This window comes from Aphanizomenon flos-aquae FACHB-1287 (assembly GCF_014698755.1).
In the GTDB taxonomy this organism is placed as follows: domain Bacteria; phylum Cyanobacteriota; class Cyanobacteriia; order Cyanobacteriales; family Nostocaceae; genus Dolichospermum; species Dolichospermum flosaquae.
The window spans coordinates 1-45,133 of sequence record NZ_JACJTO010000035.1; the positions used below are offsets into that span (position 1 = coordinate 1).

General features: G+C 37.0%; 32 protein-coding genes, 1 tRNA gene and 1 pseudogene. 24 read left to right on the plus strand and 10 right to left on the minus strand.

The annotated features are described in order from the left end of the window. Positions 1-146: 146 nt before the first annotated feature. From H6G44_RS15390 to H6G44_RS15420, 7 genes are all read left to right on the plus strand, one after another. Complete coding sequence (locus tag H6G44_RS15390; RefSeq protein WP_192116514.1) at positions 147-446, plus strand: GNAT family N-acetyltransferase; 300 nt, start codon at positions 147-149, stop codon at positions 444-446. Between the two features lie 37 nt (positions 447-483). Next, positions 484-1,674, plus strand: coding sequence for an NAD(P)/FAD-dependent oxidoreductase (locus tag H6G44_RS15395; protein WP_190388128.1), 1,191 nt, complete (start codon positions 484-486; stop codon positions 1,672-1,674). A gap of 104 nt (positions 1,675-1,778) precedes the next feature. Further along, positions 1,779-2,432 carry an HAD-IA family hydrolase gene (locus tag H6G44_RS15400; RefSeq protein WP_190388129.1) on the plus strand — a complete coding sequence of 218 codons (654 nt, stop codon included), beginning with the start codon at positions 1,779-1,781 and terminating at the stop codon, positions 2,430-2,432. 200 nt (positions 2,433-2,632) lie between these two features. After that, complete coding sequence (locus tag H6G44_RS15405; RefSeq protein ID WP_190388130.1) at positions 2,633-3,445, plus strand: carbon-nitrogen hydrolase family protein; 813 nt, start codon at positions 2,633-2,635, stop codon at positions 3,443-3,445. Between the two features lie 140 nt (positions 3,446-3,585). Beyond that, positions 3,586-3,657: transfer RNA gene (locus tag H6G44_RS15410), tRNA-Gln, on the plus strand. A gap of 359 nt (positions 3,658-4,016) precedes the next feature. Beyond that, on the plus strand, positions 4,017-6,224 hold the full coding sequence (locus H6G44_RS15415; protein ID WP_199291892.1) for a GumC family protein: 2,208 nt from the start codon (positions 4,017-4,019) through the stop codon (positions 6,222-6,224). Between the two features lie 123 nt (positions 6,225-6,347). Then, entirely contained in the window at positions 6,348-7,493 is a 1,146-nt protein-coding gene (locus tag H6G44_RS15420; protein WP_190388131.1) for a SpoIID/LytB domain-containing protein, read from the plus strand. A gap of 125 nt (positions 7,494-7,618) precedes the next feature. Here H6G44_RS15420 and H6G44_RS15425 read toward each other — a convergent pair whose 3' ends face one another. Further along, entirely contained in the window at positions 7,619-8,881 is a 1,263-nt protein-coding gene (locus H6G44_RS15425) for a hypothetical protein (protein ID WP_190388132.1), read from the minus strand. 188 nt (positions 8,882-9,069) lie between these two features. On the opposite strand from H6G44_RS15425, the gene H6G44_RS15430 reads away from it, so the two are divergent. Then, complete coding sequence (locus H6G44_RS15430) at positions 9,070-9,546, plus strand: hypothetical protein (protein ID WP_190388133.1); 477 nt, start codon at positions 9,070-9,072, stop codon at positions 9,544-9,546. A gap of 79 nt (positions 9,547-9,625) precedes the next feature. Here H6G44_RS15430 and H6G44_RS15435 read toward each other — a convergent pair whose 3' ends face one another. Next, positions 9,626-10,618 (minus strand): helix-turn-helix domain-containing protein, encoded by a 993-nt coding sequence (locus H6G44_RS15435; RefSeq protein ID WP_190388134.1) that lies wholly within the window; start codon positions 10,616-10,618, stop codon positions 9,626-9,628. Between the two features lie 155 nt (positions 10,619-10,773). Beyond that, complete coding sequence (locus H6G44_RS15440) at positions 10,774-11,754, minus strand: helix-turn-helix domain-containing protein (protein WP_190388135.1); 981 nt, start codon at positions 11,752-11,754, stop codon at positions 10,774-10,776. A 293-nt stretch (positions 11,755-12,047) separates the two neighbouring features. On the opposite strand from H6G44_RS15440, the gene H6G44_RS15445 reads away from it, so the two are divergent. The 3 genes from H6G44_RS15445 to H6G44_RS15455 all read left to right on the plus strand — a co-directional run bounded on the left by H6G44_RS15445 (position 12,048) and on the right by H6G44_RS15455 (position 16,870). Then, positions 12,048-12,509, plus strand: a complete 462-nt coding sequence (locus H6G44_RS15445) for a hypothetical protein (protein ID WP_190388136.1) — start codon at positions 12,048-12,050, stop codon at positions 12,507-12,509. Between the two features lie 630 nt (positions 12,510-13,139). Beyond that, positions 13,140-15,200 (plus strand): tetratricopeptide repeat protein, encoded by a 2,061-nt coding sequence (locus tag H6G44_RS15450; protein ID WP_242046779.1) that lies wholly within the window; start codon positions 13,140-13,142, stop codon positions 15,198-15,200. 278 nt (positions 15,201-15,478) lie between these two features. Continuing rightward, the gene (locus tag H6G44_RS15455) at positions 15,479-16,870 is read left to right on the plus strand and encodes an IctB family putative bicarbonate transporter (RefSeq protein WP_190484447.1); all 1,392 of its coding nucleotides are present in this window, start codon (positions 15,479-15,481) and stop codon (positions 16,868-16,870) included. Positions 16,871-17,066: 196 nt separating this feature from the next. Here the strand turns inward: H6G44_RS15455 and smpB are convergent, their stop codons facing one another. Continuing rightward, positions 17,067-17,537: an SsrA-binding protein SmpB gene (gene smpB / locus H6G44_RS15460; protein ID WP_190484443.1), complete on the minus strand. Its 471-nt coding sequence runs from the start codon at positions 17,535-17,537 to the stop codon at positions 17,067-17,069. 330 nt (positions 17,538-17,867) lie between these two features. Here smpB and H6G44_RS15465 point away from each other — a divergent pair, with 330 nt between their 5' ends. Then, the gene (locus tag H6G44_RS15465; RefSeq protein WP_190484441.1) at positions 17,868-18,551 is read left to right on the plus strand and encodes a response regulator transcription factor; all 684 of its coding nucleotides are present in this window, start codon (positions 17,868-17,870) and stop codon (positions 18,549-18,551) included. A gap of 102 nt (positions 18,552-18,653) precedes the next feature. Here the strand turns inward: H6G44_RS15465 and H6G44_RS15470 are convergent, their stop codons facing one another. The 5 genes from H6G44_RS15470 to H6G44_RS15490 all read right to left on the minus strand — a co-directional run bounded on the left by H6G44_RS15470 (position 18,654) and on the right by H6G44_RS15490 (position 25,404). Beyond that, on the minus strand, positions 18,654-19,742 hold the full coding sequence (locus tag H6G44_RS15470; protein WP_190595376.1) for a leucine-rich repeat domain-containing protein: 1,089 nt from the start codon (positions 19,740-19,742) through the stop codon (positions 18,654-18,656). A gap of 190 nt (positions 19,743-19,932) precedes the next feature. Beyond that, on the minus strand, positions 19,933-21,003 hold the full coding sequence (locus H6G44_RS15475) for a leucine-rich repeat domain-containing protein (RefSeq protein WP_199291873.1): 1,071 nt from the start codon (positions 21,001-21,003) through the stop codon (positions 19,933-19,935). 423 nt (positions 21,004-21,426) lie between these two features. Further along, complete coding sequence (locus H6G44_RS15480) at positions 21,427-22,185, minus strand: leucine-rich repeat domain-containing protein (RefSeq protein ID WP_190387924.1); 759 nt, start codon at positions 22,183-22,185, stop codon at positions 21,427-21,429. Positions 22,186-22,920: 735 nt separating this feature from the next. Then, positions 22,921-24,108 carry a leucine-rich repeat domain-containing protein gene (locus H6G44_RS15485; protein ID WP_190387925.1) on the minus strand — a complete coding sequence of 396 codons (1,188 nt, stop codon included), beginning with the start codon at positions 24,106-24,108 and terminating at the stop codon, positions 22,921-22,923. A gap of 231 nt (positions 24,109-24,339) precedes the next feature. Continuing rightward, a complete protein-coding gene (locus tag H6G44_RS15490) occupies positions 24,340-25,404 on the minus strand; it encodes a potassium channel family protein (protein WP_311138796.1) in 1,065 nt (354 codons plus the stop codon). A gap of 154 nt (positions 25,405-25,558) precedes the next feature. On the opposite strand from H6G44_RS15490, the gene H6G44_RS15495 reads away from it, so the two are divergent. Both H6G44_RS15495 and H6G44_RS15500 read left to right on the plus strand, forming a co-directional pair. After that, positions 25,559-26,842, plus strand: a complete 1,284-nt coding sequence (locus H6G44_RS15495; protein WP_190387926.1) for an aspartate aminotransferase family protein — start codon at positions 25,559-25,561, stop codon at positions 26,840-26,842. A 546-nt stretch (positions 26,843-27,388) separates the two neighbouring features. Then, positions 27,389-27,652: pseudogene (locus H6G44_RS15500) on the plus strand (transposase); the annotation flags it as partial. Positions 27,653-27,776: 124 nt separating this feature from the next. Here H6G44_RS15500 and H6G44_RS15505 read toward each other — a convergent pair. Further along, on the minus strand, positions 27,777-28,433 hold the full coding sequence (locus tag H6G44_RS15505; RefSeq protein WP_190387927.1) for a Uma2 family endonuclease: 657 nt from the start codon (positions 28,431-28,433) through the stop codon (positions 27,777-27,779). 172 nt (positions 28,434-28,605) lie between these two features. On the opposite strand from H6G44_RS15505, the gene H6G44_RS15510 reads away from it, so the two are divergent. From H6G44_RS15510 to H6G44_RS15555, 10 genes are all read left to right on the plus strand, one after another. Continuing rightward, a complete protein-coding gene (locus H6G44_RS15510; RefSeq protein WP_190387928.1) occupies positions 28,606-33,936 on the plus strand; it encodes a chemotaxis protein CheB in 5,331 nt (1,776 codons plus the stop codon). A 325-nt stretch (positions 33,937-34,261) separates the two neighbouring features. Next, positions 34,262-35,509, plus strand: a complete 1,248-nt coding sequence (locus tag H6G44_RS15515; protein WP_190387929.1) for a diguanylate cyclase — start codon at positions 34,262-34,264, stop codon at positions 35,507-35,509. A 140-nt stretch (positions 35,510-35,649) separates the two neighbouring features. Beyond that, entirely contained in the window at positions 35,650-36,939 is a 1,290-nt protein-coding gene (locus H6G44_RS15520) for a glucose-1-phosphate adenylyltransferase (protein ID WP_190387930.1), read from the plus strand. 99 nt (positions 36,940-37,038) lie between these two features. Further along, positions 37,039-37,548: an AAA family ATPase gene (locus tag H6G44_RS15525; protein WP_190387931.1), complete on the plus strand. Its 510-nt coding sequence runs from the start codon at positions 37,039-37,041 to the stop codon at positions 37,546-37,548. A gap of 133 nt (positions 37,549-37,681) precedes the next feature. Next, a complete protein-coding gene (locus H6G44_RS15530) occupies positions 37,682-38,650 on the plus strand; it encodes a DnaJ C-terminal domain-containing protein (protein WP_190387932.1) in 969 nt (322 codons plus the stop codon). A gap of 37 nt (positions 38,651-38,687) precedes the next feature. Next, positions 38,688-40,013: a dihydroorotase gene (locus tag H6G44_RS15535; protein WP_190387933.1), complete on the plus strand. Its 1,326-nt coding sequence runs from the start codon at positions 38,688-38,690 to the stop codon at positions 40,011-40,013. A 193-nt stretch (positions 40,014-40,206) separates the two neighbouring features. Further along, a complete protein-coding gene (locus H6G44_RS15540; protein WP_190387934.1) occupies positions 40,207-42,105 on the plus strand; it encodes a serine/threonine-protein kinase in 1,899 nt (632 codons plus the stop codon). A 56-nt stretch (positions 42,106-42,161) separates the two neighbouring features. Beyond that, positions 42,162-43,619 (plus strand): WG repeat-containing protein, encoded by a 1,458-nt coding sequence (locus H6G44_RS15545; protein ID WP_190387935.1) that lies wholly within the window; start codon positions 42,162-42,164, stop codon positions 43,617-43,619. A gap of 128 nt (positions 43,620-43,747) precedes the next feature. Then, positions 43,748-44,449 (plus strand): Uma2 family endonuclease, encoded by a 702-nt coding sequence (locus H6G44_RS15550; RefSeq protein WP_190595377.1) that lies wholly within the window; start codon positions 43,748-43,750, stop codon positions 44,447-44,449. Positions 44,450-44,714: 265 nt separating this feature from the next. Beyond that, on the plus strand, positions 44,715-45,133 hold a 419-nt coding region (locus H6G44_RS15555; protein ID WP_190595378.1), incomplete at its 3' end, for a Uma2 family endonuclease.

The window sequence follows — 45,133 nt, forward strand, 5'->3', positions numbered from 1 at the left end:
CTTGGGAAATGAGTTTATGATCATGGTTAATCAAAATATTTTAATCCTTCGCCCAAAATTTAACATATTTTTGGCTATTTTTATCAGGCTTTTCTTAACATTCAACACTTCTGGATTTAAATAAATTATCAGAAAATATTAAACAAATGTATTGTCTAGAAAACACTAATAATGTTTATAGTATTGACTTATTTATTGGTGAAACTCAATATTGGAATCAGGGAATTGGGACAAAAGTCCTTTTATCTACCATAAATTATCTTTTCAATCGCCTAAAAGCTGCTAGAATTGTTATCGATCCTAATGTGAAAAACTTCCGCGCTATTCGCTGTTATGAAAAATGCGGTTTTGTGAAGGTCAAGCTTTTATCAGGTCATGATTTCCATGAAGGTAAATATCAGGATTGTTGGTTAATGGCAATAAATCGTAATAAATCGTTAAACTAAAATAAATATCTGACGGAATTTAGTTGCTAAAAAAATTATGACTCAACCAACTACAAAAATTTGTATACTCGGTGGTGGCTTCGGTGGACTCTATACAGCCCTGCGTTTAAGCCAATTGCCCTGGGAATCTACACCAAAACCTGAGATTATTTTAGTAGATCAAAGCGATCGCTTTGTCTTTTCTCCCCTACTTTATGAACTCCTGACCAGAGAACTCCAAACCTGGGAAATAGCCCCACCTTACTCAGAATTACTCCAAGGAACAGGTATTCAATTTTACCAGTCTACTGTTTCCGCCATAGATATCAACAAACAAACAGTCCAATTAGCAGATAAATCAGAACTGAATTATGACCGTTTAGTATTAGCATTAGGTGGTGAAACACCCCTAGATTTAGTTCCAGGTGCTGCTAACCACGCATACCCATTCCGTACCATTACTGATGCCTACAAATTAGAAGAACGGCTGCGAATTTTAGAAGCAGCAAATCCAGAAAAAATTCGTATTGCCATAGTTGGCGCGGGTTATAGTGGGGTAGAATTAGCCTGTAAATTAGCAGATAGAATCGGACAAAGAGGACGTTTACGCCTTATTGAAATCAGCGACCAAATCCTGCGAACTTCCCCAGAATTTAACCGCGAAGCCGCTAAAAAAGCCTTAGATAGCAAAGGCGTATTTATTGACTTAGAAACCAAAGTGGCCGCCATTGAGGAAAATAGTATCTCTTTAGAGTATAAAAGTCAAGTGGATACCATTCCCGTAGATTTGGTAATTTGGACAGTGGGAACAAAGGTTTCTCCAGTTGTCACAGCTTTACCCCTCAAGCAAAACCAGCGGGGACAAATTACCACCACAGCCCAATTACAAGCTATAGAACATCCCGAAATCTTTGCATTAGGAGATTTAGCAGACTGTCTCGACGCAGAAGGAAAACAAGTTCCCGCAACCGCCCAAGTTGCTTTCCAACAAGCTGATTATACCGCTTGGAATATCTGGGCTACTATCACCAATCGTCCTTTACTTCCCTTCCGCTATCAACCATTAGGGGAAATGATGGCTTTAGGAATAGATAACGCCACCCTCACGGGTTTAGGTGTAAAATTAGATGGTTCTTTCGCCTACCTAGCCCGTCGTCTCGCTTATCTCTATCGTTTACCCACATTAAATCATCAGTTGAAAGTCGGTTTTAACTGGTTAGTTAGTCCTATAATACAAGCTCTTTCTTAATCAAGATCCCCGATTTCTGAGACAGGTCGGGGATGTAAACTACAAAAATTCAGATATCATTGCTATATATTTGCTGACTACTGAGGATTAAAGTATTAATTATTATGAAAAAACCTAAGGTGATTTTTGTAGATGCGGTGGGTACATTGTTTGGTGTTAAAAATAGTGTTGGGGAAATTTACCGACAAATCGCCCAGGATTTTGGTGTAGAAGTTTCCGCCCAAATTTTAGATCAAAACTTTATTAAAAGCTTTAAAGCAGCACCACCACCGATCTTTCTAGATGCAGATATTAAAGATATTCCCCAGCGTGAATATGATTGGTGGCGGATAATTGCTTTAAATACCTTTGAAGGTGCGGGGGTTCTTCCAGAATTTTCTGATTTTACCGCTTTTTTTACCGAACTTTATATCCATTTTGGCACTCCTGAACCTTGGTATGTTTACCCTGATGTTAAGTTAGCTTTGATGAACTGGCGACGTTTAGGAGTTGAATTAGGAGTATTATCTAACTTTGATTCCCGTTTGTATTTAGTATTGCAAGGTTTAGGACTGAAAGAATATTTTACTTCTGTCACCATTTCTACTCAAGTTCGTGCTGCTAAACCAGATCCAGAAATCTTTAAAATTGCCTTAAACAAACATAAATGTTCACCAGAAGAAGCATGGCACATTGGAGACAGTATAGAACACGACTATAAAGGAGCTAAAGCAGCAGGAATAAGAGGTATTTGGATTAACCGCAATATTAGTATTTAATACCATAATTATACTGTTGACATATATTTATAGTATAAAATTTATTTGCCAGAAATCTACATATAAGTATATTCATGAGTAATGACTATTAACCTAAAAATTAGATTTTTAGGCGTTGCTGATTTGAAGTTCAAAGGGAATGATATAAGGATATATTTAAATATCTATGTTGTTTTCATCTACCGTTTGTTCTTGAATCTATGAAGTCTTATTTAGCCGCCGCTATTCAAATGACCAGTGTGCCTGATTTACAAAAAAATTTAGCACAAGCAGAAGAATTAATTGACTTGGCCGTGCGTCAGGGTGCAGAATTGGTAGGTTTACCAGAAAATTTCTCCTTTATGGGGGAAGAAAAAGATAAACTAGCTCAAGGAAATGCGATCGCCCAAGTAACAGAAACATTCCTCCACACAATGGCACAACGCTTTCAAGTTACCATTCTCGGCGGCGGCTTCCCTATTCCTGTAGATAGTCACAGTAAAGTTTATAATACAGCATTGCTTATAGGCACTAACGGACAAGAACTAGCCCGTTATCAAAAAGTACATTTATTTGATGTCAATGTCCCTGATGGTAATACCTATCAAGAATCAAGTACCGTCATGGCTGGACAGGAATTACCTGCTGTTTATACTTCCCCCGAATTGGGGAAAATAGGCCTTTCTATTTGCTATGATGTCCGCTTTCCTGAACTTTACCGACACTTATCCAGCCAGGGCGCGGATGTCTTATTTATACCCGCTGCCTTTACCGCTTTTACTGGTAAAGACCATTGGCAAGTATTACTACAAGCGCGGGCGATCGAAAATACCTGTTATGTGATTGCTCCCGCCCAAACTGGTACTAATTATCACCGTCGCCAGACCCATGGCCACGCCATGATTATTGACCCTTGGGGTGTAATTTTAGCAGATGCTGGCGAAAAACCAGGGGTAGCGATCGCTGAAATCAAACCGACCAGACTAGAACAAGTGCGTCGACAAATGCCCTCCCTAAAGCATCGCGTATTTTAGTCCCTCAGATCCCCGACTTTTCCAGAAATTGGGGGTCTATGTTCTCAGTGTTTGGGTTATATTTGGTCAGAAAAAATATTTTTTCCAAAACCCTTGACATTATCCCCACAAAACTGCTATATTTTATATAGTGAATTCATTGGGGCGTAGCCAAGTGGTAAGGCAGTGGGTTTTGGTCCCGCCATCCCTAGGTTCGAATCCTAGCGCCCCAGTTATAGAGAAAGCAAGTCTTAATGACTTGCTTTTTTTGTTCTTACACTTGTAGGAAGGTGAAAAAGCTCTTATTCTAATAATAATAAATTAATTACCCAAATAAAGAAATATTGATAAATTATTATCTGCAACATCCACAATATTTGCAGAAAATTTATCTTACTCACACTGATTAGACATATATCTGCTTGAAGGTATTAACCAAGAACTACTTCAGAATATTTTCTGTTAAGTATATCTGTAATCCGAGGAAGAATCAGTATTGATTATTAACCAGAAAACATTGAGTATTAAATATTTCTCAAAGTTTTCTAATCATCATTTTCTTCCAGATATATTGTTGCAATTTGAGAGGAATATGATTGTGACTACAAATGTGATAAAGTTGAAAAAAATGCTTACTAGCTCTAGATATAACATAATTGATATCAAAAAAATAGTTCCAATTGCGATTTACCATCGTTGGTTTATATTAGGAGTTTCCTGTACAGTCATGTCAGTAACAAGCCTGTTAGCTATTACTACTAAACCAACTTATCAAAGCTATATGCAAATATTGGTAAGTTATAATTCCAGTGAATCTTCATCAATTAATGGAATAGAAAAGAGTGCAAAGGACTTAAGTAAATTACAGCCATCAACCATTGATTACAGTAGTCAACTTAAATTAATGTCCAGTGATAAATTATTGCAAAAAGCTGTAAATTTACTTCATGCTAATTATCCACAAATGATGGTAAAAGATATTTATAATCATAGTCAAATGGTTAACAATTCATCTTTTGCAATAACTCAGTTACCAGTAGAATCAGGAGTTAGTAAAAATTTAAGTCAAATATTTTTGTTCTCTTTTACTGATAAAGATCCTTTAAAAACTAAAAGAGTATTACAAGCCTTAGAAAAAGTATATAAAGATTATAATGCAGATCAAAAAAATCAGAGAATTAGTCAAGGTTTAGCCTTTGTTAATAGACATCTATCCCAGGTACAAGAGGATATATTAAAAGCTGAGAAAAACCTAGAAAATTTTCGTAAACAAAATAATTTTATTGATCCAGTTTTAGAAAGTAAACTTTCAATACAGTCTTTAGCGAATATTCAAAAACAGCGACAAATAACTCGCGCTCAATTGCAAGATGTGGAAGCTCAATATAACAGCCTAGAAAGAGAAATAGCATTTTCTAATCAAAAGCAAACAAATATTAATGATTCTCTAAAATCTCGCCAATATCAAGGCTTAATTACTGAACTTGAGCAAGTAGAAAAGGAGTTAAAGCAAGCTCGAACAATTTACACAGAAAAATATCCAATTATCGAACAACTGAAACAGAAAGAACAGATTATCAAGACACTGTTACAAGAGCAGAGACAAAATAAAGCTATTATTGATAATAAATCACAATTATCAATAGAAACAAACCCGAAATTGGAGAAAGATTTAACCCAATTAAAAATCATGAGATCAGGACTAATTGCTCATGATAATGATTTGGAAAAATCCGAACAAAAAATTCGTTCCTTGCTGAATAAATATCCAAGTTTAATTACAGATTACAAGAGTTTAGTTGCTAATGTAGAAATTTATCGTAAAACACTGCAAGAATTACGACAAGTGCAAAATTCATTAGGTGTAAAAATTGCTCAAGAAGGTTTTAATTGGCAAATTTTAGAAGAACCTGCTCTAGGGATACATATAGGTAATTTGCGTTGGTTATTAATTATTGTAGGAATCATGATTGGTCCGGTATTGGGTTTAGCAGCAGCCTTAATTTGGGAAAAATTTAATCATACAATTTTTTATACCCAAGACTTACAAAATATCACCAATGTGCAGTTATTAGGATCAGTACCAAGATTAGAAAAAACTCCAAATAGTTGGATAAATAGACTGCAATCTATGGTAAGAAATAAATCCAAAAAAATAGATATTTCTCATCAGGGAATGATTAAAAACTTACCTAATCATGAAGCTTTAGATATTATTTACCAGAATATTCAGATATTAAATAGTTCTTTGTCTTTAAAATCATTAATGTTAACTTCTGCATTACCAGGAGAGGGGAAAACAACTTTGGCCTTAGGGTTGGGAGCTAGTGCGGCTCGAATGCACCAACGAGTATTAATAATTGATGCTAACCTGCGTTCTCCTAATTTACATAAAACTCTAGGACTGACTAATGATTGGGGGTTATCCTTATTACTTGTTGATGATATTAATACATCATTTCATACTTACATTCAGCCTATTCATCCAGCTATTGATATTTTGACCGCTGGACCAATACCAGAGGATGCAGTAAATTTGCTTGGTTCTGAGCGAATGCAAGAATTAATGGAGTTATTTGTCCAAAATTATGATTTAGTGTTAATAGATGCACCCTCAGTTTTAGATACAGTTGATGGTAGAATTGTGGCTTCTTTATGTAATGGAATTGTCATAGTAGGACGTATTGGTAAAGTTACTCCCCATAAATTGATGGAAGCTACAGAAATTTTAAAGAAGTTAAATTTAATTGGTATTGTTGGCAATGAAGTTTATCATTCTCCCCAAATATTGACACCATGAATAGGAGTTAAGAATTTAAAAAGAAGAAACACAAACAGAAAATTATCCAGTTCCCAGTCTCTAACCTCCATTTTTGACAATTGCTGAACTAGAATAGTAGACGCTTGTGATCAAACAATTAGCATGAAATTCTCACTGTTATTAGGCAATTTGTTTTTTGAGATGAAAGGTAGACATTGGTGGATAAGTATCCTAATCTGGTTTGTATTACTTGCTCCTGCACAAGCATCTGTAATTCTGCGTGTGGCAATTGAAAGAGAAGTCAAACAGGTAAAAGTCGGTGCTTCCACAACTGCTATTGTTAAAGATAGTAGTGGTAAAACATTAGGAGAACTACCGGGAATGAGACCCTTTGCTGCTCAAGCAATTCCTGGGGGAGTAGCTTTAGATAGATGGCAATCGGGGTTATTTTGGATTGAACCTACCAATAAGGGATATGTTTATATTGGCGATCGCTGGTTTCGCGGTAGAATCCTAGTAGTACCCACAGCCAACGGTTTGACGGCTGTTAACTGGGTTGATTTAGAAGAATATCTCTACAGCGTCATTGGTGGAGAAATGAACACTAGCTGGCCACCAGAAGCCCTGAAAGCTCAAGCCATTGCTGCCCGTACCTATGCCCTTTATGAACGGGAAAGACAACGGAGAAATCCCGTTTACGATTTAGGAGATAGTCCAGATCGTTGGCAAATTTACAAAGGTATAAGTAGTGAAGCACCCAAAACCTATGCCGCAGTAGACACCACAGCGGGCAAAGTCTTAACCTACAAAAACCAGATCATTCTTTCCGTCTTTCATGCTTGTTCCGGTGGACACACTGAAAACGTCGAAGATGTCTGGAATAGCAAAGAACCTTACCTGCGGGCTGTTCCCGACTTTGACCAAAATATTAAAGAATGTAACTGGATAAAAACCTTCACCCCTGGAGAAATTAGCGCCAGAATTTCCGGCGTTGGTAATGTCAAAGATATGATTATTGAAACTCTTTCACAGTTCAAAAGTGTAAAAAGTCTCAAAATTGTGGGTGATAAAGGGACTAAAATTCTCAAAGGTGAAGAAGTCAGAACTACATTGAGAATTAAAAGTACCCGATTTACTGTTAATAAAGATACCAATGGCAATTTCATCCTCCAAGGATTAGGCTTTGGTCATGGTTTAGGAATGAGCCAATGGGGAGCTTATGAATTATCAAAACGCGGTGCAAACCACTTACAAATTTTAGGATATTACTATCAAGGTGTAGCCCTAACACCTATTCAAGCAAAATAGCAGTTGTTAGTTGTTAGTTGTTAGTTGTTAGTTGTTAGTTGTCAGTTGTTAGTTGTCAGTTGTTAGTTGTCAGTTGTTAGTTGTCAGTTGTTAGTTGTCAGTTGTTAGTTGTCAGTTGTTAGTTGTTAGTTGTCACCTATTTGCTTATTCTTAAATTCCTGTTCTAGTAAATCTGTTTCTGTAGAATAAACAGAATCTTCTTTACCAATAACTTTTTCAGTGGCAAATTCCCTAGCAAAAGCAATCTTTTTCTGTAAAGAAACATCAGCACCTGCTAATAATCTAGCTCGTTCTTGACGTTGAGAATTGCGGTTAGAGATCTGATCATTGCGTCGCTTAATCCAAAAATATCGAATTAAAGGAATAGCAAGAAAACCTGTACCATAAGCTAATAAAACTCCATAAATACCTTGCACAAAAGCAACTAATCCGCCAATTTGAGCCGCAACCGTGCCATTTTTTAATAAATTGCCCAAAATCAAAGCCCCAACAAAATTTACTCCTCCTAAACAAGCACTAAGGAGAATTTGTCCAGAACTAGCTGCGCTAAACTTCCAGGAAAATTCATGCAAATATTCAGATATTGAACGCCGCTGTTTTTTACTAGCTTTTACCTGTAAATCAGGGAAATAATATACCATTTGACCATCAGAACTTACCTGGGGCATTCCATTAAATCTTACCAGCACAGGCAACATATAATCCTCATATTCTTGTTGATATTTTTCGCCAATATCATCTAAATAAGGAGTAATTTGTTCTGCTACTACCGCACCTTGATTATTATTAATTACAGCGCCAATATCTTCCCAGCGGCGTTCTTCCAAATTAGCGTTAGGATCACCATCACCAAACAGAAATGAAAACACCGCTTCAAAAAAATTCATCTCACTATTTTCGCCCCGTTCCCTCCGTTGTTCTTGGTAATTATCACCATAATTTGGGCTAAAATACCAGAATAAATCAGGCAAAAAGAAGAAATTATTACTTCTAGAACTACTACCACCGCGATTATCATCATCTCGATTTGAACTAGCAGTCATAATAATGAAAATAGTCACAGTAATCAAAATGATAGAAGCAACTAAAAGAATGCCAAAAGAAATCCGAATTAGGTAAAATAAAACAGACCAAACTTTTTTCCACCATTCTTGCAAGCGTATTTGCAAGTATTTATTGCGTAAAATATCTCGAAAATTGCGGGGAAATTGGTAAACAACATCACCTGATTCTGCAACCTGTAAATGTCCCCCAGCGTCAGCAGCTAGAGCTAATAGACTTTGATTGACTTCAGCTATATTTAATCCTATCTGGGTGGCCACATCACCAACTGTAACTCGGTAGCCCAGTTGTTCCACAGAACGCATAATGGCGGGATTGGGAGTCATAAACTTGCTACATTATTATATTTTGGTTTACCTTTATTTCAGTATAATTGAACTAATATTTCTTGTCTTTGTGGTTATTAATTGCAATAATACCTTATATTGGTTTTCTGCCTTTATCCGCCTTTATCCGCATTCATCTGCGGTCAATTCATTACTCAATACCAATCAGCAAATTTATATATACATATATGGTTCAGTACAGTCTCGCTCAAAGTCCAGAAATTATCCTGATTGTTCCTGGCAAAGATTCCGCTAAAGCCCGTGACAAAGCAATGGATCAGCTAATGGAACTTATGGAAGCGGGGGAATTACCAACAGAATTAGAAGCAGGATTTGGTCCACAACAATTAATTGAAGTAAAAGAACCAACAACAGATACTTCTAATCGTGAAGATGAAATTACCCAAGCAGTGCAAATTCTCAGTAATTTAGCCTCACTGAAATTAAAAGTCCAAGAATCACGCACCGAAGCCCTAGAAATTCGTCAGGCTATTGACATACTATTTTCCGATAAATCCGTCACAGAGGAAGAAATAACCCATCTCAAAGAAGGTTTTAAAGTTCTGAAAAACTTTGCTCAAGCTAACCTCCGTTACCAGGAAGCAAAATCAAAAGCAGAACAAGCTAGACAGATTTTAGATCAGGCTCTCAAATCACCTGAATAATATCATATTTAGGGTTTAAGTAGGTTGGCGTTAAAAATTGTTATTATGACAAGAAACTCCTAGTTCCTGATCCCAAAAATCAGGGATTTGATGATTGCAAATTAGCTCGCAAAGTTTTTGATGGTAACTCACCAAACATTTCCTTATAATTCCTCACAAAACATGCAGTATTCCGAAATCCCCACTCCTGAGCCACCTCCAGCACTGTTTTTGTACTTGGATCAGAATTCATTAAAGCGTAGCGTACACCATTAAGCCGTTGAATTTTGATATAGGCCATAGGGCTGATACCAAAAATCTCCTCAAATCCAGAACATAAGGCTGTACTGCTAGTTCCTAATTCCTCACATAGTTTTTGTAGCGTTAAAGGTTTATCCCTATAGGATTTAGAAATTTCTTCTGCTTTCTTGACCAGGGAATAACGACGGAAGGGTTTTAATGTGCGTTGTTTCTTTTTAGCGTTATTACCAAAAGTATTAATTAGTAGTGGCAAGAAATCCTCCATTATTAATGATTGCATCTGTGATTGCATTAATAATGATGGTTGAGTATTGAATACATGAGTAATTTCTTGATAGAAAGCCCTGAGAGATCGCAACGAGGCAGGGTGTAAACGCATGACATTATGCTTAATAACTTTTTCTCCATGTTCATACCCCATTTGTTCGTATAGAGTATGAAAAGCCCGCGCATTCACACTAGCTATGACCAGATGAGCATCTTTGCCAACAACTACATCTACTTCCCTAGTGTAGTCAAAACCAAATATATCATGATTTTGAATAACGCAACCGTGAGAGCTTACTTGTGTTAACTTGGGTTGAAATGCCAACGAAAAGCCGATATTATCATCAGATTTCGTACCAGTGGCTTTAGTAGATTGGCTTTGATGCAGATGAGTAAACTTCAAATCTCCAAAGTCCGCAAAATTAAGAGTTCCTAAAAAGCTTCCTGGGCTTAATTGAGCACCTCTTTTGATCTTCAGCGTTTTTATGGCTTCTGCAAATTTATATGGATCATGAAACTGGCGAGTAAAAACCAGTGAATTATTATCAGGATTTCCTTTAGACATAGATTTACATCTCTTACACGCCCCATAATAGTATAACTCCCAGATCGCCGATTTTTTTAGATCAGGGATTTGATTATTAGACAAAGAATGTAGAGACGTTCCATGGAACTACAAGGGTTCTAGGAAACGCATATTTAATTAATTTTCAGAGATATCTATTGCAAATTACCTCGCAAAGTTTTTGATGGTAACTCACCAAACATTTCCTTATAATCCTTAGCAAAGTGTGCAGCATTCCAAAATCCCCACTCTTGACCCACCTCCATCACTGTTTTTATGTTCGGATCAGTATTCATCAAAGCGCGACGTACCCCATTAAGCCGTTGGATTTTGATATAGGCCATGGGACTGATACCAAAAACTTCCTCAAACCCAGAAGATAAAGCAGTACGGCTAGTTTGTAATTCCTGACATAGTTTTTGTAGAGTTAAAGGTTTATCCCTATAGGATTTAGAAATTTCTTCCGCTTTCTTGACCAGGGAATAACGACGGAAAGGTTTTAATATGCGTTCTTTTTTTTGAATGCCCTTACCAAAGGTATTAATTAGCAATGGTAAGAAATCCTCCATTATTAATGATTGCATCTGTAATTGCATTAACAACGATGTTTGAGTATTGAATACATGAGTAATTTCCTCATAGAAAGCCCTGAGAGGTCGCAATGATGTAGGGTGTAACCTCAGAGCATTATTTTGCATAACCTTTACTGTCAGATTGTATCCCATCTGTTCAGATAGAGTATAGAAAGCACACTTATTAACACTGGTCATGACTAAATGAACGTCCTTGTCAGCAACTATATCTACTTCCCTCGTAGGGTCGAAACCAAATAGATCATACTTGCCAACAGCACAACCATGAGAGCTTGCTTGTATTAAATTAGGGTGAAATACCATTGCAAAACCGATATCATCAATAGGCTTTCTACCGTTGCCTTTAGTAGCTTGATTTTGATATAGGTGAGTAAACTTCAGATTGCCAAAGTCCGCAAAATTAATGGTTCCTAGAAAGCTTCCTGGGCTTAATTGAGTACATTCTGTTATATTCGAAGGTTTTATGGCTTCTCTAAACCTATCTAAGTCATTAAACTGACGAGACAAGACCAGAGGATTGTCAAGGGGATTATGTTTAGACATCGGTTAGGGTATTAATACTGGGTAATTTAAAGCAAATAAACTTTATCATAATCATACTACCAATACCAAGGAGAACAGTAAAATAATTGTCACTCAAATGTAAAGTAAAATGTCTGAGCAAGATTGACAGTATTAATTTAAATCACTATGTATAAAATATTATAGCTAAATCAGGTTTTTATGGCGTTGCTGAATTGGGGTATGATGTTTATTTGTTATCGCTGATAACTAATAATGCTCAAAATCAAATATCATGCAATGTCCTGAATGTAAGTCAATAAGGGGTAGTTTTTATGGTTGAACCACTCACTGGCGCTGTTATTGTTTCTTTATTTTTCTCGGAAGCAATCAAAGAAGGTGGAAAATTTGCAGTTAAAGGTGTCGCAGATACTTTTACAAGGTTGGTTAGCATTATTCGACAAAAGTTAACTACGGAAGGAATGGAAGGTTTATTAATTCGGGCTGAAAAAGATCCAAATGAAAAAAATAAACTTCAGTTACAAGAAGAATTACAAACACACATTGATAATGATGAAACTTTCGCTCTTGAACTCAAGTCACTAGTTGAGGAACTCAAAACACAAGACCCTAAAATTCGTCAGGTTATTCTTAGTGATATTCAATTAACTGGTGATTTACAAGCTGAGAATATCACTCAAAAAACTTCAGGAAGTAGTGGTTCTGTTGACCAAGCAATGCTCACCAATATTAAGGCTAATAATATTAATGTAGGTGATTTAATTCAAGAAGGTTAAGAGATTGTGTGAAAAGTATTGCATAAAATCCATTATCTCTAAAAACTTAAGTTAAATTACCCCCCCTTAATCCCCCCTTAGAAAGGAGGAAAACTGGAAAAATTAGTTCTCTCCCTTCTTAGAAAGGAGGAAAACTGGAAAAATTAGTTCTCTCCCTTCTTAGAAAGGAGGAAAACTAGAAAAATTAATTCCCTCCCCCTTTAGAAAGGAGGAAAACTAGAAAAATTAATTCCCTCCCCCTTTAGAAAGGAGGAAAACTAGAAAAATTAGTTCCCTCCCCCTTTAGAAAGGAGGAAAACTAGAAAAATTAGTTCCCTCCCCTTTTAGAAAGGAGGAAAACTAGAAAAATTAGTTCCCTCCCCTTTTAGAAAGGAGGAAAACTAGAAAAATTAGTTCCCTCCCCCTTTAGAAAGGAGGAAAACTAGAAAAATTAGTTCCCTCCCCTTTGCAAGGGGAGGGTTAGGGTGGGGTAATTTGAGGAATAATGGTAATTCAGTAACTTGTGTGTACACCGTAGCCTTCCCTACAAGAAAATGAGGGTTTTAATGCTTCTCTTTTGGTAGGGGAGAGGTTTAGAAAAGGGTCTGTTTAAATATTAAAAACTTTTAAAACATTCTTTAAGTTCTAATCATGAATACAAATCATCTCCCTCAAGTTGTTCAAGAGCTTTTCAAAAATGTGCAAGCGGGGGGTGATATCTCTGTGGGAGATATTACTCAAGTTTTTCAAAATGTCAATAATTTAAATGATTTAGATAAACCTCTAGGTTTTCCCCACAATATCCCTAATAGTAATACTCAAAATTTTGTTGGTCGAGAAAATGAATTAGTTTTAATTCATCAACATTTACAAACTAGCAATCATGCTGTAATTTCTGCTGTTGAAGGTATGGGTGGTATCGGTAAAACTGAATTAGCTACCCAATATTCTCTTCTGCATTTATTCCTAAATTCTTATCTGGGAGGTATTTGTTGGTTGTCGGCTACAAATCAAAATCTCGGTTTACAAATTATTCAATTTTGTCGCACACATTTAGGTTTAAATCCCCCAGATGATTTTGATGTATTACTACAAGTAAAGTGGTGTTGGCAACGTTGGCGAGAAGGTAAGGTTTTAGTAGTTCTTGATGATGTCCAAAATTATTCGGCGATTCAGCCTTATTTGCCGCCACAATCATCTCAATTTCGGGTTTTGATCACAACAAGACTAAAACTAGATTTATCTGGTTCTTTGTCTTTACAAATCCTTTCTCTACCGGAGGCAATGGCATTATTATCAAAATTAATTGGTGAAGATAGCTTAAATCAAGAAACAGCACTAGCAGAGGAACTTTGTCAACGATTAGGTCGTTTACCACTAGCTTTACAATTGGTTGGTCGTTATGTCAAATATCGTCAGATATCTTGCGCGGAAATGTTGCGAAGATTAGCAGCTAAAGGTATCAATCATCCTGCTTTTGATATTGATGCTCATGACCCTACTTGGACTTTATCTATAACTCGTGGTGTTCAAGCTGCTTTTGAATTAAGTTGGGAAATTATCAGTTATTCTGCTCAAGAGTTAGGTTGTCTACTCAGTTTATTTGCTTTAGCTCCCATTCCTTGGTTATTGATTCAAAGTGCTTCACGGGAGAAAAACATAGAAAGTCTAGAAAATGCCAGAATTGAATTAGAACGATTACATCTTTTACAAACTGAAAATATTGATCATTATCAATTACATCAACTAATTCATGATTTTTTACAAGTCAAGTTAGAAAAACTGTCAACGGTTACACAGGAAAAGATCACCTTGGCAAACTTTTTGTTTTTAGATATTGGTCAACTTTTTAGTAATTTATTCAATCGTCAATCTGTCAGCACCACACTAAAACGTAATTTTTGCCAAGCAATGGTTAATATAGCTCAAGAAATTCCAGAACAACCAATACAGAAAGATATTCAAAGATTCAAATTAGCTATACCCCATTTACAGGAAGTAGCAGATCATTTACTGGATACTGTGAGTGATGAAAATTTAATTTGGCCTTTTGTGGGAGTAGGAAGATTTTATGAAGGACAAGGATTATATAATGATGCAGAACCTTGGCAGAAAAAATGTGTATTATTGCTAAAACGGCGTTTAGGTGATGATCATCCTGATGTTGCTACCAGTCTCAACAATTTGGCAGGACTTTACAAATCTCAAGGCAGGTACAACGAAGCAGAACCTCTCTACCAACAAGCTTTAGCTCTCTGGCAAAAACTGCTGGGTGATGATCATCCTCATGTTGCTACCAGTCTCAACAATTTGGCATCACTTTACTATTCTCAAGGCAGGTACAACGAAGCAGAACCTCTCTGCCAACAAGCTTTAGCTCTCTGGCAAAAACTGCTGGGTGATGATCATCCTGATGTTGCTACCAGTCTCAACAATTTGGCAGGACTTTACTATTCTCAAGGCAAGTACAAGGAAGCAGAACCTCTCTACCAACAAGCTTTAGCTCTCTGGCAAAAACTGCTGGGTGATGATCATCCTGATGTTGCTTCCAGTCTCAACAATTTGGCATTACTTTACTATTCTCAAGGCAAGTACAAGGAAGCAGAACCTCTCTACCAACAAGCTTTAAATATTTTGGAACAACGATTAGGAGTAGATCACCCTCGTACTATTATTGTACGTGGTAATCTTGAATATTTACGCAATCTTTAAGTAAATGCTGTTAATCTTAAAGCATTTATTCTCAGACAAATTTATTGGATAAGACAACAATAGCTTTGTTTAGCAATCTGATGTTTAACGTTAAGATTTCTATAAATTTCGTTGCTATGACAATACTTTTGTTAAGCAATCTGCTAATACTGGTTTTTATTTCCTGTTTTCCGTTGCCTCTTGCTTCTTAACCCTTGCCGATTCTTCCTTTCAAAATAAGTTTACAATTAGACTGGCGATAAGCTATACTTTATAACTTCTGTACTCTGTATTTCCTCATGAACTTAGTTTGGGAAAGATTAACTTTATCTTCCTTACCACTGAAAGAATATTTGTCTAGCAGTTACCTCCATAAGTTTTTGGTGGGACTGTTAAAACCTTGGCGACAAAGTAGTATTTTCATCCAGTGGGGAGATATAATTGCTGTAGGCTTACTTAGCCTTGTTTATGGACTTGCACCTTTTGTTTCTAGCACCTTAATGGGTTTATTGTTAGTAGCTTGTGTGGGATTGTGGTTATTATTGACCTTATCCGATGATTATACATCAGTTAATGCTCCTACTGCCACTCCCATTCATTTACTAGTATTGCTGTATTGGAGTATTGCTGCCATATCAACAGCATTATCACCGGTGAAAAAAGCAGCATTAGGTGATTTACAAACATTAACACTTTATTTACTGCTGTTTATTCTTTGTGCTAGAGTGTTGAGAGTGGCGCGGTTTCGGTCTTGGTTAATTACCCTCTATTTGCATATTTCCCTAATCGTCAGCGTCTATGGGTTGCGACAATGGTTTTTTGGTGCGAAGGCCTTAGCTACGTGGGTAGACCCGGAATCTTCTTTAGCTAAAACTACGAGAGTTTACAGTTACTTAGGAAATCCTAACCTATTAGCTGGATATCTTTTACCCGCTGTAATTTTGAGCTTAGTTGCCATTGTAGCTTGGCCGGGTTGGATTAGGAAATCATTAGCATTAACAATGTTTGTGGTTAACGCTACTGTTTTAATTTTGACCTTTAGTCGCGGTGGTTGGATTGCCTTATTAGTGGGATTATTGACAATAGCGGTGTTGCTGTTTTATTGGTGGAGTATAGAGATACCGAAATTTTGGCGGACTTGGTCTTTACCAATATTGTTAGGAACTGTAGTGGGGTTATTGATAATTGGATTGATATTTGTCGAACCTTTCCGGGTGCGAATCGTGAGTATATTTGCCGACCGCAAAGACAGTAGTAATAACTTTCGGAAAAATGTTTGGGAATCGGTATTTCAAATGATCCGCGATCGCCCTATAATTGGTATAGGACCAGGACATGGTGCTTTTAATAAAGTTTATCCTCTGTACCAACATTCGAGATTTACAGCATTAAGTGCCTATTCGGTGTTTCTAGAAACGATTGTAGAAACTGGATTTTTAGGTTTTACTTGTTTTATGTGGTTGATTGTCGTTGCATTAAATACAGGATATTTGCAATTAGCTCGGTTACGAGAAACTAAGAATATGGAAGGCTTGTGGCTAATGGGAGCAATAGCTGCTATAATAGGTTTATTAACTCAAGGTTTATTTGATACAGTTTTCTATCGTCCTGAAGTTAATACTCTCTGGTGGTTAATGATGGCTTTAATTGCCGGTTATTGGCAACCTTTAATAAGGAAGAATCTCGCTTAGTTTGGTGATTGGTAATTGGTAATTGATGATTACGAATTACCAATTACCCATTACGAATTACGAATTACGAATTACGAATTACGAATTACGAATTACGAATTACGAATTACGAATTACGAATTACGAATTACGAATTACGAATTACGAATTACGAATTACGAATTACGAATTACGAATTACGAATTACGAATTACCCTTAATACCTCTTCATTGCTCTTTGCATATCTCGCTGGTCGTCACGACGTTTCATGCTTTCCCGTTTGTCGTGGAGTTTTTTACCTTTACCCAGCGCAATGACTATTTTTACCCAACCCCGTTTGAGATACATTTTCAGGGGGACTAGAGTTAAACCTTCTTGTTGTACTCTACCAATCAATTTACGCAATTCTTGTTTATGAAGTAATAATTTGCGGGTGCGTCTTGGTTCATGATTAAAATATGCACCACTTGAGGTATAAGGAGAAATATGGACATTAATTAACCATGCTTCACCGTCCCGCAGCAACGCATAACCATCTTGTAAATTGGCCTTTCCTGCGCGAATTGATTTTACCTCTGTTCCTGTTAATTGAACTCCTGCTTCATAGGTTTCTATGATTTCATATAAAAACCGTGCTTGTCGATTATCACAAATAACTTTGTAACCTTCACTTTGTTTTTCACTCATTGACAGTCTTTGTTAAGTTTTTATAAATAGACCTAAAAATTTTGGCTCTTGAGTACATCATAAGCAAAATCTCAACAAAAAAACTTTCATTCAGTGTATTGTGTATAATAAGTTAGGCATATCTCCCCCGGGTTGCTGTGGATATGTGAATTGTGTAAAGTTTTGTCAAATAGGGGTAAAAATTTAAGATTTTCTTTATACTTGATGGAAGGGGGAAAAATTAACTCATAATTTTGTCATAATGCAAAAGACAGAATTAGTATTTTTGCTTGTGTTCATTAATATTTTTGTTCAAAGTAAATTGCTCTACCACAAAGGGGTGTATTATCAATGCCCTTAACCATTCTTATCGTCGATGATGATTTAGGTACGCGTTTATCCATTAGTGACTATCTTGATTTGTCTGGATATCGTGTTATTACTACTGATAATGGCATAGATGCTTTGTCTATGTTAGAAGAGTATAATCCTGATTTGCTAGTGACAGATATTATGATGCCACGAATGAATGGTTATGAACTAGTGCGTCGTCTTCGTCAATTATCAGAGTTTCGATTATTACCTGTAATTTTACTGACAGAGAGAACTAAAACTCAAGAACGAATTTTGGGGTATCAATCTGGTTGTGATTTATACTTACCTAAGCCCTTTGAATTAGAAGAGATTGCCGCTGCTATACGTAACTTGTTAGAGCGATCGCAAGTTATCCAGTCAGAACGTCGTTTTATTTACCAGGATAACAACCGTAATTTAAAATATACAAAAGCAGAAAATGGTCATATTTCTGTATCTAATCAGGCTCAAAAATCTCAAGTATTGACACCGCTAACTGTCAGAGAAAAGCAAGTTTTAGACCTTTTAACCCATGGTTTTTCTAATGTGGAAATTGGTAATCATTTACATTTAAGTCCGCGTACGGTGGAGAAATATGTGAGTAGTTTATTGAGAAAAACAGAAACCAGTAATCGTGCTGAATTGGTTAGGTTTGCGATCAAACATGATTTAGTAGAATAGGATTTTTGTCCAATTTGACATTTTTAGTCTGGTAATATTCAGGGAAATTGAGTATTTTGAGGGTGCGTTAGTAAGTCCATAGCGCACCAAAATATAACCCGACTAAAATTTACAAATAGACTCTGGTTTCAGGGGACATTGTTTAACGATAAGTGGATTTTTCGCAAGGTAAAGATAAGCCAAATTAGTCAGATTAGACAAAGGTTTGATATCGCTGATTTTATTTCCCGAAAGGTAAAGATAAGCCAAATTAGTCAGATTAGACAAAGGTTTGATATCGCTGATTTTATTTCCCGAAAGGGAAAGATAAGCCAAATTAGTCAGATTAGACAAAGGTTTGATATCGCTGATTTTATTTCCCGAAAGGGAAAGAGAAGTCAAATTAGTGAGATTAGACAAAGGTTTGATATCGCTGATTTGATTTCCCAAAAGGGAAAGAGAAGTCAAATTAGTGAGATTAGACAAAGGTTTGATATCGCTGATTTGATTTCCCAAAAGGGAAAGAGAAGTCAAATTAGTGAGATTAGACAAAGGTTTGATATCGCTGATTTGATTTCCCAAAAGGGAAAGAGAAGTCAAATTAGTGAGATTAGACAAAGGTTTGATATCGCTGATTTGATTTCCCAAAAGGGAAAGAGAAGTCAAATTAGTGAGATTAGACAAAGGTTTGATATCGCTGATTTTATTTCCCAAAAGGTCAAGAAAAGTCAAATTAGTGAGATTAGACAAAGGTTTGATATCGCTGATTTTATTTCCCGAAAGGGAAAGAGAAGTCAAATTAGTGAGATTAGACAAAGGTTTGATATCGCTGATTTGATTTTCCCTAAGGTCAAGAGAAGTCAAATTAGTCAGATTAGACAAAGGTTTGATATCGCTGATTTGATTTCTCGAAAGCTCAAGAAAAGTCAAATTAGTCAGATTAGACAAAGGTTTGATATCGCTGATTTTATTTTCCCTAAGGTTAAGAGAAGTCAATTTAGTCAGCGTTTGATTAGCTTGACTACAATTTCGGGTTTCAGCAACATTTAATAATGCTTCTACCGTTCTTCTGGTCTCTTGAGGTAAACTGGCTTTTTGTTGACACCATTCTTTAAAGGTCTTAGGTGTTTTTATAGGTGCTGCGGTGACTTTTGGGGTGTAAAATCCTAAAGTCAGGGTAAAAATGGTGGTTGCTACTACACTTAGTTTCATGATTTTAGTGATAAGAAGTTACAGTAATTTTATCATGTTGTCGTGCTGAATTGTTAGATTTGCGATTAAACATGATTTAGTAGAATAGGATTTTTGTCCAATTTGACATTTTTAGTCTGGTAATATTCAGTGAAATTGAGTATTTTGAGGGTGCGTTAGTAACTCCATAACGCACCAAAATATAACCGGACTAGAAATCACAAATAGACTCTGGTTTCAGGGGACATTGTTTAGAGGTAAGTGGATTTCCCCAAATGTAAAGATAAGTCAATTTAGTGAGACTAGACAAAGGTTTGATATCGCTGATTTGATTTTTATCAAGGTAAAGATAATTCAAATTAGTCAGACCAGACAAAGGTTTGATATCGCTGATTTGATTTTTATCAAGGTAAAGATAATTCAAATTAGTCAGACCAGACAAAGGCTTGATATCACTGATTTGATTTTTTGAAATGTAAAGATAAGTCAATTTAGTCAGACTAGACAAAGCTTTTATATCGCTGATTTGATTTTCCCCAAGGTTAAGTTCAGTCAAATTGGTGAGACTAGACAAAGGTTTGATATCGCTGATTTGATTTCTCGGAAGGGAAAGAGAAGTCAAATTAGTCAGATTTGACAAAAGTTTGATATCGCTGATTTGATTTCTTGGAAGGTAAAGAGAAGTCAAATTAGTCAGATTTGACAAAGGTTTGATATCGCTGATTTGATTTTCCCCAAGGGAAAGAGAAGTCAACTTAGTCAGATTTGACAAAAGTTTGATATCGCTGATTTGATTTCTTGGAAGGGAAAGAGAAGTCAAATTAGTCAGATTAGACAAAGGTTTGATATCACTGATTTGATTTTTTGAAATGTAAAGATAAGTCAATTTAGTCAGACTAGACAAAGCTTTTATATCGCTGATTTGATTTTCCCCAAGGTTAAGTTCAGTCAAATTGGTGAGACTAGACAAAGGTTTGATATCGCTGATTTGATTTCTCGGAAGGGAAAGAGAAGTCAAATTAGTCAGACTAGACAAAGGTTTGATATCGCTGATTTGATTTTCCACAAGGTAAAGAGAAGTCAACTTAGTGAAATTAGACAAAGATTTGATATCGCTGATTTTATTGAACGAAAGGTCAAGTTTAGTCAAATTAGTCAGGTTAGATAAAGGTGCGGTATCGCTGATTTGATTTCCCACAAGGTTAAGAGAAGTTAATTTAGTCAGGTTAGATAAGGGTGTGGTATCGCTGATTTGATTAAACGCAAGGTCAAGAGAAGTCAAATTAGTCAGCGTTTGATTAGCTTGACTACAATTTTGGGTTTTAGCAACTTTTAATAATGCTTCTACCGTTCCTCTCGTCTCTTGAGGTAAACTGGCTTTTTGTTGACACCATTCTGTAAAGGTCTTAGGTGTTTTTATAGGTGGTTTTTTTTGTGGGTGCTGCGGTGACTTTTAAAGTATAAAATCCTAATGTCAGGGTAAAAATGGTGGTCGCTACTAGACTTAGTTTCATGATTTTAGTGATAATAAGTTACAGTAATTTTATCATGTTCTCATGCTGAATCATTGAGATTTCCGATCAAACATGATTTAGTAGAATAGGATTTTTGTCCAAATTGACATTTTTAGTCTGGTAACATTCAGTGAAATTGAGTATTTTGAGGGTGCGTTAGTAAGTCCATAACGCACCAAAATATAACCGGACTAGAAAATACAAATAGACTCTGGTTTCAGGGGACATTGTTTAGAGGTAAGTGGATTTTTCGTAAGGTCAACTTCAGTTAATTTAGTCAGATCAGACAAAGGTTGGATATCGCTGATTTTATTTTCTCCCAAGTTAATTTCAGTCAAATTAGTCAGATTTGATAAAGGGTTAATATCGCTGATTTTATTTCCTCCCAAGTTAATTTCAGTCAAATTAGTGAGATTTGATAAAGGGTTAATATCGCTGATTTTATTGACATGAAGATTAAGAGAAGTCAATTTAGTTAAATTTGACAAAGGGTTAATATCGCTGATTTTATTGTCATGAAGATTCAGAGATGTTAAATTAGTTAAATTTGATAAAGGTTTAATATTGGTGATTTTATTTTCACCAATATTAATTTCAGTCAAATTAGTTAAAGTCGACAAAGGACTAATATCGCTGATTTGATTTTTATGGAGATTAATTTCAGTCAAATTAGTTAAAGTCGACAAAGGACTAATATCGCTGATTTTATCTTCCCCAAGATTAAGAATAGTAAATTTACTCAGCGTTTGATTAGCTTGACTACAATTTTGCGTTTTAGCAACTTTCAACAGTTTTTTAATCGTATATCTCGTCTCTTTAGATAAACTGGCTTTTTGTTGACACCATTCTGTAAAGGTCTTGGGTGTTTTTATGGGCGCTGCGGTGACTTTTGGGGTGTAAAATCCTAATGTCAGGGTAAAAATGGTGGTTGCTACTACACTTAGTTTCATGATTTTAGTGATAAGAAGTTACAGTAATTTTATCATGTTGTCGTTACTAAAATGAATCTTACTTGTATTTTTTTGACATTAGGACTGAAAATTAAACGCAGATAAACGCAGATAAACGCAGATTAAATATAAATGATTTTGTAACTTCGTGGAGGATGTTTTAAAGTGGTATTAGTTTCTACCCCCCTTAGTCCCCCCTTATAAAGGTGGGAAAGTGGTATTAGTTTTTACCCCCCCTTACAAGGGAAAGTGGTATTAGTTTTACCCCCCTTAGTCCCCCCTTATAAAGGTGGGAAAGTGGTATTAGTTTTTACCCCCCTTAGTCCCCCCTTATAAAGGTGGGAAAGTGGTATTAGTTTTTACCCCCCCCCTTACAAGGGAAAGTGGTATTAGTTTTTACCCCCCCCTTACAAGGGAAAGTGGTATTAGTTTTACCCCCCTTAGTCCCCCCTTGTAAAGGTGGGAAAGTAGTATCAGTTTTTACCCCCCTTAGTCCCCCCTTATAAAGGAGGGGAAGTGGTATTAGTTTTTACCCCCCTTAGTCCCCCCCTTATAAGGGAAAGTAGTATTAGTTTTTACCCCCCTTAGTCCCCCCCTTACAAGGGAAAGTAGTATCAGTTTTTACCCCCTTTAGTCCCCCCTTATAAAGGAGGGAAATAAGAAAATCCGGTTCCCTCGTTTCACAAGGGAACATATTTGATACATTAATCATGACTTTTCAAACACCCTCTTAGTCTAAAAACTAAAACGACAAACAGACTTTTTCTGAATAGGACATTCTTGAGAAATCAGCGGGTTATCCTGGACTTTAAGAGTCCGTAAATTTTCTAAAGTAGATAAAGATTGAATATTACTAATTTGATTTTTCTCTAAATAAACAGCGGTCAAGTTAGTTAAATTTGACAAAGATTGAATATGACTAATTTGATTTTCTCCCAGATAAACAGCAGTCAAGTTAGTTAAATTTGACAAACTTTCAATATCACTAACTTGATTTTCTTTTAAGTCCAGAGAAGTTAATTTAGTTAAATTTGACAAGGGTTGAATATCGCTGATTTGATTTTTCCACAAGGAAATAAAAGTTAATTTAGTTAAATTTGACAAGGGTTTGATATCGCTGATTTGATTTTTCCACAAGGAAATAAAAGTTAAATTAGTCAAATTTGACAAGGGCTTGATATCACTAATTTGATTTTCCCACAAATTCAGAGTCGTCAACTTAGTTAAACTTGATAAAGGTTGGATATCCCTAATTTGATTTCCTCCCAAGTCAAGAGAAGTTAAATTAATCAAATTTGCTAAAGGTTTGATATCACTAATTTGATTTTCCCATAAATTCAAAGAAGTTAAATTAGTCAAACTTTCTAAAGGTTTGATATCACTAATTTGACTTCTCCACAGATTAAGAGAGGTCAATTTAATCAGTCTTTGATCAGCTTGAGTACAGTTTGTTGTTCCAGCGATTTTTAATAATGCTTCAACGGTGTATTTCGTTCCTTGAGGTAATTTGGCTCTTTGGTCACACCATTGTTTAAAATTGTTTGTTGTTTTCACAACAGGTGCTTTTCCAGGTATTTCTACAGGTGTTTGTATAGGTATAATAGGTATTTCTATGATCACTGGCTCAGATACAATGGGTATTTCTACGGTGGTAACGGGTTTTTTAGCAGGTGTTTTGACAGGTGTAACGGGCTTTTTAGTAGGTGTTTTAACGGTTGTAACAGGTTTTTTAGCAGGTGTTTTTACAGTTGTAACGGGTTTTTTAGTAGGTGTTTTGACGGTTGTAACAGGTTTTTTAGCAGGTGTTTTGACAGTTGTAACAGGTTTTTTAGTAAGTGTTTTTACAGGTGCAGCAGAGACTTCTAAAGTGTAAAGTCCTAAAGTGAAGGTAAAAATAGTAGCCGCGACTAAAGCTAGTTTCATAATTTTTATAAGTTAAGTTGTACTGCATTTAAAGTATAATTATAGCGGCCAGAATGCCCGCACCACAAGATTTAGCCATACTAGGATTGTAAAATTTAATATAGTAATATCATATACAAATTTTACAGTAATTTTACTATTAATGATGAACTTATTTTTTCCCTCTTCCTTCGCGCTTTTTGCGTCTTTGTGGTTAATATAACCTATATTCTGGCGATAAAAAAGAGTATTTTAGTTATTTTTTGGTTTTCGTAGTGGTTGGGAATTGATAGGACCCAAAAGTTGATTTAAACTCCGTAATTGTTCAGCCGTACCCATACAAATCAAAGTATCTCCCGACATTAACACCGTGTCTCCAGTAGGTCCACCAATGAGTTTACCATCAAGGCGGCGAATTGCCAAAACTAAAGCCCCAGATTGAGATCTCAACTTAGCTTTTTGTAAATTTTGACCAATAAAAGGACACTGAGCTATATCTAGTAAGAATTCTTCCATGTATAACTGCCGGTCAGTACCAGAGAGAATCCCGTCTACAAAGTCCAGAATCTGCGGTCTGAGGGCTGCGGCCGCCATGCGTTTCCCGCCGGTAATATATGGTGAAATTACGGCATCTGCCCCACCACGCTGTAACTTTTGTAACGATTCCTCTGTGCTGGCGCGAGCGATCGCCCGAATACCAGGATTCAGTGTTTTTGCTGATAATACAGTATATAAATTTTCCGCATCTGAAGGTAAGGCGGCCACAATGCAAACTGCTTTAAGAATACCAGCCTTGAGTAAACTATCATCTAAGGTGGCATCACCCTGGTAAACAATATAACCAAGTTCTTGCGCTCTTTGTGCGGAGTCAATTTCCGAATCAATGACCAGAAAAGAAACACCTTCAGCCTGAAACTCCTTAGCAATTTGTCGTCCGGTGCGACTAAATCCACAGATGATATAATGATCTGATAATGATTCCATTAAACGCCTTTGTTGTCGCAGTCTAATTCCTTCTAAAAAATAGCCTTCAATAACTGCGGCTGTAAATCTATTAACAATATAACCAAGATTGACCACACCCATTAAAATCAAGGCTATGGTAAACAAACGTCCACGACTACCTAAAGTACGAGTTTCCCCATAACCGACAGTAGCCAAAGTAATCACAGTCATATAGGCTGCATCTTCCCAAGACCAGCCTTCTACTAGAGAATACCATAAAGTGCCAATTAAGAAAATACAAGCTAAAGCAAGCGCCCCAGCCATTAACTCCTTTTGAATTTGTTGATATTTTTGCTCAAGGGTAGAATACACAGGTAATTAAAAATTAAGAGTCAAAAAATTTAAAAAGTTAAGAGTCAAAAAAATTAGAAAAAATTGTATTTTTCTCCTAACTGCTGAAAAATTTGGAAATATTGCCAAGAACCTAGTAGAGTATTACGATAAAAGGTTTTCAGGAGTTGCGGTAGTGAGCGTCCACTCTCTAATTGAACAAGCCACAAACCCCCCGGAGTCAGGTATTATGCCATCTACACCCTTTGATTTTGATAGCTTTGATGGGGCTGTCATGTCTACATACAGTCGGTTTCCTTTGGCTTTAGAACGGGGCGCTGGTTGCCGTGTTTGGGATAGTCAGGGTAAGGAATATTTGGATTTTGTTGCGGGTATTGCTACTTGTACTCTAGGACACGCCCATCCAGCAATGGTAGAGGCTGTAACTAGACAAATCCAAAAATTGCATCATGTCTCTAATTTGTACTATATTCCCGAACAGGGTGCATTAGCTAAATGGATTGTTAATCATTCTTGTGCAGATAGGGTATTTTTCTGTAATTCTGGCGCTGAAGCCAACGAGGCAGCCATTAAACTAGCCCGGAAATATGCCCACACTGTCCTAGAAATTGCCCACCCGATCATTTTAACAGCCCATGCCAGTTTTCATGGACGGACTTTAGCCACGGTTACTGCCACTGGACAACCAAAGTATCAAAAACATTTTGATCCTTTAGTTCCTGGTTTCCACTATATAAATTATAACGATATTCGAGCAGTGGAAGCCGCTGTGACTGAATTAGATGAAGGTAATTATCGGGTCGGGGCAATTTTAATTGAACCATTACAGGGGGAAGGTGGAGTTCGTCCCGGAGATATTGCCTATTTTAAGCGTTTGCGGGAGATTTGCGATGAAACCGGGATTTTGTTGATTTTCGACGAAGTGCAGGTTGGTATGGGACGGAGTGGTAAATTATGGGGTTATGAACATTTGGGGGTAGAACCGGATATTTTCACCAGTGCTAAAGGTTTGGGAGGTGGTATTCCCATTGGTGCGATGATGAGTAAGAAATTCTGCGATATTTTTCAACCGGGAGAACACGCAAGTACATTTGGTGGTAATCCTTTTGTCTGTGGTGTGGCGCTGAGTGTTTGTGAGACTTTGGAAAAGGAGAATATTTTACAAAATGTCATAGAACAGGGTGCACATTTAAGAGAGGGATTAAGAGCGATCGCACTTAACTATCCTCAATATATCACAGAGGTACGCGGTTGGGGTTTAATTAGTGGCATGGAAATCAAAGCCGATATTCCCTTAACTGCGCCTGAAGTTGTCAAGGCTGCCATGGAAGCAGGTTTATTACTTGTTCCTGCAGGTCCTAAGGTTGTGCGATTTGTACCGCCTCTAATTGTCACAGAGGCAGAAATCAATGAAGCATTAAAAGCTGTAGAAAAAGCATTAGCTAAACTGACAGCATAGGTACTTAAAAATTCGTAATTCGTAATTTTAAGAATTATCAATTACGAATTTTTTATCTTGACAAATTTGGCTCTACCGGAGTTAGTGTGATAAAAAAGATTACCATCTTTGTACCGCGTTTAATCTCAAACCGCTGCAAGTTTTGTAATTGGGGCTTCAACTTCTATATTGGTTAGGGAAGCAATGTCTTCCAATGGTGAAAACTACACATTTTTAATTGAAGGACGTATTACCCAATTTGCTGCATTACTCTTATTAGGAATTAGTATTTACGGTTTTGCAGATTTAATGATAATGTTGTAAGTTTTCTGCAAATTGTCAGTAGTACATTGAGATTCCCAACTTCTGACAAGAATTGATGATTTTTGACCAAATAAGGGATATTTTATCCCTCAATAATCGCTTTTTCTTCTGGGGTTAATTTATATAGTTTATAAACGATTTCATCAATGGGTGCTAAGTCATCATCAAGTTAAACTGTTTAGTTCCCTTAATCTGTCAACAGGCAGTCCGGAAGATAATTTGATAAATTTTGGTCATGACAGAGATATTTATCGTTTACGGTGGGGAGTTGAACTGTTATGGAAATTTTTAAAGATGCACCTAAAACTGGATAGATTAATCACTAAAAATGTTAATGGTATTGCTATTCAAATTTATGCTAGTCTCATCGCTTATCTGATTTTACAACTTGTATCTGTTCCGAAAGAATGGGGTGAAAAGATGTTAGATAAATTCCGCTATCTTCAAGCTTGTATGTGTCAACAAATCAGTTATGTTCATTGGATGGAAGATATTATGAAATGTTGACATTTTTACCCTTGATAATACTACTATACTTAAATATGTAAAGTTTTGTAACGACATTCAACATTTCTGTAAAGAAACCATTCCTCTTTAAAAATTACTGTCTATATAAATCGTGAGTCAGCTTTTAGAAATTAATCCGGCGATAAACTTCAGTAAGGGGGACTTCTACATTTAAACTATGTAATAATATAGACTGATCAGGATGATCATAAACTTGCCATTGCCAGCGAACTGCTTGCAGCAGCGCTAGTTCCCTCCGGGACGCTCCGCGAACGCTATCGCTACTATCATCAAGTTTGTGATAATGCTCAATATAGGGTTCAGTTTGGCTAACTAGCAGATATTCGCAAAAGCTAGGAAGTGAGCGATATTTTCTAAATTTATCACCTCTATCATAACCTTCAGTAGAGGGTGATAAAACTTCCACAATTACTAAAGGATTGAGAATTTCGTCAGTGCGCTCACCGTTAAACTCCGGTTCACCATTAATTACAAGAACATCAGCATAAGTACCATGATTAAACTCAGAAATCCAGATTCTTAAGTCCCCATTATAAGTTTGAAAATTAGTGTCTCTGAGAGCTACATTAAGTAAAGTAGTAATATTGACGGTAAGACGGCTATGAACTTCTGAACCTCCAGCCATTGCAATAATTTCTCCGTTCCGATATTCATGTTTTTCTGCGGCGGTTTCCTCCATCACTCGATACTCATCTGGAGTGAAGTGAGTTGTTGTTATATCCTGGGTAATATTGGGGGGACTGGTTTGAGTAATAACCACGATCAAACCTCACGAATAATTGGTTTTATTTTAAGATAGTTCTTCCTTATCAGCTTTATGATAACAAATTTTAAATCAATTGTCAAGCCCCAAATACAGTTTTTTGCGATCGGATTTTAGGTCTTTGATTTCCTATATACTAGTTAACAAATAAAATTAGGAGTTATAAGTCGTGTCTGAAGAGACTAAAACCCATTGCTTCGTAGTTGGCATTGGGGCTTCTGCGGGAGGACTACGCGCATTAGAAGAATTTTTTGATAATATGCCCGCAGATAGTGGTGCGGCCTTTGTTGTCGTGCAACACCTCTCTCCAGATTTTAAAAGTTTAATGAAAGAACTGCTGGAACGTCGCACCCGCATGATAGTCAAACGGGTACAAAGCGGAATGCAGATTGAACCGAATACAGTATATTTAATTACGCCTCAGAATAATTTAGTTGTTAATGATGGGATTTTAGAGTTAATTCAGCAAAGCGAACCCCCTCGACAGCAACCCAATTTTCCCATTGATATTTTTCTCGATTCCCTGTCAAGAGATAGGGGAGAACAAGCAATGGCTGTAATCCTCTCAGGAACGGGAAGTGATGGAACAAGGGGAATACAGAGCATTAGCGAGTCCGGTGGGTTAACATTTGTCCAATCACCAGGGACAGCAGAATTTGATGGTATGCCCCAAAGTGCGATCGCTACAGGTATTGTAGATCAAGTGCTACCACCGGCAGAAATGGCGCGGACGATTTATGAAATCATCCAAATGCAGCGTCAAGGCGCAAGTCCAGGGGAATCTTTACTGCCAGAATTAGAATCAGAGAAACTCCGCGCGATTATCCAAATTCTCAACCAATACGAAAAACTCGATTTTTCCTATTATAAACCCAGCACTCTCAGCCGCCGCATTTACCGTCGTTGTTCTCTCAGTGGGCATAATCTCTTAGATGAATATGTAGAATATTTAACTACCTCTAGCGAAGAACGCTCACTGCTACGAGATGATTTAATGATTGGGGTGACAAGATTTTTTCGAGATTCCGCAGCTTGGGACTACTTAGATAAGGAAGTATTACCAGAATTAATTAGCCCTTTGGAAAATGGTCAGCAGCTAAGGGTGTGGGTAACAGCTTGTGCTACTGGTGAAGAAGCCTATTCTATGGCCATTTTAATGGATGAGGTCATCAACCGCTTAGGTAAACAACTGAGTGTAAAAATTTTTGCTACAGATATAGATGCAGCCGCTTTAAGTAAAGCCGCCGAAGGGATTTATCCTGAAAGTATTAGTATTGATGTTTCTCGAAAACGGTTAGAAAAATATTTTACCTTCCGTAACCGTAATTTCCATGTGTCGCGGGCGTTGCGGGAAATGATTATTTTTGCTCCCCACAACTTGGCTAAAAATGCGGGATTTACGCGAATGCACCTGATTAGCTGTCGTAATGTTCTCATTTATATGCAGCCAGTTTTGCAACAGCACGTTATGAGAATGTTGCATTTTTCATTGATGCACAAAGGTATTTTATTATTGGGTGCTGCAGAAACACCAGGAGAATTAATTGAAGAATTTAGTCCCCTGTATGAGAAATTCAAAATTTATCAAAAGCGACGCAATGTGCGTTTACCAATTCTCAATCAAAATTTAGAATATATAACTCCTGTTGTCGCTCGTCCTAGTCAAACTAGACGGGGTACGGTGCAATTTGATCCGGCTTTGGGTGCCGCATTTAGTGCTTTTGTTCGCCGTAGACAATGTACCTGTTTATTAGTTAACGATGATTTAGAATTATTTCACGTCGTTACTGATATGGTCCAGATTATGCAAGTCCCAGAAGGACAAATGACTAGAGCGATCGCCGATTTAGTCCCAAATACTCTAAAATTACCTATTAATACTGCCCTACATCGTGCTAAAAGAGAACGAAAAACTGTTCTTTATGGTAATATTCACTTAAATCAAGCTAATAATATTCGCAGTGTTAATTTAGAAGTTACTTATCATACGGGAGATACCCGCATGACGGACTTCTTTATGTTAATTATTGAAAATGAAGAACGTCCTTCTTTACCAAACCGTCCTGAAGCCTTTCAACAAGACGCAGAAGCAACTCAGCGCATTCTTGATTTAGAATACGAATTACAGCAGACTAGGGAAAATCTACAAGCCACAATTGAGGAATTAGAAACCACTAATGAAGAACAACAAGCCACTAATGAAGAATTGTTGGCTTCTAATGAAGAGTTACAAAGTACAAATGAAGAACTTCACTCTGTTAATGAAGAACTATATACAGTTAATACAGAATATCAAACTAAAATTCGTCAATTATTAGAATTATCCAACGACGTAGATAATCTGCTGCGAAGTAGTGAAATTGGCGTAATTTTCCTAGATAGAGAATTACGAATTCGTAAATTTACCCCCGCTGCTACGACAGCTATTAACCTGTTAGAAACTGATGTTGAACGCCCAATTCAGCATATTACCCATAATATGAATTGTCCTAATCTGCTAGAATTGTTACAGCGGGTAGTGGAAACAGAAAAACCTATTGAACAGGAAGTAAGGCTAAATAATACGGAAAATCATTTACTGATGCGTTTATATCCATATCTTAGAGATGATGGACAAGCAGATGGGGTAGTAATTACTTTTGTAAATATTAATGAAATTAAGCAGGTACAAGAAGCTCTACAACGTCGTACGGAGGAATTAGAAAAACTTTATAATACAAATCCCGTGGGGTTGGTACTCCATGACGAAGAATTGCAGTTTGTGCGAGTTAACGAAGCTATGGCGGAAATTAACGGTTTACCAGCTAATGCACATATCGGTAAAAAACTGCGAGAAGTATTACCAGATTTAGCTAATCGGGTTGAACCAATTTTACATCAAGTATTGACAACAGGAAAACCGATTCGCAATCTTGAGATTTCCGGGTTTACACCCTCCCAGCCAAATGTTCAAAGACATTGGATTGCTAGTTATTATCCTGTTAATCAACTTGACGGTGGTAAGGCTGTGAGTGCGGTAGTTGTAGAAGTTACCGAACTCAAACAAGCACAAATGGCTTTACTACAAAGTGAAGAAAGATTACGAGCTTTGATGAATTCTAGCCAAACTATTTTATTTAGTTGTCAACCCACTGGGGATTATCGAGCTACCTTTATTAGTGATAACGTAGAGTTGATTTTAGGTTATTCCCCAGAGGCGTTTTTAGATGAAGCTGGGTTTTGGTATGATTATATTCATCCTGAAGATAAAGAGCGAGTATTATTAGGATTAAATCGCTTAGAATTTGATAATATTTATTCTTTAGAATATCGGTTACGTTCTGCTGAAGGTGGTTATCGGTGGTTTTTTGCTCAGTTGCGCTTAATTAGAGATCAGGATAATAAAGGGTTAGAGTGTGTGGGCTATTTAGTAGATATTAGCGATCGCAAAGCCGCAGAAAAGATTCTAGAACAACAGGTACAAAGAGAAAGACTATTAAAACAAATTACCGACGAAATTCGCCAAAGTCTCGAACCCCAAAAAATCTTTGAAACCTCTGCGAACCGTATTGGTGAAGCCTTTGGGGTAGATCGTTGTTTTCTCCATACTTACGAAGTCGAGCCAATAGAACACCTCCCTATAGTTGCAGAATATTTAAGCGGTGACATAGCTTCTATTCAAGGAGTGTTAGGACCTATTGCTGGTAATCCCCACATTCATCAACTGCTCCAACAAGATACAGCGATTATTATAGATGATGTATTTACAGATCCATTAGTATCATCAAGTAGGGAAGTTTCTCAACAAATCGGACTAAAATCCATATTAGCCATTCGCACCTCCTATCAAGGAAAGGCCAACGGGTTGATTTGTTTACATCAATGCAATCATCAACGCCATTGGATTACTGAAGATAGTGCCCTTTTAGAGGCTGTAGCTGCTCAAGTTGGAATTGCGATCGCTCATGCTAAACTTCTACAACAGGCCGAACAGCGACAAATAGAACTCGCTCAACAAAACTTAGCCTTAGAAACAGCCACGGAAAAAGCCCAAGCAGCCAGTCGGACAAAAAGTGAATTTCTCGCCAATATGAGCCATGAAATTCGCACTCCCATGAATGCTATTTTAGGATTTTCCGAACTATTACAAAATCTCGTCAGTGATGATTTAGCTCAAAGTTATCTCCGAGCCATTCAAACCAATGGCCGCACCTTACTGACCTTAATTAATGATATCCTGGATTTATCGAAAGTCGAAGCCGGGAAACTGAAACTTAACTATGAATCTGTCAATCTTCCCTCACTTCTGCGGGATATTCAACAAATGTTTCTGCAAAGAGCGCGGGAAAAAGGACTATTTTTAGATCTACAAATTGATGATTCCGTTCCCGTCAAAATATATATTGACGAGGTACGATTGCGGCAAATATGCGTTAATGTTGTCGGTAATGCTATTAAATTTACAGGGAAAGGTGGTGTAACTATTCATGTTCATAGTCGGATTAACCCTAGCGTTCAGAATCACGCATATTTAGAAATTGCGGTTTCTGATACAGGTATTGGTATTTCTGCACGGGACCAAATCTTGATTTTTGATGCTTTCCGTCAAAGTCAGGGACAAAGTAATCGTAAATATGGCGGTACGGGGTTAGGATTAACTATTAGCCGCAGATTGACGCAAATGATGGGTGGTATAGTTGAGGTAACAAGTGAATTAGAACATGGTAGCACCTTTACTTTGATATTTCCCGAAATTGCAACTACTCAAACTCCGACAATTTCACCGATATCAACCTTAAAAACCCATGATTTAAGTCAATTTCCCGCTTTAAAAATTCTCATAGTTGATGACGTACAATCTAACCGAGATTTACTTTCTGCCTATTTCAATTCTACTCCCCATCAAGTTATGATGGCAGATAATGGGGTAATAGCTCTCAAATTAGCCGTTGAACATCATCCTGACCTGATATTACTAGATTTGGTCATGCCGCAAATGGACGGACAAACGGTTTTGCAAGCTTTAAAACATAATCCCTCAACAGCGGATATTTGCGTAATTATGGTGACAGCTTCTATCCAAGAACAGGACTTTGAGGAATTACAACCCCTTGCTCAAGGATTTTTACGTAAACCAGTTAGTCCGCATGATCTTTTCAGTGAGTTACAACGTTTATTTCCTTATCAACTATTAGTAGAATCAAACCCTAATTCTCCGCTACAAATAACTGAGCAGGTAATGTCTCCTTCCGCCTTAAAGAAGTTACCAGAACTGATAAAATTATTACAACAGGAAGAAACATCTGTTTGGAAAACTTTACATCAAACCCTGTTAATTGATCAGCTACGAGTTTTCGCGCTTAAATTACAAGCTTTAGCAGAGCAATATGAATGTTATCATTTAGCAGAATATGCTAATACGCTGAAAAACCAAATTGATACCTTTGATTTGGCTCATTTAGCGAATACTGTTGCTAATTTCCCAGCAATTAGTAAAAAATTACAGAAATTGCTACCTTAAAGGCTGACAGCAGTCCCCGGCATGATAAAGTACAGATATTAATCATAAAACTCTTGTGGTGCGGTTATCTTGGTCGCTATTACTGTAGTTTAATCAAGTGAAATGTACTGTATTATATAGGACTCCTATTTGAGTTATGAACTAGTTTTTTTAATGAACCACAGAGACACAGAGGACACAGAGGGAGGAAAATAAGAGATGTTCACGTTTCATTTAGGATTGCTATATATATATACTTTAAGAATATAAAAGTCCCAGCAGCTAGAAGTCGCAATTAAATAAAAATTCTCACCTCCGTTTTCATGTTAAGTTGATTATATAAATAATGGAAAAAACTGCTTTTAATCCACAGGATTGTACAATATTAATTGTTGATGACCTCATTCAAAATATCGAAGTTTTAGGAAGAACTCTAGAAACACAAGGTTATTCTATTACCTATGCTCTGAGCGGAAAAGAAGCCCTCCAACGACTGCAAGTAATTCAGCCAGATTTAATTTTATTGGATTTATTAATGCCGGAAATGAGTGGTTTAGAAGTTTGTGAACAAATTAAAAATAATCCAGATTATTACCATATTCCAATTTTATTTCTAACTGCTAGTCATGAAGAAGAACACTTAATAGAAGCTTTTGAAAAGGGAGCGGCTGATTATGTAACCAAGCCTTTTCGCGCTACAGAATTATTAGCCCGTGTGCAGACACATATTCAATTAAAACGCCAAACTAGACAGTTACAACAAAGTGAAAATAAACTCAATACTATTGTTACTTATATCAAAGATGGTATTTTAATTGTTGATGAATCAGGAGTTGTGAAATTTGCTAACCCGGCTGCAGCACAAATGTTTGATAGACGATTATCTAGTTTAATTAATCAGGAATTGGGGTTACCAATTGTAGTAGGAAAAGTTGCTGAACTTGATATTATTCGTCCTCATGGAATTCTTGGCCGTGCAGAAATTACCGTTGGTGAGACTGAATGGTTAGAGCAAAAAGTTTCAATTGTCGCTCTGCGAGATGTGAGTGAACGCAATCAAATTGAGAAAAAATTAAGAATTGCTGTCAATAAACAGAAATTATTAAGTCAGAAATTAAAAAAATTAGCTACTACTGATGTTTTAACTGAAATTGCTAACAGACGGAATATTTTGGCAATTTTAGAGAACGAATTTCAAAAAACACAAGCTAATAATGAAATCTTTTCACTTTTATTAATTGATATTGATAACTTTAAATTTGTCAATGATAATTATGGATTTTTTATTGGTGATCAAGTATTAAAAGAAATATCTCAATTTTTGGTTAATTATCTGGAAAATGCGGGTACAGTTGGGCGTTTAGGTGATGAAGAATTTATGATTATTTTACCAGTTACAGAGTTACAAGGGGCTGTAGAACTGGCTGAACGTCTATGTGAGCAAATTCGTAATTTAGAGATAGATACCACTTCTGGTCCCATAAAAATTACTATTAGTATTGGTGTGACTGTTTATCAACCTGATGATAAAAATTACACAGTTATGTTAAAGCGTGCCTATAATCTTCTTTATCAAGATAAAGAGCAGTCCTGAGCCTTAATTACTAGCACTATTTGTTACAAATCTCACTGAATAAAAATTCATCCCTAAGATTCTTTGCTCTTGTCTTTATCAGTTGCTACATACAGTTCTAAACTGTAGATGAGAGATAAAAGCCTGTTGGGGGAAATTTTGTGAAAAAAGTTTTAGCAATTATTCTGGGTGGCGGTGCGGGTACTCGGCTTTATCCGTTAACTAAACTGCGCGCCAAACCAGCAGTACCGGTAGCAGGGAAATATCGCTTGATAGACATACCTGTTAGCAACTGCATCAATTCCGAAATATTCAAAATTTACGTTCTGACTCAGTTTAACTCAGCTTCTCTGAATCGTCACATTGCTCGTGCTTACAACTTCAGCGGGTTTAGCGATGGGTTTGTCGAAGTGTTAGCAGCACAACAAACCCCCGAAAACCCTAACTGGTTTCAAGGTACGGCCGATGCTGTGCGTCAGTACATCTGGATGTTACAAGAGTGGGATGTAGAGGAATTTCTGATTCTTTCAGGTGATCATCTTTACCGCATGGATTACCGGCAATTTATCCAGCGTCACAGAGATACAAATGCTGATATTACACTTTCCGTAATTCCCATGGATAATCGTCGCGCCTCAGATTTTGGCTTGATGAAAATCAATGAATCGGGTCGGGTAATTGACTTTAGTGAAAAACCCAAAGGTGAAGCTTTAGCGCAGATGCGTGTTGATACCACTATACTGGGATTGACAAAAGAACAAGCCGAATTACAGCCATATATCGCCTCTATGGGGATTTATGTCTTTAAAAAAGATGTTTTGATTAAGTTGTTGAAACAATCTTTAGAACAAACGGATTTTGGTAAAGAGATTATTCCCGAAGCTGCTAAGGATCATAACGTTCAAGCTTTCTTGTTTGACGACTACTGGGAAGATATTGGCACAATTGAATCTTTTTATGAAGCCAATTTAGCTCTAACTAAGCAACCCCTCCCTCCCTTTAGTTTCTATGATGAAGCAGCACCAATTTATACTCGCGCTCGTTATTTACCCCCCTCTAAACTGTTGAATTGCCAAATTACCGAATCTATGATTGGTGATGGCTGCATTTTGAAAGATTGCCGCATTCAACATTCTGTTTTAGGAGTGCGATCGCGGATAGAATCAGGCTCTGTAATTGAAGAAACCTTAATCATGGGTGCTGACTATTACCAACCATCCGTTGAAAGACAATGCAGCTTAGAAGAAAATGATATTCCCGTCGGTATTGGTACAGACACCATGATTCGTCGTGCCATTATTGATAAAAATGCCCGCATTGGTCACAATGTGAAAATCATCAATAAGGACAATATTCAAGAAGCAGAACGGGAAAAACAAGGCTTTTACATCCGTAGCGGTATTGTCGTTGTTCTCAAAAATGCTGTAATTCCCGATGGTACAATCATTTAGTTCGTTGTCAGTTGTTCGTTGTCGGTTGTTCGTTGTTTGTTGTTTTACCACTGACCACTGACCACTGACCAATAACCACTGACCACTGACCAATAACCAATGACTAAATTAATTTTGCTAATTGGTCTTCCTGGTAGCGGTAAATCAACTTTAGCAAAACAACTACTGAGAGAATGCCCCCAGATAGAGCTAATTTCCACAGATACTATCCGGGGTCAGCTTTTTGGTTCAGAAGCAATTCAAGGACCATGGCCGTTAATTTGGCGGGAAATGGAACGACAATTACAACAAGCCATAATCGCCGATAAAAGGGTGATTCTCGACGCTACCAACGCCCAAAGGAAAAATCGCCGAGAAGTCATTACCCTAACCCGTAATTGTGGCTTTACTTATATCACTGGGATTTGGCTGAAAACTCCGGTTTGGCTATGTTTAGCCAGGAATCAACGCCGAAGTCGTCAAGTTCCTGAAGATATAATTCTCCGAATGTACCATCAAATCCGGGATGCTCCCCCCAGTGTAGAAGAAGGAATGGATGAGCTTATTTCCTTTTTATCATGGCAAGAGTACGGGAATTGCGCTGCTGTATTCAGCAAGAACCACACTTGATTTTGACAATTATTTGTTAGTTTAATATCAGCTTCTTTTGGACTGATATTCGACCCAATCAAGACTTTTGAATTAACAGTAAATTTCATATCTGAGAAAAAACATAACTTAAATTTCCACAGGAGGCTCGTAGATGGCAGCAACCGACTTTAAAGACTATTATGCAATTTTAGGTATTGGCAAAACCGCCACATCAGAAGACATTAAACAAGCCTTTCGCAAACTAGCCCGCAAATATCATCCTGATGTTAACCCCAATAACAAACAGGCTGAAGCCAACTTTAAAGAAGTTAATGAGGCTTATGAGGTATTATCTGACCCCGATAAACGCAAAAAATATGACCAATTTGGTCAATATTGGAAACAAGCTGGTCAAGGCTTTCCTGGGGGTTCTGGGGCGGATATGGGTGGTTTTGATTTCGGTCAATACGGCAGTTTTAATGACTTCTTAAATGAGTTATTTGGTGGTGCTGGACCCCGCAGCGGCCGACAAAGTTACTCTTCTCGAACTTCTACGAGCAGACAAAGTAGCAGTTTTAACGATGTTGCTTTTCAAGATGGTGGTACGCAGGATGCAGAAGCTGTGATTAATTTAACCTTTGCTGAAGCATTCTCTGGAGTTCAAAAACGGTTTAGTCTAGGAACTGAAACTATTGATGTACGTATTCCTGCTGGTGCTAAAACTGGGACTCGTTTACGGTTGAAGGGCAAAGGGCAAACTAACCCCATGAGTCAACAACGGGGAGATTTATATTTAAAGGTAGAATTACAACCCCATAGTTTTTTCCAAATGGAAGGGGATAATCTTGTTTGCGAGGTATTAATTACACCTGATGAAGCTACATTAGGCGCGTCCATAGATGTACCTGCGCCTGATGGTCATGTTAATGTTAAATTACCGGCGGGAGTCCGTTCTGGTCAATCTTTGCGTTTACGTGGTAAGGGTTGGCCCCTAGCTAAAGGTGGACGAGGTGATCAATTTGTAAAGGTAGCAATTGCACCACCAAAAGAACTCACCGCCCAAGAACGAGAATATTATGAAAAAATCCGGGCTATTCGTACTTATAACCCCCGCAGTCATTTAGCACAAATTACATTATAACGCTAATAATTCCTTCATACTGATAACCATTAAGCCCATGTTAATACCAGAAAGTTTACTGATTCACCACGCCGAAATTATTTTACCCAATGGTGAATCAATGATTGGAGATGTTCTGACTCAGGGAAGGCAAATAGTCCAAGTAGACCGGGAAATTACCAACGCTACACCTACATACACAATTGAGGCACAAGGGTTAACTTTATTACCTGGCGTAATTGACCCCCAGGTGCATTTCCGCGAACCCGGACTAGAATATAAAGAAGATCTATTTACAGCTAGTTGTGCTTGTGCTAAGGGAGGAGTTACCTCCTTTCTAGAAATGCCCAATACAAAACCATTAACTATCACCCAAGCAGCCTTAAACGACAAATTGGAACGGGCCGCCCAGAAGTGTTTGGTTAATTATGGCTTTTTTATTGGGGCTACGACCGATAATTTACCAGATTTACTTTCTGCCCAGCCTACACCGGGTATTAAGGTGTTTATGGGGTCAATGCACGGACAATTATTAGTGAGCCAAGAAGAGGCGCTAGAGGCGATTTTTGCCCGGGGAAATCGGTTAATTGCTGTTCATGCAGAAGACCAAGCCCGCATTAATCAACGCAAACAGGAATTTGCTGGTATTCAAGACCCTGCTATTCATTCCCAAATTCAAGACAATCAAGCTGCATTGTTAGCTACACAATTGGCATTAAAGCTTTCTAAAAAATATCAACGCCGGTTACATATTTTGCATTTATCAACAGCAGAGGAAGCAGATTTACTGCGTCAGGACAAACCGAGTTGGGTGACAGCAGAGGTAACGCCTCAACATTTACTTTTGAATACGAGCGCCTATGAAACTATTGGTACTTTAGCACAAATGAATCCACCTTTGCGATCGCCCCATGATAATGAGGTTCTTTGGCAAGCTTTACGAGATGGTATCATTGATTTTATTGCTACTGACCACGCCCCCCACACCTTAGCCGAAAAAGCCCAAACCTATCCTAACACTCCTTCGGGAATGCCCGGTGTAGAAACGTCTCTACCTTTAATTTTAACCGCTGCTATGGCAGGAAAGTGTACAGTTGCCCAAGTTGTACAATGGATGTCTAAAGCGGTGGCTGTAGCTTATGGTATTGCTAATAAGGGAGAAATTACCCCCGGTTACGATGCTGATTTAGTGCTGGTAGATTTGAAGAATTACCGAGAAGTGAAACGGGAAGAAGTTCTCAGTAAATGCGGTTGGAATTCTTTTGAGGGTTGGAATTTAACGGGTTGGCCAGTGACAACAATTGTCGGTGGTAAAATTGTTTATAATCACGGTGAGGTAAATACGCAAGTTAGAGGACAAGCTTTAACTTTTACTAATCCGTAGTTATTTGTCTGCGGTAATTGTAAATCTCTACTACACAAATAAAATCCACTTGTGAGAATTAAGAAAAAAATTAAGGTTCTTAAATCCATGCAGATGGGTTTTGTCTGTGTAGCGGTGACTTCCACTCGCCCAAGTTTCTCGCAACTTATGGTAATATTAAAATATACTACTATACTTGTTACCTCTGAGAAGTATGAGCATCTACCCAGATTTTCAAGCACAAGGCTATGATGTTATTCGAGAACTAGGACGCAACCGCGAAGGTGGTAGAATTACTTGGTTAGCAACAAATCTTAACACAAAGCAACCAGAAGTAATCAAACAGTTTTGTTTTGCTCAAGCGGGTGCAAGTTGGTCCGGTTCAGAAGCCCACGCACGAGAAATACAGGTACTTAAAGGATTAAATCATCCTGGTATTCCCAGTTACTTGCATTCCTTTGAAACCTCCGATGGTTTTTGTTTAATTCAAGAGTATATTCATGGTTCTACTTTAGCAGAACCTCGCAGCTTTTCACCAGCAGAAATTAAACAAATTGCAGTTAAGATATTAGAAATTCTGGTATATTTACAAAATCGGATACCGTCGGTAATTCATCGAGATATTAAACCAGAAAACATTTTAGTAGATGAACAAATCAATGTCTATTTAATTGACTTTGGTTTTGCTCGTATTGGTAGTCATGATGTAGCTGGAAGTAGTGTATTTAAAGGAACTCCTGGTTTTATTCCCCCAGAGCAAATGTTTAAACCCACAAATGCTACAGATTTGTATGCTTTGGGTGCAACTTTGATATGTTTATTAACAGGAATCAAGTCAACAAAAATAGATCAATTGCAAGATGAAGATGATCCTTATTTGATTAAATTTCGTCATCTTTTACCCCAGGTAAGTTTGCGGTTTATCGGTTGGTTGGAAAAGATGGTACAACCGAAACAAAAAGACCGATTTACTAATGCAGAATTAGCTTTAGAATCACTCAAACCCCTTGATGTTATTCGTGTACCAGCAGTTGATTTTAGTGAAACAGTTTTAGAGTTTAAAGCGAATTGGCTGGGGGAAAAATTAACTAGGGTTATTATTATTGAAAATTCTATACCAGATACTTTATTAGAAGGTAAATGGGAAGTTGCACCTCATCCTCAAGACCCTCCCCATACACCGGATACTCATGCTTGGATTTCAGTTACACCTGCTCAGTTTAGTAGGAATAATATTCATTGTCAGGTTCAGGTGGATACGAGTAAATTGATGGCGGATAAGCAGTATAAACGTCAATTAATTCTTCATAGTAATGCTTATCCAGCGAGTCATACTTTAACGGTGAAGGTACAAACGGCGGCTTTACCCATTGAGAAGATAAAATTGCCCTATTTAGGATTAATTAAACTATTTTTAATAGCTGGGCTGGTAGCTATGGCTACGAGTTGGTTTATTACTTATGCTGCAAGTCCAGTTACTATTTGGTTATTACAAAATTTGGGATATGAGGCGATACTCTCTATGCTTAGGGTGTGGGGTGTTGTTACACTTCTGGGTGTGATTTGGAGTTTTACTAAAGTAGTAAATACACAAGAAACTTCGTATCCTTCGTATATACGTCAGACTGTGGGTCAAGTTGTGGGTGAATATGTAAGTTTGGCTATAGCCGTATCTGTAGGTGGGGCTGCGGTTGGGCTTGCGGTTGGGACTGTGGTTGAAGGTCTACTTGACCTTACAGTTAAACATAGTGGTTTTGATCTAGTTGGTCCGGTTGTCGGTTTCGTTTTCATGGCGGCTATACCTTTAGCTATAGCAGGTGTTGTCACTTGGGGTGTGTGTTGGGTTATATATTGGATTGTATATCGGGTTGTGAATTTTGTGGCTGTAGACTTAGCTGAAGATTCGGTTATGGGTAGACTGTTACTACTGGTAACGGGGTTTGGGGCTAGTGCAGGAATTGGTATAATAGTCGGCTTTCTAAATCCATTGATTTTGTTAGCACTAACTGGAACAAGTTTACCCACACTTGCTATGTTACTTTATTCACCAATTAGCCACCGTCAATTAATTGCTAAATATCGCCAGTCTGAGAAATCTTTAATTAAGCCATAAAAAATTAAGCTCAATTTGTATTAAATTACGTTAATTGAAAATTAAAAGGTGAATTTATGCTATTGCAAAGCCAAAAACAACAGAGCATTAAATTAGTACGGTTTGGACTAGGAATTGGATTATTCATTCCTTTTGTGTCTATATTTTCCAGTATTATTTTTGCGCTCAATTCTTATTTAGTGATTGCTCCGAAATTTGATGAAGCTGGTTATTTTCAGAAAGGGTTAGCTAAGGTCAAAATTGGTGATGAATATGGCTATATAGACAAAACTGGTAAAGTTGTTGTTCCATTCAAATATGAAGAAGCTGATTCTATTAAATTAAAACCAGTTAGAGTTGGTAATAAATATGGATATGTAGATAAAACAGGTAATACTGTTATTCTACCCCAATTTAGTAAAGTTAGTGACTTTAACGAAGGTTTAGCAGGTGTTAGCATTGGTTATGAATGGGGATATATAGATAAAACAGGTAATACTGTTATTCGACTCCAATTTAGTCAAGTTAGTGACTTTAACGAAGGTTTAGCAGGTGTTAGCATTGATCATCAATGGGGATATATAGATAAAACAGGTAATACTGTTATTCCACCTCAATTTAATAAAGTTGGTAACTTTAACGAAGGTTTAGCAGGTGTTGAGATTGGTGGTAAATGGGGCTATATAGATAAAACAGGTAAAATTGTTGTTCCACCTCAATTTAATACAGTTGGGTACTTTAAAGAAGGTTTAGCAGGTGTTGAGATTGGTGGTAAATGGGGCTATATAGATAAAACAGGTAAAATTGTGATTCCACTTCAATTTAATGAAGTTGGGGACTTTAACGAAGGTTTAGCAGGTGTTGAGATTGGTGGTAAATGGGGATATATAGATAAAACAGGTAAAATTGTTATTCCACCTCGATTTTATCGTTATTATTATTATGGTTATAAAAAAGATATTGGGAACTTTCACGAAGGTTTAGCAGGTGTTGAGATTGGTGGTAAATGGGGCTATATAGATAAAACAGGTAAAATTGTGATTCCACTTCAATTTAATGAAGTTGGGGACTTTAACGAAGGTTTAGCAGGTGTTGAGATTGGTGGTAAATGGGGATATATAGATAAAACAGGTAAAATTGTTATTCCACCTCGATTTTATCGTTATTATTATTATGGTTATAAAAAAGATATTGGGAACTTTCACGAAGGTTTAGCAGGTGTTGAGATTGGTGGTAAATGGGGCTATATAGATAAAACAGGTAAAATTGTGATTCCACTTCAATTTAATGAAGTTGGGGACTTTAACGAAGGTTTAGCAGGTGTTGAGATTGGTGGTAAATGGGGCTATATAGATAAAACAGGTAAAATTGTTGTTCCACCAGAATTTGAGACAAAAGACGAGCTTGAAGCCAAGTCTGACGAGCGTAAAGCCAAGTTTAAAGAAGCAGAATCCTTAAAAGAAGGATTAAAAGAAGGATTAAAACCAGTCAAAATGGGACGCAAGTATGGTTATATTCGGAATCCTTTAAAGTAGTAATGTAGTAGTAATGTAGGTTGGGTTAAGCGACAGCGCAACCCAACAAAAGAATAATATAATATTGGGTTTTCTCAACCCAACCTACGTAATGCTATAATCAACAAATAACTACTTGGTATCATATCATGATGATTACTCAAGAATTAAAATGTCAAGAAAACATCTCTCAAGATGTAATATTTCCCCCAAGTGATTTATATAGTGATGAACCAACCGTGGAAACAGAACTACATCTAAGACAAATAATTCTACTGTTCAAATGTCTAGAATGGTTATGGAAAGATAGAAATGATTTCTATGCTGCGGGAAATCTCACCATTTACTATAGTCCTAATCAGAAAAAATCTGAATATTTCCGAGGCCCAGATTTCTTTGTTGTCTTGGGAGCAGAACGCAAAACCCGGAAAAGTTGGGTTGTTTGGGAAGAAGATGGTAAATATCCTAATTTCATTTTAGAAATTCTCTCACCAACTACAGCTAATACAGATAGAGAATACAAAAAAGAACTTTATCAAAATACTTTCCGCACACCTGATTATTTTTGGTTCGACCCTTATACACTAGAATTTGCAGGTTTTCATTTATTAGACGGAGAATATCAACCTTTAGAAGAAAATCAGCAAGGACATTTGTGGAGTCGTCAGCTAGGTTTATATTTAGGAATTTATCAAGGACTATTACGGTATTTTACGCCAGCAGGAGAGTTAGTTCCCACACCTGAAGAAACCGCAGAACAGGAAACTAAAAGAGCAGAAAAAGAAGCGAGAAAATCAGAACGTTTAGCAGCAAAATTGCGGGAATTAAATATAGATCCTGATACAATTTAATCCCGTTACTAGGTTACTCTGTTGCTTAACTTAAGAGGTTTTTTTAAAAGTCATGTAGGTTGGGTTAAGCAACAGCGCAACCCAACAAAAAAATAATCAGGACTTACGCAAAATATCTCTCAAATCCTCATTTCTCCGTGACCTCTGTGCCTCTGTGGTTCGTTATTCCATGAATCTTGCGTAAGTCCTAATAATATAATGTTGGGTTTTCTCAACCCAACCTACATAATGCTATAATCAACAAATAACTACTTGGTATCATATCATGATGATTACTCAAGAATTAAAATGTCAAGAAAACATCTCCCAAGATGTAATATTTCCCCCAAGTGATTTATATAGTGATGAACCAACCGTGGAAACAGAACTACATCTAAGACAAATAATTCTACTTTTCAAATGTCTAGAATGGTTATGGAAAGATAGAAATGATTTCTATGCTGCGGGAAATCTCACCATTTACTATAGTCCTAATCAGAAAAAATCTGAATATTTCCGAGGTCCAGATTTCTTTGTCGTCTTGGGAACAGAACGCAAAACCCGGAAAAGTTGGGTTGTTTGGGAAGAAGATGGTAAATATCCTAATTTCATTTTAGAAATTCTCTCACCAACTACAGCTAATACAGATAGAGAATACAAAAAAGAACTTTATCAAAATACTTTCCGCACACCTGATTATTTTTG

Coding starts and splice junctions, on each gene's coding strand:
- H6G44_RS15390 (WP_192116514.1), top strand. CDS start 147: ATGTATTGTCTAGAAAACACTAATAATGTTTATAGTATTGACTTATTT.
- H6G44_RS15395 (WP_190388128.1), top strand. CDS start 484: ATGACTCAACCAACTACAAAAATTTGTATACTCGGTGGTGGCTTCGGT.
- H6G44_RS15400 (WP_190388129.1), top strand. CDS start 1,779: ATGAAAAAACCTAAGGTGATTTTTGTAGATGCGGTGGGTACATTGTTT.
- H6G44_RS15405 (WP_190388130.1), top strand. CDS start 2,633: ATGAAGTCTTATTTAGCCGCCGCTATTCAAATGACCAGTGTGCCTGAT.
- H6G44_RS15415 (WP_199291892.1), top strand. CDS start 4,017: ATGATTGTGACTACAAATGTGATAAAGTTGAAAAAAATGCTTACTAGC.
- H6G44_RS15420 (WP_190388131.1), top strand. CDS start 6,348: ATGAAATTCTCACTGTTATTAGGCAATTTGTTTTTTGAGATGAAAGGT.
- H6G44_RS15425 (WP_190388132.1), bottom strand. CDS start 8,881: ATGACTCCCAATCCCGCCATTATGCGTTCTGTGGAACAACTGGGCTAC.
- H6G44_RS15430 (WP_190388133.1), top strand. CDS start 9,070: ATGGTTCAGTACAGTCTCGCTCAAAGTCCAGAAATTATCCTGATTGTT.
- H6G44_RS15435 (WP_190388134.1), bottom strand. CDS start 10,618: ATGTCTAAAGGAAATCCTGATAATAATTCACTGGTTTTTACTCGCCAG.
- H6G44_RS15440 (WP_190388135.1), bottom strand. CDS start 11,754: ATGTCTAAACATAATCCCCTTGACAATCCTCTGGTCTTGTCTCGTCAG.
- H6G44_RS15445 (WP_190388136.1), top strand. CDS start 12,048: ATGGTTGAACCACTCACTGGCGCTGTTATTGTTTCTTTATTTTTCTCG.
- H6G44_RS15450 (WP_242046779.1), top strand. CDS start 13,140: ATGAATACAAATCATCTCCCTCAAGTTGTTCAAGAGCTTTTCAAAAAT.
- H6G44_RS15455 (WP_190484447.1), top strand. CDS start 15,479: ATGAACTTAGTTTGGGAAAGATTAACTTTATCTTCCTTACCACTGAAA.
- smpB (WP_190484443.1), bottom strand. CDS start 17,537: ATGAGTGAAAAACAAAGTGAAGGTTACAAAGTTATTTGTGATAATCGA.
- H6G44_RS15465 (WP_190484441.1), top strand. CDS start 17,868: ATGCCCTTAACCATTCTTATCGTCGATGATGATTTAGGTACGCGTTTA.
- H6G44_RS15470 (WP_190595376.1), bottom strand. CDS start 19,742: ATGAAACTAAGTGTAGTAGCAACCACCATTTTTACCCTGACTTTAGGA.
- H6G44_RS15480 (WP_190387924.1), bottom strand. CDS start 22,185: ATGAAACTAAGTGTAGTAGCAACCACCATTTTTACCCTGACATTAGGA.
- H6G44_RS15485 (WP_190387925.1), bottom strand. CDS start 24,108: ATGAAACTAGCTTTAGTCGCGGCTACTATTTTTACCTTCACTTTAGGA.
- H6G44_RS15515 (WP_190387929.1), top strand. CDS start 34,262: ATGGAAAAAACTGCTTTTAATCCACAGGATTGTACAATATTAATTGTT.
- H6G44_RS15525 (WP_190387931.1), top strand. CDS start 37,039: ATGACTAAATTAATTTTGCTAATTGGTCTTCCTGGTAGCGGTAAATCA.
- H6G44_RS15530 (WP_190387932.1), top strand. CDS start 37,682: ATGGCAGCAACCGACTTTAAAGACTATTATGCAATTTTAGGTATTGGC.
- H6G44_RS15535 (WP_190387933.1), top strand. CDS start 38,688: ATGTTAATACCAGAAAGTTTACTGATTCACCACGCCGAAATTATTTTA.
- H6G44_RS15540 (WP_190387934.1), top strand. CDS start 40,207: ATGAGCATCTACCCAGATTTTCAAGCACAAGGCTATGATGTTATTCGA.
- H6G44_RS15545 (WP_190387935.1), top strand. CDS start 42,162: ATGCTATTGCAAAGCCAAAAACAACAGAGCATTAAATTAGTACGGTTT.
- H6G44_RS15550 (WP_190595377.1), top strand. CDS start 43,748: ATGATGATTACTCAAGAATTAAAATGTCAAGAAAACATCTCTCAAGAT.